General features: G+C 64.3%; 55 protein-coding genes and 2 tRNA genes (2 of these 57 only partly in view). 23 read left to right on the forward strand and 34 right to left on the reverse strand.

What is annotated here, in order from left to right; genetic code table 11:
* A protein-coding gene (locus VF631_RS09050) for a 2-oxoacid:ferredoxin oxidoreductase subunit beta (protein ID WP_431849959.1) crosses the window boundary here: on the forward strand, positions 1–35 show its 3' end. It extends 994 nt beyond the left edge of the window; 35 of the gene's 1,029 nt are visible here — the last part of the coding sequence; the start codon falls outside the window, past its left edge; it ends in the stop codon at positions 33–35.
* Between the two features lie 32 nt (positions 36–67).
* Positions 68–1,441: a cryptochrome/photolyase family protein gene (locus tag VF631_RS09055; RefSeq protein WP_431849960.1), complete on the forward strand. Its 1,374-nt coding sequence runs from the start codon at positions 68–70 to the stop codon at positions 1,439–1,441.
* On the opposite strand, the gene VF631_RS09060 is transcribed toward VF631_RS09055, so the two are convergent.
* The 4 genes from VF631_RS09060 to VF631_RS09075 are packed head-to-tail and all read right to left on the reverse strand — an operon-like array spanning position 1,431 to position 5,676.
* Complete coding sequence (locus VF631_RS09060; RefSeq protein WP_431849961.1) at positions 1,431–1,901, reverse strand: vgr related protein; 471 nt, start codon at positions 1,899–1,901, stop codon at positions 1,431–1,433. The two genes, VF631_RS09055 and VF631_RS09060, sit on opposite strands and share 11 nt — an antisense overlap.
* Positions 1,898–3,526: a hypothetical protein gene (locus VF631_RS09065; RefSeq protein ID WP_431849962.1), complete on the reverse strand. Its 1,629-nt coding sequence runs from the start codon at positions 3,524–3,526 to the stop codon at positions 1,898–1,900. Before VF631_RS09065 ends, VF631_RS09060 begins: the two co-directional genes overlap by 4 nt.
* A 52-nt stretch (positions 3,527–3,578) precedes the next feature.
* Entirely contained in the window at positions 3,579–5,255 is a 1,677-nt protein-coding gene (locus VF631_RS09070; RefSeq protein WP_431849963.1) for a glycosyltransferase family 39 protein, read from the reverse strand.
* Complete coding sequence (locus VF631_RS09075) at positions 5,242–5,676, reverse strand: copper chaperone PCu(A)C (RefSeq protein WP_431849964.1); 435 nt, start codon at positions 5,674–5,676, stop codon at positions 5,242–5,244. Before VF631_RS09075 ends, VF631_RS09070 begins: the two co-directional genes overlap by 14 nt.
* A gap of 131 nt (positions 5,677–5,807) precedes the next feature.
* Between VF631_RS09075 and dnaK the strand changes: the two genes are divergently transcribed.
* Positions 5,808–7,733 carry a molecular chaperone DnaK gene (dnaK, locus tag VF631_RS09080; protein WP_431849965.1) on the forward strand — a complete coding sequence of 642 codons (1,926 nt, stop codon included), beginning with the start codon at positions 5,808–5,810 and terminating at the stop codon, positions 7,731–7,733.
* A gap of 131 nt (positions 7,734–7,864) precedes the next feature.
* A complete protein-coding gene (gene dnaJ, locus VF631_RS09085) occupies positions 7,865–8,977 on the forward strand; it encodes a molecular chaperone DnaJ (protein WP_431849966.1) in 1,113 nt (370 codons plus the stop codon).
* Here the strand turns inward: dnaJ and purB are convergent.
* On the reverse strand, positions 8,974–10,275 hold the full coding sequence (purB, locus tag VF631_RS09090; protein WP_431849967.1) for an adenylosuccinate lyase: 1,302 nt from the start codon (positions 10,273–10,275) through the stop codon (positions 8,974–8,976). The genes dnaJ and purB overlap by 4 nt on opposite strands.
* Positions 10,275–10,730, reverse strand: coding sequence for a GatB/YqeY domain-containing protein (locus VF631_RS09095; protein WP_431849968.1), 456 nt, complete (start codon positions 10,728–10,730; stop codon positions 10,275–10,277). Before VF631_RS09095 ends, purB begins: the two co-directional genes overlap by 1 nt.
* 131 nt (positions 10,731–10,861) lie before the next feature.
* On the opposite strand from VF631_RS09095, the gene carA reads away from it, so the two are divergent.
* Positions 10,862–12,121, forward strand: coding sequence for a glutamine-hydrolyzing carbamoyl-phosphate synthase small subunit (carA, locus tag VF631_RS09100; RefSeq protein WP_431849969.1), 1,260 nt, complete (start codon positions 10,862–10,864; stop codon positions 12,119–12,121).
* A gap of 529 nt (positions 12,122–12,650) precedes the next feature.
* Here the strand turns inward: carA and VF631_RS09105 are convergent.
* Both VF631_RS09105 and VF631_RS09110 read right to left on the reverse strand, forming a co-directional pair.
* Positions 12,651–13,001, reverse strand: coding sequence for an endonuclease domain-containing protein (locus tag VF631_RS09105; protein ID WP_431850048.1), 351 nt, complete (start codon positions 12,999–13,001; stop codon positions 12,651–12,653).
* A gap of 161 nt (positions 13,002–13,162) precedes the next feature.
* Entirely contained in the window at positions 13,163–13,579 is a 417-nt protein-coding gene (locus VF631_RS09110) for a type II toxin-antitoxin system VapC family toxin (protein ID WP_431849970.1), read from the reverse strand.
* Positions 13,580–13,811: 232 nt separating this feature from the next.
* Here VF631_RS09110 and carB point away from each other — a divergent pair, with 232 nt between their 5' ends.
* From carB to VF631_RS09125, 3 genes are all read left to right on the forward strand, one after another.
* Positions 13,812–17,147, forward strand: a complete 3,336-nt coding sequence (gene carB / locus VF631_RS09115) for a carbamoyl-phosphate synthase large subunit (RefSeq protein WP_431849971.1) — start codon at positions 13,812–13,814, stop codon at positions 17,145–17,147.
* 106 nt (positions 17,148–17,253) lie between these two features.
* Positions 17,254–17,733, forward strand: a complete 480-nt coding sequence (gene greA / locus VF631_RS09120) for a transcription elongation factor GreA (RefSeq protein ID WP_431849972.1) — start codon at positions 17,254–17,256, stop codon at positions 17,731–17,733.
* A 35-nt stretch (positions 17,734–17,768) separates the two neighbouring features.
* A complete protein-coding gene (locus tag VF631_RS09125) occupies positions 17,769–18,410 on the forward strand; it encodes a rhomboid family intramembrane serine protease (RefSeq protein WP_431849973.1) in 642 nt (213 codons plus the stop codon).
* Here VF631_RS09125 and VF631_RS09130 read toward each other — a convergent pair.
* The 6 genes from VF631_RS09130 to VF631_RS09155 form a co-directional block, all read right to left on the reverse strand.
* On the reverse strand, positions 18,407–18,634 hold the full coding sequence (locus tag VF631_RS09130) for a DUF4170 domain-containing protein (RefSeq protein ID WP_431849974.1): 228 nt from the start codon (positions 18,632–18,634) through the stop codon (positions 18,407–18,409). The genes VF631_RS09125 and VF631_RS09130 overlap by 4 nt on opposite strands.
* A gap of 61 nt (positions 18,635–18,695) precedes the next feature.
* A complete protein-coding gene (locus VF631_RS09135) occupies positions 18,696–19,274 on the reverse strand; it encodes an MlaC/ttg2D family ABC transporter substrate-binding protein (RefSeq protein WP_431849975.1) in 579 nt (192 codons plus the stop codon).
* A 172-nt stretch (positions 19,275–19,446) separates the two neighbouring features.
* Positions 19,447–19,908, reverse strand: a complete 462-nt coding sequence (locus VF631_RS09140; RefSeq protein ID WP_431849976.1) for a hypothetical protein — start codon at positions 19,906–19,908, stop codon at positions 19,447–19,449.
* The gene (locus VF631_RS09145) at positions 19,905–20,339 is read right to left on the reverse strand and encodes a hypothetical protein (RefSeq protein ID WP_431849977.1); all 435 of its coding nucleotides are present in this window, start codon (positions 20,337–20,339) and stop codon (positions 19,905–19,907) included. Before VF631_RS09145 ends, VF631_RS09140 begins: the two co-directional genes overlap by 4 nt.
* Entirely contained in the window at positions 20,336–20,719 is a 384-nt protein-coding gene (locus tag VF631_RS09150) for a phage holin family protein (RefSeq protein ID WP_431849978.1), read from the reverse strand. Before VF631_RS09150 ends, VF631_RS09145 begins: the two co-directional genes overlap by 4 nt.
* Before the next feature lie 3 nt (positions 20,720–20,722).
* Positions 20,723–21,604 (reverse strand): hypothetical protein, encoded by an 882-nt coding sequence (locus VF631_RS09155; protein ID WP_431849979.1) that lies wholly within the window; start codon positions 21,602–21,604, stop codon positions 20,723–20,725.
* A gap of 153 nt (positions 21,605–21,757) precedes the next feature.
* Here VF631_RS09155 and eno point away from each other — a divergent pair, with 153 nt between their 5' ends.
* From eno to VF631_RS09185, 6 genes are all read left to right on the forward strand, one after another.
* The gene (gene eno / locus VF631_RS09160; protein ID WP_431849980.1) at positions 21,758–23,044 is read left to right on the forward strand and encodes a phosphopyruvate hydratase; all 1,287 of its coding nucleotides are present in this window, start codon (positions 21,758–21,760) and stop codon (positions 23,042–23,044) included.
* Positions 23,045–23,076: 32 nt separating this feature from the next.
* Complete coding sequence (locus VF631_RS09165) at positions 23,077–23,391, forward strand: FtsB family cell division protein (RefSeq protein ID WP_431849981.1); 315 nt, start codon at positions 23,077–23,079, stop codon at positions 23,389–23,391.
* A gap of 123 nt (positions 23,392–23,514) precedes the next feature.
* Entirely contained in the window at positions 23,515–24,573 is a 1,059-nt protein-coding gene (gene pdhA, locus VF631_RS09170) for a pyruvate dehydrogenase (acetyl-transferring) E1 component subunit alpha (protein ID WP_431849982.1), read from the forward strand.
* Entirely contained in the window at positions 24,573–25,982 is a 1,410-nt protein-coding gene (locus VF631_RS09175; protein WP_431849983.1) for a pyruvate dehydrogenase complex E1 component subunit beta, read from the forward strand. Before pdhA ends, VF631_RS09175 begins: the two co-directional genes overlap by 1 nt.
* A gap of 120 nt (positions 25,983–26,102) precedes the next feature.
* Positions 26,103–26,768, forward strand: coding sequence for a squalene/phytoene synthase family protein (locus VF631_RS09180; RefSeq protein WP_431849984.1), 666 nt, complete (start codon positions 26,103–26,105; stop codon positions 26,766–26,768).
* A gap of 61 nt (positions 26,769–26,829) precedes the next feature.
* Positions 26,830–27,270, forward strand: coding sequence for a hypothetical protein (locus VF631_RS09185; protein ID WP_431849985.1), 441 nt, complete (start codon positions 26,830–26,832; stop codon positions 27,268–27,270).
* On the opposite strand, the gene trmFO is transcribed toward VF631_RS09185, so the two are convergent.
* The 6 genes from trmFO to yaaA all read right to left on the reverse strand — a co-directional run bounded on the left by trmFO (position 27,206) and on the right by yaaA (position 34,620).
* A complete protein-coding gene (gene trmFO, locus VF631_RS09190) occupies positions 27,206–28,582 on the reverse strand; it encodes a methylenetetrahydrofolate--tRNA-(uracil(54)-C(5))-methyltransferase (FADH(2)-oxidizing) TrmFO (protein ID WP_431849987.1) in 1,377 nt (458 codons plus the stop codon). The two genes, VF631_RS09185 and trmFO, sit on opposite strands and share 65 nt — an antisense overlap.
* A 259-nt stretch (positions 28,583–28,841) precedes the next feature.
* Positions 28,842–29,252: a hypothetical protein gene (locus VF631_RS09195; protein ID WP_431849988.1), complete on the reverse strand. Its 411-nt coding sequence runs from the start codon at positions 29,250–29,252 to the stop codon at positions 28,842–28,844.
* 32 nt (positions 29,253–29,284) lie between these two features.
* Entirely contained in the window at positions 29,285–30,094 is an 810-nt protein-coding gene (locus VF631_RS09200) for a fatty acid desaturase family protein (protein ID WP_431849989.1), read from the reverse strand.
* A gap of 73 nt (positions 30,095–30,167) precedes the next feature.
* Entirely contained in the window at positions 30,168–30,716 is a 549-nt protein-coding gene (locus VF631_RS09205; RefSeq protein WP_431849991.1) for a GbsR/MarR family transcriptional regulator, read from the reverse strand.
* Positions 30,717–30,958: 242 nt separating this feature from the next.
* Complete coding sequence (gene gyrA / locus VF631_RS09210) at positions 30,959–33,673, reverse strand: DNA gyrase subunit A (protein WP_431850049.1); 2,715 nt, start codon at positions 33,671–33,673, stop codon at positions 30,959–30,961.
* A gap of 191 nt (positions 33,674–33,864) precedes the next feature.
* Complete coding sequence (yaaA, locus tag VF631_RS09215) at positions 33,865–34,620, reverse strand: peroxide stress protein YaaA (protein WP_431849992.1); 756 nt, start codon at positions 34,618–34,620, stop codon at positions 33,865–33,867.
* Positions 34,621–34,806: 186 nt separating this feature from the next.
* On the opposite strand from yaaA, the gene VF631_RS09220 reads away from it, so the two are divergent.
* The 6 genes from VF631_RS09220 to VF631_RS09245 all read left to right on the forward strand — a co-directional run bounded on the left by VF631_RS09220 (position 34,807) and on the right by VF631_RS09245 (position 40,565).
* Positions 34,807–36,039 (forward strand): hypothetical protein, encoded by a 1,233-nt coding sequence (locus tag VF631_RS09220; RefSeq protein WP_431849993.1) that lies wholly within the window; start codon positions 34,807–34,809, stop codon positions 36,037–36,039.
* A 31-nt stretch (positions 36,040–36,070) separates the two neighbouring features.
* Positions 36,071–37,348: a hypothetical protein gene (locus VF631_RS09225; protein ID WP_431849994.1), complete on the forward strand. Its 1,278-nt coding sequence runs from the start codon at positions 36,071–36,073 to the stop codon at positions 37,346–37,348.
* Positions 37,349–37,536: 188 nt separating this feature from the next.
* A complete protein-coding gene (locus tag VF631_RS09230) occupies positions 37,537–39,216 on the forward strand; it encodes a sensor histidine kinase (protein ID WP_431849995.1) in 1,680 nt (559 codons plus the stop codon).
* A gap of 89 nt (positions 39,217–39,305) precedes the next feature.
* Positions 39,306–40,265 (forward strand): polysaccharide deacetylase family protein, encoded by a 960-nt coding sequence (locus VF631_RS09235; protein ID WP_431849996.1) that lies wholly within the window; start codon positions 39,306–39,308, stop codon positions 40,263–40,265.
* 45 nt (positions 40,266–40,310) lie between these two features.
* A tRNA-Ile gene (locus VF631_RS09240) sits at positions 40,311–40,385 on the forward strand.
* A 103-nt stretch (positions 40,386–40,488) separates the two neighbouring features.
* Positions 40,489–40,565 (forward strand) — tRNA-Pro (locus VF631_RS09245).
* Between the two features lie 90 nt (positions 40,566–40,655).
* Here VF631_RS09245 and VF631_RS09250 read toward each other — a convergent pair.
* Positions 40,656–41,063 carry a hypothetical protein gene (locus VF631_RS09250; RefSeq protein WP_431849997.1) on the reverse strand — a complete coding sequence of 136 codons (408 nt, stop codon included), beginning with the start codon at positions 41,061–41,063 and terminating at the stop codon, positions 40,656–40,658.
* On the opposite strand from VF631_RS09250, the gene VF631_RS09255 reads away from it, so the two are divergent.
* On the forward strand, positions 41,047–41,289 hold the full coding sequence (locus VF631_RS09255; RefSeq protein WP_431849998.1) for a hypothetical protein: 243 nt from the start codon (positions 41,047–41,049) through the stop codon (positions 41,287–41,289). The two genes, VF631_RS09250 and VF631_RS09255, sit on opposite strands and share 17 nt — an antisense overlap.
* A 13-nt stretch (positions 41,290–41,302) precedes the next feature.
* Here the strand turns inward: VF631_RS09255 and VF631_RS09260 are convergent, their stop codons facing one another.
* Entirely contained in the window at positions 41,303–41,578 is a 276-nt protein-coding gene (locus VF631_RS09260) for a hypothetical protein (RefSeq protein ID WP_431849999.1), read from the reverse strand.
* Between the two features lie 131 nt (positions 41,579–41,709).
* Between VF631_RS09260 and VF631_RS09265 the strand changes: the two genes are divergently transcribed.
* Entirely contained in the window at positions 41,710–42,537 is an 828-nt protein-coding gene (locus VF631_RS09265; RefSeq protein ID WP_431850000.1) for a hypothetical protein, read from the forward strand.
* Positions 42,538–43,052: 515 nt separating this feature from the next.
* On the opposite strand, the gene VF631_RS09270 is transcribed toward VF631_RS09265, so the two are convergent.
* The 12 genes from VF631_RS09270 to VF631_RS09325 all read right to left on the reverse strand — a co-directional run bounded on the left by VF631_RS09270 (position 43,053) and on the right by VF631_RS09325 (position 55,083).
* The gene (locus tag VF631_RS09270) at positions 43,053–43,628 is read right to left on the reverse strand and encodes a recombinase family protein (RefSeq protein WP_431850001.1); all 576 of its coding nucleotides are present in this window, start codon (positions 43,626–43,628) and stop codon (positions 43,053–43,055) included.
* A 257-nt stretch (positions 43,629–43,885) separates the two neighbouring features.
* On the reverse strand, positions 43,886–44,299 hold the full coding sequence (locus VF631_RS09275; protein WP_431850002.1) for a hypothetical protein: 414 nt from the start codon (positions 44,297–44,299) through the stop codon (positions 43,886–43,888).
* A 57-nt stretch (positions 44,300–44,356) separates the two neighbouring features.
* On the reverse strand, positions 44,357–45,445 hold the full coding sequence (locus VF631_RS09280; protein WP_431850003.1) for a DUF5677 domain-containing protein: 1,089 nt from the start codon (positions 45,443–45,445) through the stop codon (positions 44,357–44,359).
* A 32-nt stretch (positions 45,446–45,477) separates the two neighbouring features.
* A complete protein-coding gene (locus tag VF631_RS09285) occupies positions 45,478–45,861 on the reverse strand; it encodes a hypothetical protein (protein WP_431850004.1) in 384 nt (127 codons plus the stop codon).
* The gene (locus tag VF631_RS09290; RefSeq protein WP_431850005.1) at positions 45,858–46,217 is read right to left on the reverse strand and encodes a hypothetical protein; all 360 of its coding nucleotides are present in this window, start codon (positions 46,215–46,217) and stop codon (positions 45,858–45,860) included. The genes VF631_RS09285 and VF631_RS09290 overlap by 4 nt, the downstream gene beginning before the upstream one ends.
* Positions 46,214–46,777, reverse strand: coding sequence for a DnaT-like ssDNA-binding protein (locus tag VF631_RS09295; RefSeq protein WP_431850006.1), 564 nt, complete (start codon positions 46,775–46,777; stop codon positions 46,214–46,216). Before VF631_RS09295 ends, VF631_RS09290 begins: the two co-directional genes overlap by 4 nt.
* A gap of 142 nt (positions 46,778–46,919) precedes the next feature.
* Positions 46,920–47,819: a major capsid protein gene (locus VF631_RS09300; RefSeq protein WP_431850007.1), complete on the reverse strand. Its 900-nt coding sequence runs from the start codon at positions 47,817–47,819 to the stop codon at positions 46,920–46,922.
* Between the two features lie 30 nt (positions 47,820–47,849).
* On the reverse strand, positions 47,850–48,023 hold the full coding sequence (locus tag VF631_RS09305; protein WP_431850008.1) for a hypothetical protein: 174 nt from the start codon (positions 48,021–48,023) through the stop codon (positions 47,850–47,852).
* 130 nt (positions 48,024–48,153) lie between these two features.
* Positions 48,154–49,482, reverse strand: a complete 1,329-nt coding sequence (locus VF631_RS09310) for a hypothetical protein (protein ID WP_431850009.1) — start codon at positions 49,480–49,482, stop codon at positions 48,154–48,156.
* Between the two features lie 62 nt (positions 49,483–49,544).
* Positions 49,545–51,215: a terminase large subunit domain-containing protein gene (locus VF631_RS09315; protein ID WP_431850010.1), complete on the reverse strand. Its 1,671-nt coding sequence runs from the start codon at positions 51,213–51,215 to the stop codon at positions 49,545–49,547.
* A 606-nt stretch (positions 51,216–51,821) separates the two neighbouring features.
* Entirely contained in the window at positions 51,822–53,528 is a 1,707-nt protein-coding gene (locus VF631_RS09320; RefSeq protein ID WP_431850011.1) for a DUF6538 domain-containing protein, read from the reverse strand.
* Positions 53,529–53,700: 172 nt separating this feature from the next.
* The gene (locus tag VF631_RS09325) at positions 53,701–55,083 is read right to left on the reverse strand and encodes a M20/M25/M40 family metallo-hydrolase (protein ID WP_431850012.1); all 1,383 of its coding nucleotides are present in this window, start codon (positions 55,081–55,083) and stop codon (positions 53,701–53,703) included.
* A gap of 90 nt (positions 55,084–55,173) precedes the next feature.
* Between VF631_RS09325 and ettA the strand changes: the two genes are divergently transcribed.
* A protein-coding gene (gene ettA, locus VF631_RS09330; RefSeq protein WP_431850013.1) for an energy-dependent translational throttle protein EttA crosses the window boundary here: on the forward strand, positions 55,174–56,386 show its 5' portion. 467 nt of this gene lie beyond the right edge of the window; 1,213 of the gene's 1,680 nt are visible here — the first part of the coding sequence; it begins with the start codon at positions 55,174–55,176; the stop codon falls past the right edge of the window.

Genomic DNA, 56,386 nt, shown 5'->3' on the forward strand with positions numbered 1-56,386 from the left:
GCTGGGAAGTCACCAAGGAACCCCACGTCATCTGATCTGTCTTCTCCCGACCTGACCAGGAGGGGCGATGACGAGCATATTATGGTTGCGGCAGGATCTGCGTCTGTCCGATCAGCCGGCGCTGATTGCGGCGGTCAAGGACGGGCCGGTCATCCCGGTCTATGTCCTGGACGACGAGACCCCGGGCGACTGGAAGGTCGGCGGCGCGCAACGCTGGTGGCTGCACCATGCGCTCGCCTCGCTCGCCGCTCGCCTGACGGAGCGAGGCTCGCGACTGATCCTCCGGCGGGGGCGCTGCTCGGATGAACTCAGGAGGCTGGTCGAAGAGACGGGCGCAACCCGCATCCACGCGCTGCGGCATTACGAGCCTTGGTGGGTCCGCGCGGAAGAGGAGGTCGCGGCTGCGCTCGACCTCCGGCTTCTTGACGGCAACCATCTCGCGCCGCCGAGCGAAGTGAAGAGCGGATCGGGCCAGCCGTTCAAGATCTACACACCCTACTGGCGCGCGCTGCAGCAGCATCTGCCTCCGCCGGAGCCGCTGCCGGCCCCGGAGCGGGTCGAGGCGCCGGAGCACTGGCCCGACAGCGATCGGCTCGAGGACTGGAACCTGCTGCCGACGCGACCCAACTGGGCGGCCGAGTTCGGCGACCTCTGGCGACCGGGCGAGGAACGCGCGGCCGAGCAGCTCCACGCCTTTTCCGGCTCGGTCGCATCCTATCTGGAGCGCCGCAACCACCCCTCGGAGGAGGGCACATCCCGGCTCTCGCCGCACCTCCACTTCGGGGAGATCTCACCGGCCACCGTTTACCACCGTGCCGTCGAAGACGGGCGCGAAGCGGGCGAGAAGTTCATCAAGGAGCTCGCCTGGCGCGACTTCACCCAGGCGCAGATGGCCGCGCATCCGGAGATCGGCGAGCGACACGCCCGGCCGGACTTTGACCGCTTCCCCTGGCGGCGGGGGAACGAAGCGGCGGAGGATTTCCGGGCCTGGACGAGCGGCCGCACCGGTTACCCCATCGTCGACGCCGGCATGCGCCAGCTCTGGCGCGTCGGCTGGATCCACAATCGCGTGCGCATGATCGTGGCGAGCTTCCTCGTGAAGCATCTCCTGATCGACTGGCGCGACGGGACGCGCTGGTTCTGGGACACGCTTGTCGACGCCGATTACGGCAACAACAGCGTCAACTGGCAATGGATCGCCGGCTCCGGCTTCGATTCCAACCAGTTCACGCGCATCATGGCCCCGCTGACGCAGAGCGCCAAATTCGACGCGGCCGGCTACATCCGCCAGTGGGTGCCGGAACTCAGCGCCCTCACCGACGAGGAAATCCACGATCCCGATGCGTTCGGCGCGCGCCCGTCCGATTACCCGCCCAAGATCGTCGGCCACAAGGAAGCGCGGGCGCGGGCGCTGGCGGCGTACCGTTCCGTCAAGGCTTGAACGTGCCGAACGGAAGGATGCCGCGATACTGGTCGAGCAACGGCGCACCCGCCACCGACACACCTTCGCGCAGCAGGAAGGCGTGACGGACGATCTCGGCCTGCTGCTCGAGCCCGTAGCGGTCGAGCGGCCAGCTCGGCTTCAGCGAATAATCGTAGCGGCAGAAGGGGTGACGCATCAGGACGAGGTACCAGCTGCCCCGAGTCTGCGCCTGCCAGACATGCGTCATCTCGTGGATGAACAGCCCCTGGAGATGTGGCTGGGCGGTCGCATAATCGTCGGACCATAGATCGCTTGCCGGATGGAAGTGGATATGACCTCGCGGCGCCATCGCCACGTTCCTGGGCTGAAACGGAAACCATTTCTGCCGCCGCAGCTCCACACGGGCATAGTCGACCGCCCCGCCGAACACTGTTCGGGCCAGTTCGACCTCGCCGGTCGTCAAGGCGCGCGAACTCACTCCCTGTCCTCCGGCCAGTCGAGTTCGTGCGGCACGAACACGGTCAACGCCGCCGGGCTTTGCAGGACGTGGCGGAAGATGCCGATCTCGCTCCCGACAGCCGGCCGGCTGGACAGCCAGACCTTTTGCCATGGGGCAGGGCGGCCGAGCCACTCGGCGATGCTCCGTCGGCTTTCGTCAGGGCACTCGCTCTCGACCAGCCACAAGCTCGTCGACGCTCCGGGCCGGAGCGTCGCCTCCCCGACTGGTGGAGCGATGATGCGCCTGGTGTTGGGCACGACATTGTAGCGGAAGAAGATCGCGTCCCAATCCCGCCGTCCGCCGAGCCGTTCCTCCAGCATCGCGGGCTGGCCCCGCGTCACGTGAAGCAGGGGTGCGGGAAGCGGGCGGTTGGTGGCGTGGCGAAGGGACGGATACTGCCAGGCGCAAAGCAGGATGAGATCGCCAGACCTCACATTCTGTTCAAGAAAGCGAGCCGCGCCCCGCCAATTCTCCCGCTGGCGCATGGTTCCCTGAACCACGGTCGCGCCGAGAAGCGAAAGCACGGTCGCAACGCCGAACCCGACGCCTGCGAGCCGTTCCGGAATCGATCGGGCAAGCGCGACGATCGCCAAGATCGCGCCCGGCGCTGCAAACAGGATCGTACGCTCCATGAAGATCGGCCGGACAGAAAACCCGGCTGCCCAGATCAGCACTGGCACGAACAGGAAAGCAAGAATCAGGAGCTGAACGATCTGGTCGTGCGGTTCTGCGTTCTGTCCGAATTTGGCTCGGCGCGACCGCCAGACGAGCGAACCGGCGACAGCAAGGAAGAGCAGCTGCAGCCACGCGCTGCCGAAGGGCAGCAGCAGATTCGCTGTCGTTTCCACGAATTGCTCCGGGCTCGCCTGCCGCAACCAGGTGAAATTGGTGGGCGCGCCAAACTGCCGGACCAAGCGGATGGTTCCGGGCAATGCCAGGAGAGCGAGGAGAGCGAGCCCACCCGCTAACTCGCCGATGCGCTTGCGCTTGGCCGTCAGCGCCGCGATCAGGAAAAGCTGTAGCGCGAGCAGGATCCAGAAGATGGCGACCAGATGCGCTGCGAAGGCGAGCGCGGTCGTCAGCACGAACGCCATCAGAGCGCACCAGCGTTTCGCGCTGCTCTCGCCGGCCAAGCGATGCCACCACAGCAAAGCCGCTGCGGAGCAGACCGTCAGCAGGAACAGCAGAACGTAAGCGCGAGCCTCCTGGCTGTAATCGACATGCTGCGGCCAGACTGCGAGCAGCGCCGCCGCGAGAAGTCCGGCCCCGGCCCCGTAGGCAAGCCGGCCGAGCAGGTACATCGCACCGACCGACAGCATTCCGCAGGCAAACGCGATGCCGCGAACGGCGCCTGCACTTGCCTCGGGTCCCGCGCCGGAGAGCTTATGGAGCGCGTAATAGAGGAAGGGCGTTGGATCGAGTGGCTGCCACAGCATCTCCAGAATCGGCCAGCGGACCAGAACCAACGTCAGCCCTTCGTCGCCCCACAACCCTTGGCTGTTGATGTTGATCAACCGCAGCCCCGCGGCGAGCACGAGGATTCCTGCGAGCAGGCCGTAGTGCGTGCCTGCGAGCCAGACCGGGCCTGGCTCATTGACCCTCATGCGCGAAGCCGTGGATGCTCGACTGACCGGCCCGGTCACCGTGTTTCTGCTATCATTGCACGGGCCCGCCCATGCCGAGCTCGGGCGGGACCAGAACAGGAATCCCGACGGGAATAACGGTGACGGCGCGATCGATGGCGATAACCGGCCGCGCAAAGTTCGGCGGCGAGTCCCAGGCGCGCCTCCAACGCAGGTTGTTGGGCAACTTGCTCAGCATCTCGCTCCTGGAGCGCTCCGGGCACCAGCTGTCGACCAGCCAAATCGCGCGGCCAGCTTGCGCCACCATCTGAATGGCTTCCAGCGACGCCGCGGGTTTGCCCGGCATGTCAGGCTCGACGACGTAACGGAAATACAATCGGTCCCAGTCCGGCCTGCTTCCGAGCTTGGCCTCCGGCGCGATTGCCACCTCTCCAGGAAGGTGGAACATCAATACCGGCGCTGGAACTGGCGCTGATACGGCGTGCCGCATCGCCGGGTACTTCCAGCTGCAGAACAGGATGAGATCCCCGGCAGCGACCTGACCGGCCAGGGCGCGGTAGGCGCCGCGCCAGTCCTCTTTCGGCCGCATCAGGCCGCCAGCGAAAGCCGACCCCGTGAAAGCCGCAAGCGTCAGCGCCGCAAAGCCGGTCTGCACCCGCCGATCCGGGAGCAGGGACGCAATCGCGATCAGCGCGAGGACCGCGCCGGGAATAGCGAACAGGATCGTGCGTTCCATGAAGATTGGGCTCACCACGAAGCCCAGCAACCAGATCAGCAGCGGAAGAGAAAGGAAGGCCAGCATCACACGCCGGGTTGACCGGTCCGGCTTGGGCAAATCCTGAGCTTCGCCACTTCTCGCGAAGCGCACCAGCAGGAGCGCCAGGATCAGGAAGCCGATCTGATAAGTCGATACGCCACTCGAAATGGTGTCCCCTCCCGCTTTGAATCGGAGTGGAAGGAGAAGCTCCAGGGTCGTCGAAAGAAAGTTCGCGGGGCTCGCTTGCTCGAGCCAGTTGAAGCCCGGGTTGGGCGTTGCAAGCTGCCGTGCGAAACGAACCAGGCCTGGCACGGCGAGCAGCCCCATCAAGCCCAATGCGGCTATCGTTTCCCCCCGGTACCTTGGCCCTGTTGTCGCCTTGGACGTGAGGAGGATGCAAAGTGCGACGACAATCCAGGGAACAGCGACAAGATGGGTGTGGAAGGAAAAAGCGGTACTGACGGCAAAGGCAAGCAGAGCGCTGATCCGGCAAGGTTTGCAGGCCACCTGCTCGTCTTTTTCCACCTCTCGAAGCCACCATAGCAAGCTGGTCGCCGAGGCGAGCGTCAACAAGAACAGCAAGGAGTAAGCGCGTGCCTCCTGGCTGTAGTCGATGTGCTGAGGCCAGACCGCCAGCAAAGCGGCCCCGAGCAGACCAAGGCGAGGCCCAAAAGAGAGCCGTCCCATCAAATACATCAAACCGACCGAAGCGACCCCGCAGACGATCGAGATGCCGCGCACGAAACCGGCGCTCATGTGGGTGGATACTATCGTCTTATGAAGCCAGTAGTAGAATGCAGGCGTTGGGTCCGTCGGGTGGAGAAGCATTTCTGACGCTGGCCAGTGCGCGAGCACCAGCGTCATGCCTTCGTCGCCCCAGAGTGCCTGACTATCGCTGGCTACGACACGCAACGCTAATGCGACAGCAAGGGTTACGCCCAGGAGTGCGTAGTGTGCGAGGCCAGGGCTCCGGTCCCTGTCAGTGCTCTCCATGAGCACCACCAGGTCCGAGCACGTCCGCTTGGACGGTTACCGGAGGTGCGCCCTGAAACGTGAAGGTGAGCGGAGCCTGCTCACCCTCTTTCAGCCTCGGATCCACCCCGAATAGCATAGCGTGTTTGCCTGCGGCCGCGAACTCCAGCCGGTCGCCGGCCTGCAGGCTCAACTCCTGCAGTGGCGCCATTCCAGCGGCCATGCTCTCGTGCAGTTCGATGCGCTGGGCACGCGGGCTCGACACGCCGCTCAGAACGACGGGTCGGGCCGCCCGGATCGTGAAATAAGCGGCTCCCGGGCGGCCGCGGACCGCCGGCAGGGTGATGCGGGCATCTTCCACTTCCACGCCCATCTTCGTGTCGGGTGCTTCACAAGAGATCAGCGCGGCGCAAGCGATCAGAAGCGGGACGGGGCGGCGCACCGCTTGCCCTTAGAGCAAGCCGAGTTCTTGTCGCAATCCAAACCCCACCTATATCGAACCCGAAACGCTCGTGCGCCTCATTCGCAGGGCGCGGGCTCTTTGTATTTCGATTGGGGCACAAGAGGATAGAAATGGCTAAAGTGATCGGTATCGACCTCGGCACGACCAACAGCTGCGTGGCCGTCATGGAAGGCGGCAAGCCCAAGGTCGTCGAGAATGCGGAAGGCGCGCGCACCACGCCATCGATCGTTGCATTCGCCAAGGATGGCGAGCGGCTGATCGGCCAGCCGGCCAAGCGCCAGGCGGTTACCAACCCGGACAACACCATATTCGCGGTGAAGCGCCTGATCGGCCGCCGCTACGACGATCCCATCACCAAGAAGGACACGGAGCTCGTTCCGTACAAGATCGCGCGCGGCCCGAATGGCGACGCATGGGTCAGCGCCGGCGGCAAGGATTACAGCCCCTCGCAGATCTCGGCCTTCACGCTCCAGAAGATGAAGGAAACCGCCGAGGCCTATCTCGGCGAGACCGTCACCCAGGCGGTGATCACCGTTCCCGCTTACTTCAACGACGCTCAGCGCCAGGCGACCAAGGATGCCGGCCAGATCGCCGGCCTGGAAGTGCTGCGCATCATCAACGAGCCGACCGCGGCCGCGCTCGCCTACGGGCTCGAGAAGCAGGACGGCAAGACTATCGCCGTCTATGATCTCGGCGGCGGCACGTTCGACATCTCGGTGCTCGAAATCGGCGACGGCGTGTTCGAAGTGAAGTCGACCAACGGCGACACCTTCCTGGGCGGTGAGGATTTCGACGCCAAGATCGTCGAATATCTCGCCGACACCTTCAAAAAGTCGGAAGGGATCGACCTTCGAGGCGACCGTCTCGCGCTTCAGCGCCTTCGCGAAGCGGCCGAGAAGGCCAAGATCGAGCTCAGCTCGGCGCAGACGACCGAAGTCAATCTGCCCTTCATCACCGCCGACGCGACGGGGCCGAAGCACCTCGTCAAGGCGATCAGCCGCGCGGATCTTGAGCGCCTCGTCGAGGACCTGATCAAGCGTACGCTCGAGCCGGTCAAGAAGGCGATCGCGGATGCCGGCATGAAGCCCGGCGACATCTCCGAAGTGGTGCTGGTCGGCGGCATGACCCGCATGCCGCGCGTCCGTCAGGTCGTGCAGGACTTCTTCGGCAAGGAGCCGCACACGGGCGTCAACCCGGATGAAGTCGTCGCGATGGGCGCCGCGATCCAGGCCGGCGTTCTGCAGGGCGACGTCAAGGACGTGCTGCTGCTCGACGTGACGCCGCTGTCGCTCGGCATCGAGACGCTCGGCGGCGTGTTCACCCGCATGATTGATCGCAACACGACGATCCCGACCAAGAAGTCGCAGACCTATTCGACCGCCGAAGACAATCAGAATGCGGTGACCATTCGCGTCTTCCAGGGTGAGCGCGAGATGGCGGCGGACAACAAGCTGCTCGGCCAGTTCGATCTGGTCGGCATCCCGCCCGCGCCGCGCGGCGTGCCGCAGGTCGAGGTCACCTTCGACATCGACGCCAACGGCATCGTCAACGTGTCGGCACGCGACAAGGGCACCGGTAAGGAGCAGCAGATCCGGATCCAGGCCTCGGGCGGCCTCAGCGACGCCGACATCGACAAGATGGTCCGCGATGCCGAGCAGTTCGCCGAAGAGGACAAGAAGCGCCGCGCTTCGGCCGAATCGCGCAACAAGGCGGATAGCCTCGTGCACACCACCGAGATGCAGCTGCGCGAGCATGGCGACAAGATCGACAGCGGCCTCAAGTCCGAAATCGAGACCGCGATCGTCGAGACCCGCGGCGCGATCGAGAGCGGCGATCCCGAGCAGATGGAAGCCAAATCGCAAGCGCTCGCCCAGGTGGCCATGAAGATGGGCCAGGCGATCTACGAGAAGGAGCAGGCCGCGGCTGCTGGTGGAACTGGCGATGCCGGTGCCGCGCAGGGCGGCGAGGCCGGCGGCGCGACCGAGGATGTGGTCGATGCCGAATTCTCTGAAGTGGACGACGAAGCCAAGAGGTAAATCTCTCTCCCTCTCCCCTTCAGGGGAGAGGGTCGGGGAGAGGGGCTTGTGAGCAGAGGTAAGGCCGCGATGACCATTTTCGCACTTTCCCCTCTCCCAACCCTCTCCCCTGAAGGGGAGAGGGCTTTTGTATGCTAGACACAGATTTCTACGAACTGCTCCAGGTGGAGCGGAGCGCCGACGAGCGGGCGATCAAGACCGCTTATCGCAAGCTCGCCATGGAGTGCCACCCGGACCGCAATCCGGGGTGCAAGGTCTCGGAGGAGAAGTTCAAGGCGATAAGCGTCGCCTATGACTGCCTGAAGGACCCGCAGAAGCGCGCCGCCTACGATCGCTTTGGCCATGCCGCCTTCAAGAATGGCCATGGTGCGGGCGGCGCTCAGGACTTTGGCTCCTTCTCGGACATTTTCGAGAACATCTTCGGCGAGTTCATGAACGGGCAGGGGGGCCAGCGGCACAACGTGCTGCGCGGCTCCGACCTGCGCTACGATCTCGAGATCAGCCTGGAGGACGCTTACAACGGCAAGGACGTCGAGCTGCGCCTCGACACGACTGCGGCGTGCGAGCCGTGCGACGGGACGGGCGCAAAGCCCGGCACCGCCGCCCGCAGCTGCGGTACCTGCGGCGGCCGCGGCCAGGTTCGCGCAAGCCAGGGTTTCTTCGTCGTCGAGCGGACTTGCCCGACCTGTCGCGGCGCGGGCGAAATCATCGCCGACCCGTGCGAGCTCTGCCGAGGCGACGGGCGCGTCGAAAAGCACAAGACGCTGCAGGTCCACATTCCCGCCGGTGTCGACGAGGGCACCCGCATCCGCCTGTCCGGCGAAGGCGAGGCCGGCGCCCGCGGCGGTCCGCCGGGCGATCTCTACATCTTCGTCCACCTCGCCCGCCATTCGATCTTCCAGCGCGACGGCACCACCCTGTTCGCGCGTTGCCCGGTCAGCTTCACGACCGCGGCGCTGGGCGGCACGATCGAGGTGCCCGGGCTCGACAAGCAGCGGCACGCGATCAAGATCCCCGCCGGCATCCAGTCCGGCAAGCAATTGCGGCAACGCGGCGCCGGCATGACCATCCTCAACGGCCGCGGCCACGGCGACATGGTGATCCAGGTCGAGGTCGAAACGCCGACCAGGCTGAGTACACGCCAGAAGGAGCTGCTCGAGGAGTTCCGGAAGACGGAGACTGGCGACGAATGCCCCGCCTCCAAGAGCTTTTTCGGCAAGCTTAAGAGCCTGTGGGAAGCTTAGGCGCCGAACACGCGCTCGAAGATCGTGTCGACGTGCTTGAGATGATAGCCAAGGTCGAAGCTTTGCTCGAGCTGATCGGGCGGGAGCAGGGCGGCGACGTCCGGATCGGCCTTGAGCAGCTCCAGCAGCGACAGCGCGCCGTCCGATTCCCACACCCGCATCGCGTTCCGCTGGACCAAGCGGTAGGAATCCTCGCGTGACGCGCCGGCCTGGGTAAGCGCGAGCAGCACGCGCTGCGAGTGAACCAGGCCGCCCATGCGGTCGAGGTTCTTCGCCATGCGCTCGGGGTAGACGAGCAGCTTGTCAATCACGCCGGTCAGGCGGGCCAGGGCGAAATCAAGCGTGATCGTCGCGTCGGGGCCGATATAACGCTCGACCGAGCTGTGGCTGATATCGCGCTCGTGCCACAGCGCCACATTCTCGAGCGCCGGCGTCACATAGGCGCGGACCATGCGGGCGAGGCCGGTGAGGTTCTCGGTCAGTATCGGGTTGCGCTTGTGCGGCATCGCCGAGCTGCCCTTCTGCCCAGGCGCGAAATATTCCTCGGCTTCCAGCACTTCGGTGCGCTGCAGGTGGCGGATTTCGGTCGCGAGCCGCTCGATCGAGGAGGCGATCACCCCAAGCGTGGCGAAATACATGGCGTGGCGATCGCGCGGGATCACCTGCGTCGAGATCGGCTCCACGGTAAGGCCGAGCTTGGCCGCCACATGCGCCTCGACGCGCGGATCGACGTTGGCGAAGGTGCCGACCGCGCCGGAAATAGCGCAGGTCGCCACCTCCTGGCGCGCGGCGACCAGGCGGGCGCGGCAGCGGGCGAACTCGGCATAAGCGAAAGCGAGCTTGAGCCCGAACGTGACCGGCTCGGCATGGATGCCGTGGCTGCGTCCGATCGTCGGCGTGAGCTTGTGCTCGATCGCGCGGCGCTTCAGCACGGCGAGCAGCTGGTCCAGGTCCTCGAGCAGCAGATCGGATGCGCGGGCGAATTGCACCGCCAGCGCGGTGTCGAGCACGTCCGAACTGGTCATGCCCTGGTGCAGGAAGCGCGCTTCGGGCCCGACATGCTCCGCGACATTGGTCAGGAAGGCGATGACGTCGTGGCGCACCTGCGCCTCGATCGCGTCGATCCGCTCGACCTCGAACCCGCCGCGCTCCCAGACCGCCTCTGCTGCCTCGCGCGGAACAATGCCCAAGTCCGCCATCGCGTCCAGCGCATGGGCTTCGATCTCGAACCAGATCCGGAAGCGCGTCTCCGGCGCCCAGATCGCAGTCATCGCGGGACGGGCGTAGCGCGGGACCATCAGCCTTGCAGCCGCGCCTTCACAAGCCCGCTCGCCTTGCTCATGTCGAGCTCGCCGGCGTGCCGCTCCTTCAGCGCGGCCATCACCTTGCCCATGTCCTTAGGGGACGCGGCCCCGAGTTCGGTCGCGATCGCGTCGATCGCGGCGCGGGTCTCGTCCTCGCTCATTTGGCTCGGCAGGAAGGTTTCGATCACGGCGACTTCGGCCGCTTCCACCGCCGCCAGTTCCGCGCGCCCACCGGCTTCGTACATGGTGATCGATTCGCGGCGCTGCTTGATCATCTTTTGCAGCACTTCGGTGACCAGCACGTCGTCGTCCGGCTTGGCCGTGGCGGTGCGAAGCTCGATGTCGCGGTTCTTGATCGCCGACTGGATCAGGCGAATGGTGCCGGTGCGCTCTTTCTCGCCGCCCTTCATGGCGGTGACCAAGGCGGCCTTGATGGTGTCGCGAATCATGTCGGCTCCGTTGGAAAAGAGGCGCATAACCGGGGCGGCCCGGCGATGATAGATTGACGCTGCCCGCCGCCGTCTCTAGCACCGGTCCCTTAGCGACATCGTCAGTTTCCCGACCAGGAGTGCCCGCCCCCATGGCCCACGCCAACCCCGCCCGCGCGCCGAACGGAGCGACGGGCGTATTGGTGTTGGCGGACGGGACGATCGTGTGGGGCAGGGGCTTCGGCGCGGAGGGCGCGGAGGTCGGCGAAATCGTCTTCAACACCGCCATGACCGGCTACCAGGAGATCATGACCGATCCCTCCTATGCGCGGCAGATCGTCACCTTCACCTTCCCGCATATCGGCAATGTCGGCGCCAATTACGAGGATCTGGAGGCCGACAATCCCTGGGCGCTCGGCTGCATCGTCGCGCAGGATGTGACCGCGCCTTCGAATTACCGAGCCGTGCAGGGCTTCGCCGAATGGATGCGCAGCAACGGCCGGATCGGCCTCAGCGGCGTCGACACCCGCGCGCTCACCCGCCGCATCCGCGACGGCGGCGCACCCAACGGCGTGATCGCGCACGACGCGGGCGGCGTGTTCGACATCGATGCGCTGCTCGAACAGGCGCGCGCCTGGCCAGGGCTCGAGGGCATGGACCTTGCGAAGGAGGTCTCCTGCCGCCAGCTGTTCCGCTGGTCCGAGGGACGCTGGCGGCACGGGACAGGCTACGCCCAAGCTCCCTCTCCCCGGCGGGGAGAGGGCTGGGGTGAGGGGGTCCTGAGTCAGCAAGGACTCACCACCGCCGAGCCCCCTCACCCAACCCTCTCCCCCAAGAGAGAGGGCTTTCGGCCGCACGTGGTGGCGATCGATTACGGCTCCAAGCGCAACATCTTCCGCAACCTTGCGGACGCGGGCGCGGACGTGACGGTGCTTCCCGCCACCGCCAGCTTCGACGAGATGATGGCGCACAAGCCCGACGGCATCTTCCTATCCAACGGCCCCGGCGACCCGGCCGCGACTGGAGAATACGCCGTCCCGGTGATCCGGCAGCTGCTGGACACCGGCAAGCCGCTGTTCGGAATCTGCCTCGGCCATCAGCTGCTCGGGCTCGCGGTCGGCGCGCGGACGGTGAAGATGCACCAGGGCCACCGCGGCGCCAACCACCCGGTCAAGCGCCTCGCCGACGGCCGCGTCGAGATCACCAGCATGAACCACGGCTTCGCCGTCGACCGCGAAACGCTCCCGGCGAACGTGCAGGAGAGTCATGTAAGCCTGTTCGACGGCAGCAATTGCGGGATGGAGCTGACGGATCGGCCGGCATTCAGCGTGCAATATCACCCGGAGGCGAGCCCGGGGCCGCAGGATAGCACGTATCTATTCGAGAAGTTCGTGGGCCAGCTTTCCAGATGATCCGCTACCTGTGCTTGATTGTCTTACTTGCCGGCTGTGGCGCTAACGAAGTTCCCCCTTCAGAGCGCGTGTTCGTAGTTTCGTCTGACGAGGCTCTACATGGAGGCAGCTATCTCAGGCCGTCTCCGGATGGGAATGTCGTCGCGGACGTCGACGGTAATCTTCTGGAAGACGTGATGACCTGCGGGTTCGTCGACTTGAGGGTAGTAAACGACTTGGGCCGATTGCACGGCTCAGGCTTCGAGATTTGGATACCAGAGAGATCGATGACAGTCGAACAGCGCCGATGTCTGGCCAAGAAGCTTCCAGATCCCTCGCACGTGAACGGTCCTATGTTGATTTCTGAAGAATTGAAGCGGGTGGGCCTTTAATGCCCCGCCGCACCGACATCTCCTCCATCATCATCACCGGCGCCGGCGATGCTCCCTCTCCCCGGCGGGGAGAGGGTTGGGGTGAGGGGCTTCGGCTTTCGAGTTTGAGCACAGGCGTCGTACGCCCCCACCCAACCCGCCCCCGCACAGGGGAGGATTTATTGACCCCGAGCGATGCGGAGGTGGTGGAGGATGGTTTCGAGCACGCCGTCGATGTTGCTCATCACCTCCGAGTTCCAGAAGCGGATGACGGTGTAGCCATGCGCTTCGATCAGTCGGGTGCGATCGGCATCCGCCTCCGCTGCGAGGGCGTGCTGGCCGCCATCGAGCTCCACGACGATCTTGGCGCTTCGGCAGGCGAAATCGCCGACTGCATCTCCGATCGGGAACTGCTTGGTGAACTTGGCGCCGAGCTGACTCCCGCGCAGCCGGGACCAGAGGAGAACTTCCGCATCGGTCATGTCGCGCCGCAGCTTGCGAGCAAGTGGCGTCAGGCGCTTTCTGGTCAGCTCAGAACCCCCTCACCCAACCCTCTCCCCGCTGGGCAGAGGGCTTCAGGTTACCCGCTCCGTGCCTAAAAGAAGAGACATCTCCTCCATCCTCATCATTGGCGCCGGCCCGATCGTCATCGGGCAGGCGGCGGAGTTCGGTTACTCGGGGACGCGTGTAATCAGGTGGTCCAAGGGTCAATCAGCTCAAGGCCCGGATGTTGGAAGTGCTTCGCGTTTCGCGTCGCAACAGCGCAACCGAACGTCATGGCCTGCGCGGCGATCTGCCCGTCGTGAACTCCGGCAGATCGCATCTCACGCTGGATCGGAGCGACGATCTCGCCATACTTCAAGGCGGCTTCGGTATCGAAAACCAAGGTTCGACTTCCTTGGTGCTTTGCGATCAGCCGCCCAAGCCACGCAGCCAGTAGTTTACGCTTGCCTGCTCCAGGCGTCAGGCAAATGCCAAGCTGGATTTCGGCAATGACGACGGTGGACAGAAGCGTCACTTCGTCGTGCGCGCGAAGCCAATCCACAACTTTTGGGTCGGGCGTGGTCTTCTGCAACTCGCTGAATACGTTCGTATCAACTAAAATCATCGAAGCCGTATGGCGGGACTCTCGGGAGGAAGGCGCGATCAGGCAACTCCATGTCCAAGCCGGGCCGTGTCATCGCGATAAGCTCGTCCACCCAGCTCTTCGGTTGCGTGGCGCCGGACAGGCCCTCCACGTCGGACTCGCCGGCAGGTCGAGGTCTTTCGAGGTCGGGTTTGTCCATCGAAGCGCTTCTCCAACAACGCGCCTTCCTAACAGAAAGGCTGTCTGACCGCCAATGCCCCGCCGCACCGACATCTCCTCCATCCTCATCATCGGCGCCGGCCCGATCGTCATCGGGCAGGCGGCGGAGTTTGATTATTCGGGGACGCAGGCGGCGAAGACGCTGAAGGCGGAGGGGTATCGGATCGTCCTGGTTAATTCGAACCCGGCGACGATCATGACCGATCCGGAGCTGGCGGACGCGACCTATATCGAGCCGATCACGCCCGAATATGTCGCCGCGATCATCGCCAAGGAGCGGCCCGACGCGGTGCTGCCAACGATGGGCGGGCAGACGGCGCTGAATACCGCGCTGGCGCTGTTCAAGGACGGGACGCTGGAGAAATTCGGCGTCCAGATGATCGGGGCCGACGCGGAGGCGATCGAGAAGGCGGAGGACCGGCTCAAGTTTCGCGACGCGATGAGCAAGATCGGGCTGGAGAGCCCACGCTCGGCGATCGCGCACAGCCTGGACGAGGCGGTGCAGGCGCTTGAGACGACCGGGCTACCGGCGATCATCCGGCCGAGCTTCACGCTCGGCGGGACGGGCGGCGGCATCGCTTATAATCGCGAGGAGTTCGTCGCGATCGTGACGGGCGGGCTCGACGCCTCCCCGACCACCGAAGTGCTGATCGAGGAGTCGGTGCTGGGGTGGAAGGAATATGAGATGGAGGTGGTGCGCGACCGCGCCGACAACGCCATCATTATCTGCGCGATCGAGAATGTCGATCCGATGGGCATCCACACCGGCGACAGCATCACCGTCGCGCCGGCGCTGACGCTGACCGACAAGGAATATCAGATCATGCGCAATGCGAGCATCGCTTGCCTGCGCGAGATCGGGGTGGAGACGGGCGGCTCGAACGTCCAGTTCGCGGTCAATCCGGCCAATGGGCGGCTGGTCGTGATCGAGATGAACCCGCGCGTGTCGCGCTCGTCGGCGCTGGCGTCCAAGGCGACCGGCTTTCCGATCGCCAAGGTCGCGGCCAAGCTGGCGGTCGGCTATACGCTCGATGAGATCCAGAACGACATCACGGGCGTGACGCCGGCCAGCTTCGAGCCGACGATCGACTATGTCGTCACCAAGATCCCGCGTTTCACGTTCGAGAAATTCAAAGGCTCGGAGCCGCTGCTTTCAACGGCGATGAAGTCGGTCGGTGAGGTGATGGCGATCGGCCGCTCGTTTGGCGAAAGCCTGCAAAAGGCGCTGCGTGGGCTTGAGACTGGGTTGATCGGGCTCGACGGTGTCAAGCCGCTCTACGGCGCGCCGCGGGCGGAGATCGAGGCGGCGCTGGCGCGGCCGACGCCGGACCGGCTGTTGGTTGCTGCGCAGGCGCTGCGCGAAGGCTTCACCGTCGCCGAGGTCCACGCGATCGCCAAATACGATCCCTGGTTCCTGGAGCGGATCGCCGAGATCGTCGCGGCGGAGGACGAGCTGACGCGGAACGGCGCGCCCAACGATGCCGCCGCGATGCGCCGGTTCAAGGCGATGGGCTTTTCCGACCGGCGCATTGCCGAGCTGGCGCTCAAGTCCGCCGGCATTCGCGGCGGCGCGCACAAGGTCCGCGCCCGTGGCCGCGGGCTGCTCCACGACGCGGTGCGGGCAATGGTCGGCGCAACGACGGAGGACGAGGTGCGGGAGCTTCGTCACCGGCTCGGCGTCCGTCCGGTGTTCAAGCGGATCGACACGGTCGCGGCCGAGTTCGCGGCCAACACGCCCTACATGTATTCGACCTACGAGGCGCCGAGCTTCGGCGAGCCGGAGGATGAGAGTCAGCCCACCGACGCGCGCAAGATCGTGATTCTCGGCGGCGGGCCGAACCGGATCGGGCAGGGGATCGAGTTCGATTATTGCTGCTGCCACGCCGCCTATGCACTGCGCGAGGCGGGCTTCGAGACGATCATGATCAACTGCAATCCGGAAACGGTGAGCACCGATTACGACACGTCCGACCGGCTCTACTTCGAGCCGCTTACGGTCGAGGATGTGCTCGAAGTGCTGCATGTCGAGATGTCTCGCGGCGAACTGGTCGGGGTTATCGTTCAGCTCGGCGGTCAGACCCCGCTCAAGCTTGCGGCGGCGCTCGAGAAAGCGGGCATCCCGATCCTCGGCACTTCACCCGACGCAATTGACCTGGCGGAAGACCGCGAGCGCTTCGCCGGCCTCGTCCACCGCCTAGGGCTTCGGCAGCCCGAACATGGCCTCGCCCGCAGCCGCGAGGAGGCGATCGCGGTGGCCGAGCGGATCGGCTACCCGGTGCTGACCCGGCCAAGCTACGTGCTCGGCGGGCGGGCGATGGAGATCGTCGACGGCCCAGCGCAGCTCGATGACTATATCGTCACCGCCGTGCAGGTGTCGGGCGACAGTCCGGTGCTGATCGATCAATATCTGCGCGACGCGATCGAGGTCGATGTCGACGCCATTTCGGACGGCAAAGACGTCTGTATCGCGGGTGTCATGCAGCATATCCAGGAAGCGGGCGTCCATTCCGGGGACAGCGCCTGCTCAATTCCGCCGTACAGCCTCCCTGCTGAGACCGTCGCCGAGATCGAGCGGCAGACCCGGCAGCTCGCGCTCGCGCTCGGCGTGGTCGGGCTCATGAACGTGCAGTTCGCGGTCAAAGGCGAGCTGGTCTACCTGATCGAGGTCAATCCGCGGGCCAGCCGGACCGTGCCCTTCGTCGCCAAGGCGATCGGCACGCCCATCGCAAAGATCGCCGCCCGCGTCATGGCGGGCGAGCCGCTGATGCGCTTCCTCCCGATCCACCGCGACATCGCGCACATCGCCGTCAAGGAAGCGGTGTTCCCATTCGCACGCTTTCCGGGCGTCGATCCGGTGCTCTCGCCGGAGATGAAGTCGACCGGCGAAGTGATGGGGATATCGGATGATTTCGCGAAAGCCTATTTAAAGGCCGAGCTTGGCGCGGGGGTCAAGATGCCGGACGGCGGCACCTTGTTCGTCTCCGTCAAAGACAGCGACAAGGGCCTGATCGCGCCGCCAGTGCGAGCCTTAGCCGAATTCGGCTTCAGCGTGATCGCGACTGGCGGCACCGCCGATTACCTGCGCAGCCAGGGGATCGAGGTTGCCCGGGTCAACAAGGTCGCGCAAGGGCGCCCGCACATTGTCGACAAGATCAAGGACGGCGAGGTGGACCTCATCTTCAACACCACCGAGGGCTGGCAAAGCCACAAGGACTCGGCCTCGATCCGTGCGTCGGCGCTGATGGCGAAGGTTCCCTACTTCACGACGGCTGCGTCGAGCGCGGCGGTCGTCCGCGCGATCGGGGCACAGCGGAGCAACCATCTTGAAGTTCGCTCGCTTCAGGATTATTATTACGCCTCCAGAGCGTAATTTCCGACAGCCGAAACAGAGCTCTAGCGGTCTCTTGTCAGTGGCCGCTATCAATTCGGTTTGAGGCCAAGAAGTTTCAGGCCAGCAGTTTTAGGAACGTATATCGATGGCGACAGTCGACAAGATGCCGATGCTGGCAGAAGGCTATGAAAGGCTGCAGCGTGAGGTCCGCCACCTGAAGATGGTCGAACGGCCGTCGATCGTCGAGGCGATCGAGGAAGCGCGCGCGCATGGCGATCTTTCGGAGAACGCCGAATATCACGCTGCGAAGGAGCGCCAGGGTCATGTCGAGGCGCAGATCGCGGAGATCGATGATCGGCTGAGCCGCGCGATGGTGATCGATCCGACCACGCTGTCGGGCGACAAGGTTGTCTTCGGCGCGACCGTTCATCTGCTCGACGAGACTGACAAGCCGATCAAATATCAGGTTGTCGGCCAGACGGAGGCGGACGCAAAGATTGGGCGGATCAGCTACTCGTCCCCGCTCGGACGCGCGCTGATCGGCCGCATGGTCGGCGAAGAGGTCGAAGTGTCGGCGCCGTCCGGAGACAAATATTACTCGATAGAGAAGGTCGAGTTCATCTGAGCCCCGCCGGCTGAGCGGCGGAACGGACGCTCGGCATGCGCCCACCCGAAAGCTGGAGCAGGGCGCGCGGCACCCTCATCCTCGCAGCTGTGACTGCGGCGGCGTGGCTGTTGGCTTCTGTGCTCGGGCGCAGCGAGTGGATCGTGCTCTGGGCGGGGTTCATCCCTGCGCGGCTCTCGGGCGCCGATGTTGACGCCCTGCTTGCACCGATCTGGCTCACTCCGCTCACGGCCACGCTTGCCCATGCAGGCATCGCGCACCTGCTCATGAATCTGCTGATGCTGCTCTTTTGCGGTCGTTCGGTCGAGAATATACTCGGCACCCGAGGGCTGTTGATACTGTACGCCGTCGGCGCCTACGCGGCCGCCGCGGCTCATTATGCGACGGGTCCGAATGACATCGCGCCGATGGTGGGCGCGAGCGGATCGATCTCAGCCGTGCTCGGCGCCTACGCGATCATGTTCGGGCGCAACCGGGTGAAGGTCGCCGATCCGCGGCTTGCCTTGTTGCTCAATGCGCTATGGCTGGCCGCGGCCTGGGTGCTCCTGCAACTGCTGGTCGGCCTTACATTCGAAACGCAGGGCGCGCGGATCGCGGTCGCCGCTCATGTTGGCGGGTTCTTGGCTGGCCTGGCGCTCGCCAAGCCGCTGTTGATCCTGCGCTACCGGAACGCCTAGGATTCATCCTCGTCCAGACCGGGTTCGAGGAGTCGGTGAAGGTGCACGACCACGTACTTCATCTCGGCGTCGTCCACGGTTCGCTGCGCATTCGAACGCCAGGCGTCGAGCGCGCTCGCATAATCCGGGAAAAGTCCGACCAGATGAACCTGGTCGAGATCTACGAAATCAAGCCCTTGCGGATCACTCACGCGACCGCCGAATACCAGGTGCATCTTGCTCATCACCAGCCTCTGCCAAAAGGATCGGGCGAGCGCCTAGCAGGCTGACGCGCCGAGACAAGCCTCAGCCGCGGCTGCGCATGAACTGGACCAGCCTGTCGAAGCCGTTGCGCTGGATATAGCTGTCGAAGTCCGCGCCCTGCGCCACCGCGAGGTTCACGCCGCTCACCGTCAGGTTCTGCACTTTGTAGCCGGTGCCGACCCGTGTCAGCGTCCAGATCACGGGTGCCGCCCGGCCGCCAGGCTTGGTCACCTGCGTCAGCACCGCCGCGTTTGCGCCCTGGTTCTGGACGCGCACGACCTTCAGGCCCGCATCCGCATAGTCGTACAGTCGGTCGGCATAGGTGCCGATGATGAAGTTCGGGAAGGCCGCGCGATATTGGGCATATTGGGCTTGGCTGATGCGGGGGCGCCAACGCCGGATCAGATTTTCGCCGATCGCATCCACCGCGAAATGCTGGGCAAGGATGGACCGGAATTTGCCGCGAGCCGCGGCGCGCGGACCTTTCAGCGACGAGAAGCCCGTCTGCGCCAGTGTTTGAACAAAGCGGGCCGGGTCGCGATTGTCGATCTGCGCTTCGGCAGGGGCTGCGGCGATGAGGCCGATCGGGATTGCCGCAAGTACATATCGAGCGATGGTCATGAGGTACGCACCTTTCACAAAAACGAGCGGGCGAGCGCCGGAGACAGACTAAGTTCCCCGGATTGCGTCCGAGGAACTTAGGGGAGCCTGTTCGGATTGCCAGCCCATCATGCACTGCCGCCCAGAGGCGAAGAAGCCAACGGGCGGCATCGCGCCAAGGGAAAAGCGCGAATTATTGAGCGTTGCCGCTCGTCGTCACGGCCTCCACGACAGCTTCGCCGATCTTCTGCATCGCCTTGGCGGGGATCTGGTTGGCCTGCTCACGGCCCGCTTCCGCGGCGCTGTGGGCCGCCTCGCGCGCGGCGTCGGTGAGCTTCTGGCCATAGGGGCCAATGACCTCCTGCTCGCGCTGAGTCCGAGGGAGAACCGCGGCCAACAGGGCGCCAACCGCTAGGCCGCCGGCAATCGCGACCACCGGGTAGGACTCGACACCTTGCGCCGTCGCCTGGCTGGCACGCGCCGCCTTTTCGCGGGCGGTGCCATAGGCGGCACTGGTCTTCTCGCGCGCCGAACTGTAGGCGTCGCTTGCCGACGTTCGCACTTTTCCGGTCACAGCCGAGAGACGGCCGCTGTCTCCCGTACCGGCTTCAGCCGTGCCGGTGCCGTTGGTCTGTTTGCCGTCGGTCTTCGTCATGCGCTTACTCCTTCAGGTTTGGACCGTTCAACCGTGGGTGCGGTGAGGTCGTATTTTTCGTCCGTCGCTTCGAGATCCGCCATCACGAGGTCGCTGGTATCCTCCTCGTGCCGAAATGGCTTGCTCACCAACCGCCACAGCGGCTCGCGCGCCAAGAAGATCAACAGCGCAGCGGCGACCCCGGAAGCTATGCCGGGCCGCTCCTTCACGGCCGTCATCGCTTCATCGGCGATGCCGTTGACCGCGAGCTTGGCATCGCTCGCCATGTTGGTGCCCTTATCGCGTACGCCCTCGAAGGCGTTGTTCGCCAGGGTCTTCGGGCTGAGCCGATATTGCAGTCCGCCCAAAGTCGAGGAAAACTGCTTCTTGGCCTGTTCCACCTCGAATTGAGCGCGCTCCAGCTCGAGCTCGGGTTTCGGCGCCTTGCTCATGCCCGGCTCTCCCCGGCCCGCAGCGCCGCCTTTTCGTCGCCATCCCCGGAGAGGGCCGACATCTTGCCGGCGCCATAGCGGAACAGCAGAAAGGCGATCAGGCCGGTGACGGCGAAGACGACCAGGCCTCCGAAGACCGGCCCGATGAGGTCGGCAAGGCCGATCACCAGGCCGACGAGCAAGGCGATCAGGCCGGCATAGGCGAGCAGCCCGCCGGCGACGAGGGCAACGAGCCCCCCCTTCGCCTTTCCAGCTCTGTAGAGGGCAATCTGCTTGTACAGATTGACCTCGGCGCCAACCAGATTGCGCCCGTCATTGACCAGTTGGTGAAACAGATCGCCGATCGAGGTCTCAGCCGGATTGTGCACCCGGGCGTCCAAGGCTCAGACCCCCGTGGTTGAAGCGACGGAGGGCGCCTGCGTCGCACTTCCCGTGGCGATCGCTCCGGAATTGCGGTCCGTGTCGGGGCCGGTGAGGCTCTGATCCGGCTGGAACTCAACTTCGTTCTTTTCCGGCAATCCGGCCTTCACCACTCGCATCAACGCGAAGCCGACCAGGGCGGCCGAGGCGATCGCCACGCCCGGGCTCTTGCGAACAGCGTTGCGGGTGTCTTCCAAGAGATCATCGACGCTACGCGAGCGCAGGCCGTCGACGAGGGAGGTCACCGCGTCCGCCGCACGATGGGCGTATGCGCCATATTCGGCCCCAAGTTTCTCGTCGACGGAGCGCGCTGCGTCGTTCACCACTTCGGCGAAGTCGCTCAGAGCCGTCGTCGCACGGTCTTTTCCGGTGTCGGCAAATTGACGAACCTTGTCGGTCGCCTGGCCCTTCAGGGTGCCAACTTGGCCGCGCACCTGATCCACCATCTTCTGCGCGGCATCGCCGCCAAAGCCGCTCGTGGAGCCGCCGCTTGCACCGGTGGTCCCGCCGCCGCTTGCGCCCGAGCCGCCCGAGCCGCCCGAGCCGCCCGAACCCCCGCCGAACGCGGCTGCGCCCGTGCTGGAGCTCGAACCTCCAGTTGATGCAAAACCGCCCGTGTCGCTGCTGGCGCCGCCGATGAAGCCGCCGCCTCCCGTCGTGCTCGCCCCGGAGAAGTCGGCGCTGCCGCCGGGGGTGGTCCCGCCGGAGCCGGTGCCGCCGAAGCCGCCTGCAGTACCGGTGCCGGCGCTCGAGCCGGTGCTTGCGCCAGCTCCGGCTCCGGTTTCCATCGCGCCGTTGATAATGGCGTCCGTGCCTTCGGGAAGTTCTTGGTCGCGCGGGGGCATGAATCGTCCTCCATACAAGTTAAACTGGATGCTTGGTCCCGAAACACATGTCGCTCGACTTCCGTTCCGTATCCGGAAAGGAAAGTTGCGCCTCGCCGGGGCGGCCGATAGACGACATGCCGCATTGCAGCATCCTCTCCCGAAAGGCGCCCCATGACCGCGATCATCGACGTGCACGCCCGCCAGATCCTCGACAGCCGCGGCAACCCGACGGTGGAGGTCGAGGTGCTGCTGGAGGATGGCAGCATGGGCCGCGCGGCGGTGCCTTCCGGCGCGTCGACCGGCGCGCACGAGGCGGTCGAGAAGCGCGACGGGGACAAGAGCCGCTACGGCGGGAAGGGGGTCACGCAAGCCGTCGAGGCGGTGCGGGGGGAGATTGCCGGCGCGATTCTCGGCATGGAGGCCGAGGACCAGAGCGAGATCGACGCCGCGCTCATCCAGCTTGATGGAACGGAGAACAAAAGCCGGCTCGGGGCCAATGCCATTCTCGGTGTGAGCCTCGCGGCGGCGAAGGCGGCTGCGGATGCCCGTGGGCTGCCGCTCTACCGTTATGTCGGGGGCGTTTCCGCGCAATTGCTGCCGGTGCCGATGATGAACATCATCAACGGCGGCCAGCATGCTGACAACGCGATCGACTTCCAGGAATTCATGATCGTTCCGGTCGGCGCGGAAAGCCTCACGGAAGCGGTACGCTGCGGGGCCGAAATCTTCCACACGCTGAAGAAGAGGCTATCGGAGTCCGGGCTGTCGACCGCGGTGGGTGATGAGGGCGGGTTCGCGCCGGCGCTCGCCTCGACCCACGACGCCCTCGACTTCATCATGAAGTCGGTCGAGCAGGCCGGCTATCGGCCGGGCGATGATGTGGTGCTGGCGCTCGACTGCGCCGCCACCGAATATTTCAGCGACGGCGCATATCGCATGGAAGGGGAGGGGCGGACTTTCTCGCCGCCCGAGATGGTCTCGTTCCTCGCCGAGCTCGCCTCCGCCTACCCGATCGCCTCGATCGAGGATGGCATGTCAGAGGACGACTGGGACGGGTGGAAGCTGCTCACGGACGAGATCGGCGGCAAGATCCAGCTGGTCGGTGACGATCTGTTCGTGACCAATCCCAAGCGCCTCGCCCAGGGCATCGAGCGCGGCATCGCCAATTCGATTCTGATCAAGGTCAACCAGATCGGCACGCTCACGGAGACGCTCGAAGCGGTCTCGGCTGCGCAGCGCGCCCGCTACACCGCCGTCATGTCGCACCGCTCGGGCGAAACGGAGGACACCACGATCGCCGACCTGGCCGTCGCCACTAATTGCGGGCAGATCAAGACGGGCAGCCTCGCCCGTTCCGACCGGCTAGCCAAGTATAATCAGCTCATCCGGATCGAGGAAGAACTCGGTTCAGCCGCTAAATTTGCCGGGCGAGCCGCAATTGGCTCTAAAAGCTCTTGATCCCGAAGCGTTTTGCTGATTCTATTAACCTCATGGCGGGGGCAGCAAACTCATTCAACGTGATCAAGCGCGCGGCCTTGCCCGCGCTTGGCTTTCTGATCATCGCGAATTTCCTGGGATACGCGGTGGTTGGCTCAAACGGCATCCTGAGCTGGGGCGATTATCGCCGATCAAAGGCCGAACGCTCCGTTGAGCTTGCCCACCTCCAGGAGGAGCGCGGGCGGCTTGCGCATCGGGCCAAGTTGCTCGACCCTCGCAAGGCCGATCCGGACCTGGCGGACGAGATGATCCGCAGCGAACTCGGCCTTGTTCGCCCGGACGAAGTGATCATCCCGATCGAGCAGTAAGCCGCGCAAGCGCGGTCTGCCGTTTCGCTATGCTGACTTCCCTGTCGGCTGAGGCCCGTTGCGCCGCTCCGGCTTTCTCGCCATAGAGCCGCCCGACCTCCCAGCCCCAAGGACACGACCACCGTGGCCAAAGCATCGGCATCCCAAGCCTCAGCCCCGTCCGCCCCGCCGGCGACGCCCAACCGCGAACGTCCGCCGGAGCCGCAGCGCCACCAGGCGAGCCGCGAAGAGCTGCTCGAATATTATCGCCAGATGCTGCTCATCCGACGCTTCGAGGAACGCGCGGGCCAGCTTTACGGCCTCGGTCTGATCGGCGGCTTCTGCCACCTCTATATCGGTCAGGAAGCAGTGGCGGTCGGGCTGCAGTCCGCACTGGAGATCGGCAAGGACAGCGTGATTACCGGTTACCGCGACCATGGCCACATGCTTGCTTATGGAATCGATCCCAAGGTGATCATGGCCGAGCTGACGGGGCGCCAGGCCGGCATCTCCAGGGGCAAGGGCGGATCGATGCACATGTTCAGCGTCGAGCATCGCTTCTACGGCGGCCACGGCATCGTCGGCGCGCAGGTGAGCCTCGGCACCGGTCTCGCTTTCAAGCACAAATATGCGGGCGACGGGGGTGTGTGCCTCGCCTATTTCGGCGACGGGGCGGCCAACCAGGGCCAGGTCTATGAGAGCTTCAACATGGCGGAGCTCTGGAAGCTGCCGATCATCTATGTGATCGAGAACAACCAGTACGCGATGGGTACCAGCGTCAATCGCGCGTCGGCCGAGGACCAGCTCTACAAGCGCGGCGACAGCTTCCGCATCCCGGGCATCCAGGTCGACGGCATGGACGTGCTCGCGGTGCGCGGCGCTGCGAATACCGCGATCGAATGGGTGCGGTCGGGCAAGGGACCGGTGCTGCTCGAGCTCAAGACCTATCGGTACCGCGGCCACTCCATGTCCGACCCGGCGAAATACCGCTCGCGTGACGAGGTCCAGGCGGTCCGCGACAAGTCGGATCCGATTGAGGCTGCCAAGCGCGACCTTGAAGCGCTGGGGGCTGGCGAGGACGAGCTGAAGGCGATCGACAAGCAGATCCGTCAGATCGTGACCGAAGCCGCCGACTTCGCGGAGCAGATGCCCGAACCCGGTCCGCAAGAACTCTACACCGACGTGCTGGTCGAGACCTACTGATGCCGATCGAACTCAAGATGCCCGCGCTCTCGCCCACGATGGAGGAGGGCACACTGGCCAAATGGCTGGTGAAGGAAGGGGATGCCGTCACCTCCGGCACCGTCCTGGCCGAGATCGAGACCGACAAGGCCACGATGGAATTCGAAGCGATCGATGAAGGCACAGTCGCCAAGATTCTGATCGCGGAGGGCACTGACGAGGTGAAGGTCGGCACCGTGATCGCGATCCTGGCCGGCGAAGGCGAGCAGGCGGACGGCGTTGCGGGCGGCGCGCGCGATGTTGCTTCCGCCGAGCAGAATGCGGCGGCGATCGCCGCTACTCCGGCTGAGGAAGCCCAGGCGCAACAGGCGACGGTGCAGGCTCATGCAAAGCCCGGGCAGGAGCCCGCCAGCCTCAAGGTGGAGCCGGAGGTGCCCGCTGGGACCGAGATGGTGCGCACCACGGTGCGCGAGGCCCTGCGCGACGCGATGGCGGAGGAGATGCGCGCCGACGATCGCGTCTTCGTGATGGGCGAGGAAGTCGCCGAATATCAGGGCGCGTACAAGGTGACGCAGGGGCTGCTCGACGAGTTCGGCGCCCGCCGCGTGATCGACACGCCGATCACGGAATATGGCTTCGCCGGCGTCGGCTCGGGCGCGGCGATGGGCGGCCTCAAGCCGATCATCGAGTTCATGACGTTCAACTTCGCCCTGCAGGCGATTGACCACATCATCAACTCGGCCGCGAAGACGAACTACATGTCCGGCGGCCAGATGCGCTGCCCGATCGTGTTCCGCGGGCCGAATGGCGCGGCGAGCCGCGTCGCGGCCCAGCACAGCCAGAATTTCGGCCCCTGGTATGCCAATGTACCGGGCCTGATCGTGATCGCGCCTTATTCCGCGGCGGACGCCAAGGGCCTGCTCAAGGCGGCGATTCGGTCCGAGGACCCGGTCGTGTTCCTCGAGAACGAGCTGCTCTACGGCCAGAGCTTCGACGTCCCCAAGCTCGACGACTATGTCCTGCCGATCGGCAAGGCGAGGGTCGTGCGGGAAGGCAAGGACGTGACGCTGGTCAGCTATTCGATCGGTGTCGGGGTTGCCCTGGACGCAGCTACCCAGCTCGCGGAGCAGGGGATCGAAGCCGAGGTCATTGACCTTCGCACCCTGCGTCCGCTTGACCGGGAAACCGTGCTGCACTCCCTCGCCAAGACCAACCGGATGGTCTGCGTCGAGGAAGGCTGGCCGGTCTGCTCCATCTCCTCCGAGCTGATGGCGATCGCGATGGAGGAGGGCTTCGACGATCTCGACGCGCCCGTGATGCGAGTAACCAATGTCGACGTGCCGCTGCCTTATGCCGCCAATCTCGAGAAGCTCGCGCTGATCAAGGTGGCGGATGTGGTCGAGGCGGCGAAGAAGGTTTGCTACCGCTGAAGCGCCCCCACCAACTCCGTTCGGCCTGAGCTTGTGAGGGCCGCTCCTTCTAATTCCAGCTGAAGAGAAGGGGTGGGCTTCTACAAGCTCAGCCCGAACGGTACAGGGGTAAGACCGCCCGTGACTCCGCTTGATCCCGACCGCACCCTCGCGCTCTCCTATGTCCCGGCCGAGCGCCGGGCAGCGCTCGGCGCATTGTGGCGCCTGGATGCCGCGATGGGCGCGGTGCTGGCGGGTGGGCGCGAGCCGACGCTGAGCCAGATCAAGCTCGTCTGGTGGCGGGACTCGCTCGCCAAGCTGGACGAGGGGCGACCGCCCGCGGAGCCCGTGCTGGAGGAAGCCGCCGCTCACATCCTGCCGCGCGGCATCAAGGGCAAGCAGCTGGCCCGGCTGGAGGAGGGCTGGTCGATCCTGCTCTCGCAAGGGGCTCTGAGCGGCGACGATCTGGCCAGGTACGGGCTCGGCCGCGGCGCTCTCCTGTTCCGGTTCAGCTCGAGCCTGCTCGGGTTCCAGCTCAGCGAGCCCGTCAAGCGCGCTGGCGAGGGCTGGGCGCTGGCCGATCTCGCCCGGCACAGCAACGATGTCGACGCCAAGGCTGCCCTCGCGGCTGCGGCCGAGCGCCTGGCCGGGGTCACTGCCCAGCGATGGCCTGGCCCGATGCGGCCACTGGGCATGCTCGCCATGCTCGCGCTCCGCGACACCCAACGCGGCCTGGACGCGCGCGAACCGCAGGGCTCGCCCGCCCGGATGGCGCGCATGTTCCGCCACCGTTTGACAGGCCGCTGAGGCCGGTTGGAATCCACGCGAACCTGATCTAGCGTGACGGCTCCGAAACGGGAGCAGCTCGATGCTTCGATTCTTCGCCGGAGTGGCCTCGGCTCTGCTGCTTGTCGCAGCTGGCTTCTTTATCTGGAAAAGCCAGGCGCAGAATGAAGAGCTGATCCCCCCGGCCCCGCCCGCGCGCACAGGCGTCCTCGCTCCGATCAAGAGCGAGCGCTTGCCCACGCCGCCGGAGGCCAGCCCCAAGTCGCGCGAAGAGAAGCGCTTTGCACGCGCCGATAAGGACGATGACGGCCGCATCACTCGAGCCGAGATGCTGGAGCCCCGCCGCAAGGCATTCGCCAAGCTCGACGTGAACGGGAACGGCAGCCTCAGCTTCGAGGAGTGGACCGTCAAGACGGCGGAGAAGTTCGGGGGCGCCGACGCAAATCGGGACGGGGCACTTACACCGCTGGAATATGAGACGACGAAGCCGAAGGCGCGCCCGAAGCCGAAGTGCAATTGCTAACGGCCGCGCCCATCCAGTCGCGAAGCGCATCCCGGGCCCGTCCCGTGTAAGCCGCTTTCCGGTCCGCCTTGCGCTTGCCGGCGACAGGCGGGAACAGGCCGAAATTGACGTTCATCGGCTGGTAGATGTCCGCTTCCGCTCCGCCGGTGAGGTGGCCGAGTAGCGCGCCCATCGCTGTGGTGAGCGGGGGCGGCAAAAGCGCGCGCCCCGACATTTCGCCCGCGGCGAACCGTCCGGCCAAGAGCCCGATCGCAGCGCTTTCGACATAACCTTCGCAGCCGGTGATCTGGCCGGCGAAGCGGATGTGCGGCGCGCTCTTGAGCCGGAGCGTTCCATCCAGCAGCTTGGGGGCGTTGATGAAGGTGTTGCGGTGAAGGCCGCCGAGCCGGGCGAACTCGGCATTTTCCAGGCCGGGGATGGTCCGAAACAGACGCACCTGCTCGGCATATTTGAGCTTGGTCTGGAAGCCGACCATGTTCCACAAGGTGCCGAGCGCATTGTCTTGGCGGAGCTGCACGACCGCGTAAGGCCAGCGCCCGGTGCAGGGATTATCGAGGCCGACCGGCTTCATCGGGCCGTAGCGGAGCGTGTCCACGCCGCGCTCGGCCATCACCTCGATCGGCATGCAGCCCTCGAAATAAGGCGTGTCCTTCTCCCACTCGCGAAACTCGGTCTTCTCGCCGTCCAGCAGCCCCTGATGAAAGGCGAGATACTGCTCCTTGGTCATCGGGCAGTTGATGTAATCCTTGCCGCCCTTGTCCCAGCGCGCCGCCATCCAGCAGATGCCCATGTCGATGCTGTCGCGGTGCACGATGGGCGCGATCGCGTCGAAAAAGGCGAGCGCGTCCGAGCCGGTGGCGGCGCCGATCGATTCGGCCAGCCTCATGGCGGTGAGCGGGCCGGTGGCGACGATGGTCGGCCCGGAGGCGGGGAGGGCGTCGACGCGTTCCCTGACCAGCTCCACGTTCGGGTGGCCGGCCACGCGCTCGGTCACGGCGGCGGAGAAGCCCTCGCGGTCCACGGCGAGCGCGGATCCGGCGGGAACGCGATGCTCGTCCGCGGAAGCCATGATGACGGAGCCGAGCGCGCGCATTTCGGCGTGGAGCAGGCCGACCGCATTGTGCTCAGCGTCATCCGAGCGGAAGCTGTTGGAGCAGACCAGCTCGGCAAGCGCGTCGGTGTGATGCGCGGGCGTCATCTCGCCCGACCCACGCATCTCGGACAGGCGCACCTTCAATCCGGACTCGGCGAGCTGCCAGGCCGCCTCCGAACCGGCAAGACCGCCGCCGATGATGTGGATCTGGTGTCTCATTCAGGCCGCTCAGCAAGCGCCGTCGGCAAGCGCGAAAAGTTCGAAAGGTTCGGAAGGTTCGACTTCCTTAGAGAAAGGAAAACTGCCTTCCCAAGCGCGTCCGAATTGCCAAACGATGAGGTGGTGGACCGAAGCTCCATGATCCGGCGCTAGCCCTTCTGCGGCCTGTAGGAAAGCTTGAGGAGAGTGGATTGCGCGAAGCCTCCGCGGGGATGCGCGATCGGGTTCGCCCAATCCAGGTGACGGTGAGGGGTCGCTTTCAGCGCAGCATGCGTCCGTCGGGGGCGGCCGTTGCAGGCGCTTCATAGACCGGCTGATGCTCGACGAACCAGTCGTTCACCTTGCGGCCGAAATGGGCGATTGCGGACATGTTGAAGAAGTGCATGCCTCCCAGCACCAGCACGGCAAGCCCCACCTTGCTGCTGAGGAAGCGGATTGCTTCCGGCAGGGTGGTCGGCTCCGCGCCGATGCTGAGCGTGAGCGTGATAAAGCCGATATTGATCAGGTAGAAGCCGACCACGAGCAGATGGTTGGTGGACCTGGCCAGCTCGCGGTTGTGGCCGAAGCACTGGACCAGGAAGATCTCCCCGTTGCGGGAAAGCGTCTGGGCGACCTTAACGGTGATGCCGATCGCGATCGCGAGGTAAAGGACGTAGGCTATTTCGACCATTTTCTTTGCTCCTTGTTGAGGTTGCTTGGAATTCAGATGACCCGCCGGGCGCGAGCGGCCAGTTCGGGAAGGGCGGCATCCAGGCGCGCCGCGAGGCGGCCGAGGCGCCGCACCGGCACGCCCGGAAAGAGGTGGTGCTCGAGATGAAAGAACATGTTGTAGGTGGCGAAGTTGATCAGCCGGGGGCGCTGGGTGCGCGCGATCAGCTCCTCGCCGTGACAGCCGCGGTGCGTGATCCAGACCGCGAAGAATGCGGTCAAGCATTGGGCGCAAGTCACAGCAAGCAGGTGGTAGAGAAGCACGGTTGAGCCCGACACCAACGCCGTGAGGATGACCGCGATGTTCAGGGCCAGGTCGACCAGCATCCGGCGGCGAAGGATCGGTCCGCCGCGCCGCCAGGCAGCCAGGTGCAGCTCGATCGGGAATGCCGGTCCATAGGCAAGCACGCGGAGGCCGCCCATTTGTCCGCATTTCCCCTCCACATCGTCCTGCTTGCCGACATGCACGTGATGCTGGAGATGATTGAACCCCACGGCGCTGTTGGAACCCAGCATCAGCGCGCTCAGGCCATGCTGCACCAGCCGGTGAGCCCGCGGGCCGAACCCGAGATTGCCATGGATGGCTTCGTGGTTCAGGCGGAGCGCCGTCAGAAAGAACATGAAGGAGCAGACCAGCGCGGCCGGCCAGAACTCACGGCCGGCGCTCCACCAGGAGCCAAGCAGCCAGGGCAGGGGGTGCAGGCACTCCACAGCTCCATCTGCTGGCCGCATCAGGGCGAGATCGCGCCACTGGACGCGGCGTGCCAGGGCTCCACTCCGGTTCGGCTTGGTCTTGCTGATCATCCTAATGTCCTTCACTATGTTCTGAAGAGACAGAAATCGGGTGGCGCAGTGCGGCGCGGCGGACGGCTGGAGCTTAGCCGGAAGGCTTGGAGCGGGGCGAAACGAAGCGCGCGACCCTGCCGCCGAGCTTCATCAGGGTGACCAGGGTGGGCTTGGGCAACACCCGCACTTGCTCATACCAGGTGCCGAGGGTCGAGACGAATTCGTGGAGCCGGGTGATGCGTTCGCGCACGTGCGGCGGCGCGGTTCGATCTTCCTTTAGCCGAGACGTGAGCTCGGCAAGAAAGGCGAGAGTGGGATCGATTTCGCGCTTCTTCCGCTCGGCCGCGATCCGCATCAGCATTTCCCACAGGTCCGTCTCGGCGACGAAGTGATCGCGGCGGTCGCCCTCGACATGGACTCGCCGCACGATGCCGTATCCCTGCAGCTCCTTGAGGCCCGTGGAGACGTTGGAGCGGGCAAGTCCGAGTTGCTCGACGATCTCTTCGGCGTGAACCGGCCGGTCGGACAGATAGAGCAGGGCGTGGATCTGCGATACCGACCGGTTGACGCCCCAGTGCGTTCCCATCTCTCCCCAGTGGAGGACGAAGGCTTTCGCGTCAGGATGATCGATCACGGCCATTGCTGTTCTTTCTGGTATTACAGAAATACGTGACAGCGGGTTGAGTGTCAATCCTTCCCTTGCGCAAAACGGCGCGCAAGCGACTGGATCAGGCGTCGATACCGACTATCGTCTGGTCGGGCACCCGCCTCCAAGACTCCGTCAGTCTCGCCGTTCGTGACCGCAAGGAAAGAGCCGTCTACGTCCGCGCTGCCGCCCCGAGCGCGATTAGAACGGGCCGGAAGCTGACCGGGCCGCCTGCTTCATTCCTCGATGTCCTTCTCGCGCAGAGTTTGCGGCCCGGTGCCGTCGTCGAGCTGGACCTGATCCGGCTCGACGGGCTCCGCGGGCTGGGCGCGCTCCTCGGCGATCAGGGCTTCGGCCTCGTTCTCCGGCTCCTCCGCTTCATCGATGCGGGCCGCCGAGACAACATGCTCGCCATCGGCAACGCGGAAGATGGTGACGCCCTGGGTGTTGCGTCCGGCAATGCGAATGTCGCCGACCGTCGTGCGGATGAGCTTGGCCTGATCCGTGACGAGCATGAGTTGCTCGCCATTGTGGGCGGGGAAGCTTGCTACCACGCAGCCGTTGCGGGCTGAGGTCTCGATGTTGGTGATGCCCTGGCCGCCGCGATTAGTTTGGCGATATTCGTAGGCCGAAGTGCGCTTGCCGTAGCCGTTCGCGGTCACGGTGAGAATGAACTCCTCAGCGTCCTGGAATTCACTCATCCGCTCGGGACTGAGGCTCGGTTCATTCTGGTTTTCCTTCCAAGGCGCGGCGCGGAGATACGCGTCGCGCTCATCCGCCGTGGCCGGGAAGCCTTTGAGGATGGAAAGGGAGATGACTTCGTCGCCTGCGCGCAGCGTGATGCCGCGAACGCCCGTCGACGTGCGACTCTGGAACTCCCGCACCGCGGTCGCCTCGAAACGAATCGCCTTGCCCTGTTTGGTGGCGAGCAGCACGTCGTCCTGCTCGGTCAAAAGCGCGACCCCGATCAGGCGGTCGGTGATATCCTCATCGAAACGCATCGCGAACTTGCCGTTCGAAGGGACATTGGCGAACGCATCCATGCTGTTGCGGCGAACGCCGCCGTGGGCGGTCGCGAAGACGACGTGGAGGTTCTTCCACTCGGCCTCGTCCTCGGGAAGCGGGAGCACGGTGGAGATGGTTTCGCCCTCGGCCAACGGCAGCAGGTTCACCATCGGTCGACCGCGCGCCTGCGGGGCACCCTCCGGGAGGCGCCAGACCTTCAGGCGATAGACCTTGCCGTGGGTCGAGAAGAACAGGACGGGTGTGTGCGTGGAGGTCACGAACAGCTTGGTGACCGCATCCTCATCCTTGGTGCCCATGCCGGCGCGGCCCTTGCCGCCGCGGATCTGGGTGCGGAAGGAATCGAGCGGGGTGCGCTTGATGTAGCCTGCGTGGGTGACCGTCACGACCATGTCTTCGCGCTCGATCAGGTCCTCGTCGTCGATTCCGTCGGCAGCGGGCGCGATGTCCGTCATGCGGGGCGTCGCGAAGCTGGTGGCGATCGCGTCGAACTCCTCGCGCATCACCCGGTACAGACGAACGCGATCACCCAGAATGTCGAGTAGGTCGGCGATCGAGGACGCAAGCTGCCGGAGCTCGCCTCCGATCTCATCACGGCCGAGCGCCGTCAGCCGGTGCAGGCGCAGCTCCAGGATCGCGCGGACCTGCGCGTCGGACAGGCGGTAGGTGTCGGAGCCCGACTGATGCTCGACCGCCTCTACCAGCGCAATGTAGGGTGCGATCTCGGCGACCGGCCATTCGCGCGCGACCAGCGCGGCCCGCGCTTCGGCGGGAGATGCGGAGGAGCGGATGATCCGCACGACTTCATCGAGGTTGGTGACCGCGATCACCAGGCCCAGCAAGATGTGCGCCCGCTCGCGCGCCTTGTTGAGCTCGAACTTGGTGCGGCGGGTGATGACCTCTTCGCGGAACCTGACGAAGGCTTCGATGATGTCGCGCAGCGTCAGCGTTTCCGGACGGCCGCCGCGGATCGCGAGCATGTTGGCCGGGAAGCTCGCCTGCGCCGGCGTGTGCCGCCAAAGCTGGTTCAGCACGACCTCAGGGGTGGCGTCGCGCTTCAGGTCGATGACCACGCGGACGCCCTCGCGGTTGCTTTCGTCGCGGATGTCGGAGACGCCCTCGATGCGCTTGTCCTTGGCGGCCTCGGCGATCTTCTCGACCAGGCCGTTCTTGCCGACCTGGTAGGGGATGGCGGTCAGCACGATCGAACGCCGGTCGCCCCGGCCTTCCTCGACGATGTGGCGGGCGCGCATGATGATCGAGCCGCGCCCGGTCTGGTAGGCGCTGCGCGCCCCGGCTTGCCCCAGGATCAGCGGCCCGGTCGGGAAATCGGGAGCGGGGATATGCTCCATCAGTTCCTCGACCGTGATCCCCGGATTGTCCATGTATGCCTTGCAGGCCGCGATCACCTCGCCGAGATTGTGCGGGGGAATGTTGGTCGCCATGCCGACGGCGATGCCGCCCGCCCCGTTGACCAGAAGATTGGGGAAGCGAGCCGGAAGCACCTGTGGCTCCTGGCGCGAGCCATCGTAGTTGGGGGTGAAGTCGACCGTGTCCTTGTCGATGTCCTCAAGCAGGGTCATCGCGACGCGGGCCAGCCGGGCCTCGGTGTAGCGCATCGAGGCGGGCGGGTCGGGATCCATCGAGCCGAAATTGCCCTGGCCGTCGATCAGCGGAACGCGCATCGCCCAATCCTGCGCGAGGCGGGCAAGCGCGTCGTAGATCGAGGAATCGCCGTGCGGATGGTAATTGCCCATCACGTCGCCGACGATCTTGGCGGACTTTCGATAGGGCCGGCCAGGCACGAAGCCGCCCTCCTGGCAGGCGAACAGGATGCGGCGGTGAACGGGCTTCAGGCCGTCGCGCACGTCCGGTAGCGCGCGGCTGACGATCACCGACATGGCGTAGTCGAGGTAGGAGGTCTTCATCTCCTCGACGATGGAAATGGGCCGGATATCGCTTGTATCGATGGTCGGCGGAGTGCTGGCCAATGTGGATTCCTGGTTCTGGGCGAGGGGAGCGCGAGGCGCTCGACGGTGATGTGCTGGCCTAACCCAGTGAAGGGACGAAGGCCAGTGCGCGCACACACGCGTACGCGCGCGAGACGCTGCCTAGATAGTCACGATCGCGAGAAGCGCCAGCGACGTTCATCGCTGCCGTCCGGATCGAAGCGATAGCCGTCGCTGTCGAACCCTTTCAGCGCGTCCGGATCACTCAGCCGGTGCTCGCATACGTAGCGCGCCATCATCCCCCTGGCGCGCTTGGCGTTGAAGGTGTTGAAGCGCAGCCCGTTCGGGCCGGCTTCGCGGAGGTCGATCTCGACGACCTGCGCCGCCTTGGGCAGATGACTTGCGGCCGCCGCCCAATACTCCTTGCTCGCAAGATTGATGATCGTCTGCCCGCCGCTCGCCGCGAGGTCCGCCGCAAGCCGGCGCCCGATCCGATCGCCCCAGTAGGCATAGAGGCTCTTGCGCCTGGGCGCCCATTTGGTCCCCATCTCCAGTCGGTACGGCCGGATCGCATCGAGCGGGCGTAGCAAGCCATAGAGACCGGACAGGATTCGCAGATGGTCCTGCGCGAACAGCAGCGCCTCCTCCGGCAGGCTGTGCACCTCGAAGCCTAGATAAACGTCTCCTGCAAAAGCGAAGATAGCCGGGCGCTCCGGTGAGCCGGCGAAGCCTCTGAATCGCTCTGCGTTGAGCTTTCCCAGGCTGTCCGAGATGTGCATCAGTTCGGACAACTTCTTCGGCGACATTCGCGCGGCCGCGGCGGCGAGCCTTGCCGCGTCCTCTTCGAACTCGGGCCGGGTGACGGGGAGGGGCGGGTAGGGCCGCTTATAATCCAGCGACTTGGCAGGGGAAATCACGGCCAGCATCCCGGGCGGGTTAGCCGAGCGCGCGGCAGCTGGTCAAACCGGCGCTCAAGAAAGGGAATAGTCGTGCGAACAGCGCTACTTGCGGTTCAAGGCGGGTTCAGCGCAGCGCCGCTAGCAAGCATGGGCGAATGGCGGTACAGGCAGCGCGGCCCGCCCCTGCACGCGGCTCAACAGGAGTTTTCGTTTATGAAGGCATCGAGGATCGCCCTTGGCGCGGCGCTCGCGCTGGGGAGCTATTCGGCGATCGCCAGCAGCCCGGCTTCGGCCCAGGCACCCGTCGGTCAGCCGACCCGGCTCACCAAGGAGGAGCGGGCCACTCTGGCCACTCTCGTTTCAGCCGTCCAGGCGCAGAACTGGGTGGCGGCTTCCGCGGCCTTGCCCGCCGCGCAAGCGGTCGCGTCGAGCGATTATGCCCGCTATCTCGTCGCCAACCAGATGTTCGCCATAGCGGCCGGACGAAACGATGCGGCGCTACAATCCGCAGCCGTCGAAGCCCTCATCGCGAGCGGGAACGTTCCAGCGACGGAACTGCCGGCTTTGTACCGGGCACGGGCCTCCTTCGTGCAACGCTCGAGCGATGCGCGCCGCCAGGAAGCGGGGCTCACCCAGCACCTCGAGCGCACGCCCAACGATCTGGAGGCGCTCGCCGCCTTGTCCGAAATGAAGGAGGTGCTGCGCAAACCGGCGGAGGCGCTTCGCTTGCTCGACCGTGCCATCGAGATCCGCCGGACTTCGGGGCAGCCGGTTCCCGAAACTTGGTACAAGCGCGCGTTGCGGCTCGCATTCGACACCCGGCTTGCGCCCGAAAGCATGAAATATGCGCGAGCGTTGCTCGAGCTTTACCCGACACCCAGCAATTGGCGCGACGCGACGCACGTTTATCGAACGCTGGCCGGCTCCGATCCGGCTGCGGCGCTGGACGCCATGCGGCTCAATCGCTCGGCCAAGGCACTGGGCGGGGAGCGCGATTACCTCGAACTGGCTCAAGCACTATCTGCTGGCGGTCTCGCCGCGGAAAGCAAGTCCGTGCTGGACGAGGGCGTGGCGAGCCGCATGATCGATCCCGCAGAGGGCCAGTTCAAGGCTTTGTTGGCCAGTTCCGCCAAGCAGGCGGCCGCTCAGCGCACGGGCCTCGCCGCCCGCCAAACCAAGGCAAGCGCCGCACAAACAACCGGCGCGGAAGCGCTGGCCGTAGCGGACGCAACCTTCGCGACCGGCAATTACGCCCGCGCCGCCGAATTCTACGGAGCGGCGCTCGCGAAGGGCGGAGTGGATGCGGGGCTGGTCAACAACCGGCTAGGGATCTCACTCGCTCTTGCGGGACGCAGGCCGGAGGCGGAAGCTGCCCTCCGGGCCGTCAGTGGCCCTCGCGCTGAGTTGGCGTCCCTTTGGCTGTTGTGGCTCAACCAGCGCGGCTGACGCGCTACAGGTTAAATCGAGGAGAAGCTCCATGAACTTCACGACCAAAATGACCGGCGCCGCGTCCTTGCTCGGCATCGTTGTCGGCCTTTCCATACCCGCTCACGCGCAGCGAGCGCCAACCGGTGCGAAGAAGCAGGCCGAAGCGCAACCGGCTCAGGCCGAGCAGGCCGGCCCGAAGCGCAATTTCACCAAGGGTGCGATGAAGGCGCTCCAGGAACTGCAGGTCGCCGCCAATGCGAACGACACTGCGACTTTCCCGGCCAAGCTCGCTGCGGCGCAAGCGGTGGCCAAGACTCCGGACGACCGTTACTTCATCGCGCAAATGCAGTATCTGATGGCGCAGAAAGCAAGTGACGAGCCTGGGCTTCGTCGCGCGATCGACGCGATCATTGCAAGTGGCGGCGCGACCGCCGAAGAGATGCCGAAGCTGCAGCGTGGGCTCGGCGTGCTGGCCGTCAAGGCAAAGGACTATCCCGCCGCGATCGCGGCATACCAGCAGGTGCTCAAGGCGAGCCCGAACGACACCGCGATCACCAACGACCTCATTCTCCTCCACCGGGACCAGAAGCAGCATGCTCAGGCGCTCGCGCTCGCTGAGCAAAGCATCGCCGCATCCAAGACCGCGGGCCAGAAGGCGCCGGAGAATATCTATCGGCTCGGACTGCAGAGCGCGCTGGATGGCAAGGTTCGGGCGAGAATTTTGCCGCTGACGCGCGATTGGCTGGCCGCTTATCCCAGCCAGAAAAGCTGGTCGGACGCACTCAATATCTACCGTCAGACGGTCGACACCGACGATGATGCGACGCTCGACACGTTCCGATTGATGCGCGCCACCAAGTCGCTGGATCGGTCGAACGAGTATATTGCCCTTGCCGACACGCTTGCTCGCGGGCGCTTCTACGCTGAGGCGCGGGACGTGGTGAACGAAGGCGTCAGGGCCGGCAAGTTCCCCGCTTCGAACGCCAGTGCGGCTGCGATCCTGAAGGAAGTTTCAGGCCGGATCGCCGGTGATCGGACGGCTCTTGCGGGCCTCGAAGGCCGCGCCCGGTCTGAAGCGAGTGGCGCTTTCGCGCTCAAGATCGCCGAAGGCTATTACGGCCATGGCGACTATGCCAAAGCGGCCGATTTCTACCGCCTGGCACTGCAAAAGGGCTCGGTCGACGCCAACCTCGTCAACACGCGCCTCGGCATGTCGCTTGCCCAAGCCGGGAGGAAGGCCGAGGCGGAAGCGGCCCTGAGCGCGGTGACGGGGCCTCGCGCCGACCTTGCCGGACTTTGGCTGCTCTGGCTCAATCAGCGGGCCTAGGCTGCCATGTCGGGGCGGCCGGGCCCGCCCCGAGCTTCGGGATTTGCTAAGCGCCCCGAGAGGTTACCGTTGCTCGCCTCGGCGTCCCAAAACGCAACTGGGCGAAAACGCCCCTTTCGCCGGACAGTGGCGGGCGTTAACGATTGTGAAGGCCGCTGCCGTCATGGTGGGCAGAGCATGTTCCGGGGATGCACAGGGTGCGCTTTGACGACAGGATCGCAACCGTCATGGCGCTGCCCGGCACCAGTGGCGCGGCGCGCGCGGCCAAATGGCGCCAACTCGTCGATCTGCTTGCCCAGCGACGTGATACCGAGCCGAGCGAAGAGGTCGATCAGGCTTACAGCTTCCTGATCGCGCATCGCGACGATGTCGACTTCTTCACGCGCCAGGAAGTTGCGCGCTCGCTGACCGGCCGGGACATCGCCCCTGGCCTGCTCGGCTTCTTTGCCGAGGATCATCCTGCCGTAGCCGCGCCCATCGTGGCCGGAGCCCGGCTGACCGAGGAGGAGTGGATCGAGCTCCTGCCCGCGATGAGCCCGACCGCCCGGTCCCTGCTCCGGCATCGCCGCGATCTCGGTCGCATGGTCGAACATGCGCTCACCAGCTTCGGCTCGATCGATTTCGTCCTCTCCGGCACCGTGGACGCCTCCGCGCCGAAGATCAGGAGGGCAGAGCCACGACCCGGCGCGCAGGCGGAGGGCGGCGAGGCGCAGATCCGTGAGCTCGTCGCCCGCATCGAGGCGTTCCGAAAAACCCGGGTGGACGCGCAGCGCGATCCGGACCCGGTTGCGGCGACATCCGTCGAGGCGTTCCGCTGGGAAACCGGCTCGGATGGCGTGATCCTCTGGGTGGAGGGCGCCCCGCGCGGGCCGCTGGTCGGTCAGTCGATCGCCAACATCGCCGAGCGCGGTCAACATGGCGTCGATGGCCAGGCTGCCGGTGCATTCGAGAGGCGGGCGCCCTTCCGCGACGCGCGCTTCAGCGTCGCCGGGAGCGGCGCCGCTTCGGGCGATTGGCGAATTTCCGGAGTGCCCTTCTTCGATCCCCGCAGCGGCGCCTTCATGGGATATCGTGGAAGCACCCGGCGGCCCCGCGTCGACGAGGTCGCGCGCGCTCAGCCACCGGTGGCGGAGACCTCCGGCCTGTTCGGAACCGATCTGCAGGCGGATTCCCTGCGCCAGCTCATCCACGAGCTCCGCACACCGCTAAACGCGATCATCGGATTCTCCGAGCTGATCGAGGGGCAGCATATGGGGCCCGCAGATATTCATTATCGATCCCGCGCGAGCGAGATCATGGAGCAGGCATCGCGGCTTCTCTCCGCTGTGGACGATCTCGACACGGCGGCGCGGATCGAGACCAGCCGGATGAGTTTCGACCAAGGCTCCGTCGATGCCGTGGCTCTGCTGTGCCGGCTGCACGACGCCTATGAGCGCGTCGCCGACCAGCGGAATTCCCGCATCGCGATCGAGATCACCCGCGACCTGCCGCCCGCCAAGGTCGAGCAAGGCGCCGCCGAGCGGATGTTCGCACGCATGCTGGCCGCGACGATCGGCCTTGCCCAGGAAGGCGAGACGATCGCGGCGACCATGAGTCTCGGCGATCTTGGCCGCCGGAGGATGCTCTGCCTCGCAATCGACCGGCCGCGTGCGATCGCCGGGCTGGACGAGGCGGCGCTGCTCGATCCCGGGTACAGCCCGGAAGGCGATTGGCCCGGAGCGCCGGCCCTGGGCCTCGGCTTCGCACTGCGCCTGGTCCGCAACCTTGCGGAGGCTGTCGGCGGCGCTCTTGTGATCGGCGAGCGTCGCTTCGCGCTCTACCTGCCGCCGCTCGGCGCGCCCGAACGCTCGACGGGGCAGGGCAGCTAGGCCTGCCGGTGCTGCAGGTGCCCCATCCGAAACCCGGCCTGGCCTGCGCGCGTCTGGATCTGCCACCTGCCGATAGCGCTTATCTCCTCTTGCCCGAGAGCTTCGGGCGTCGCGTCGCGGTGTTTGTCGATACCGAGGAGGAGTTCGACTGGACCAAGCCGCACAGCCGGGACGAGCGCTCGACCGGGGCGGCGGAGTCGCTTCCGATCATCCACAAGCGCCTGCGCAGCTATGGTGTTCAGCCGATCTACCTGATCGACCATCCGATTGCGAGCGACCCGCGATGCGTAGCCACCTTGCGGGAATTTCAGGAGGCCGGTGATTGCACGATCGGCACCCAGCTCCACCCCTGGGTCAATCCGCCATTCGAGGAAGAGGTCAATCGGAACAACAGCTTCCCCGGCAATCTTCCGGCCGCGCTGGAACGCACCAAGCTGTTGCGGCTTACCGAGCTTATCGAGCGCGGATTCGGCCGCCGTCCAACAGTTTACCGGGCAGGTCGTTACGGGGTGGGTCCGAACACGGCCGCTTTGCTGGCGGAGCTCGGCTATCGGGCCGATGTCTCGGCACGGGCATCGTTCGACTATAGCGGTGAGGGCGGCCCCGATTTCTCCCGCATCCGCCCAATTCCTTACCGGATCGAAGGCACCGGCCTGGTCGAAATCCCGCTGACCGCCGGCTATGTCGGCGCGTTGCGGCGGCATGGCGGCAGCTTGTTCCGCGCCGCCGGACGGGTGCCCCGATCGCGGGGGCTGCTCGCCCGGGCGGGTCTGTTGGGACGCGTGGCGCTCACTCCGGAGGGCATGCCGCTCCTCGAGGCGTGTGAGATGGTCGATCGCCTGCTCGACGATGACTTGCGCCTGTTCTCCATCTCGTTTCACTCGCCCTCGGTCGAGCCCGGCAACACCCCCTATGTCCGGGACGCGCGCGATCTCGACCTGTTCTATGCCTGGTGGGATGGCATCTTCGACCATCTCGCACGGCGAGGCATCGCGCCCGCGTCGATCGAAGAGTGCCTCGATGCGACCGCCGCCGCGCAGCCGCTCTAGCTTGTCAATCCGCTGTCGCGTCCGCTATCGGCTCGGGCCGGTGCTGGGCCTGTAGCTCAACGGTAGAGCCGGCCGCTCATAACGGCTAGGTTGCGGGTTCGAATCCTGCCGGGCCCACCAAGCGTTTGGATCAAAGTGGTACTTTGATCCAGGGGAAGGAAAGGGGTTCCTTTCTTCTTTCCTCTTGCCCCGGCTCAAAGTACCACTTTGAGCCGATGAATGTCGGGGAGTAGCGCAGCCTGGTAGCGCATCTGCTTTGGGAGCAGAGGGTCGCAGGTTCGAATCCTGTCTCCCCGACCATCATTACGAAATGGCTGTTTTCTGGGCTTTCTAAGCAGGCCGTGTAGCAGTTGCTGTAGCAAGTGGCTGGGCGAGTGACATGCCGTTGAGCTATTTCGCGTTGCCAATTTTGTTGGCTTCGGACTCGACCAACCGTTCAAAGGTTGTCGACATGAACGCGACGATGTCCAGCGCGCCAACGATCAAAGCGGCCAGGATGATCGTAATCATAACCATGACAATCGGGATACTAAATGCAAAGTAAAACCCGAGCTTAAGCCGAACAGATGATTTCATCTCTTTAGGATTCCGAACCCGGTGCCGCTTTGTCTTTGGGCCGAGCAGCACAACGCCGATGCGCAAGCGATTGAGCTTGGAACGCCGGCCGGCCTGGCGAGCATGTTCGAACTGATCGAGCTTGAGCCGGCGCAAGCTGAACGCTCGCCTCGCGCCGCGCTGCGGTTGGTGCATTCGGCCGAGTAACCTTTCAAGGGGCTGACACATGCCGAGCATCGACAAGATCGAAATCAAACGAGTGAGCGCCCTCGATCAAGTTCCGGGTCCGTGTGCTTATTTACTCGTGACCAAGGTGAGCAGCGGCTACGTCCTAACCACCGCACTTGACCTGGACGGAAACAGTTCGTCGGGGCCGCTCCCCACTGCTGCTATCGCCGAAGCGGAAGGGATCGAGGCCGCAAAGCGTCACGGCATCGCAACGCTCTACATAGTCAGCGAGACATACTGAGACGCATCGCGCATCATCTAAAAAAGTAGTCGGCGTCACCGCCCATGCGCCGGACAGCCACGGCCGCCTCGCACTTAGAGCTGTAGCAGCGCGAGTAGTCCATGTTCTTCACCGCCGCTTGCTCTTCATGTGTCGTGTAGAGGTTCCAGAACACGCCGGTGATAGCCGCTATCGCCAGGATGATCAGCAAGGTGGACTGCCCGCGACTGATCTCACGCGCGGGCCGCTCGATGGCGGGCAGTCCGTCCGCTTGCCGCCTTGCATCCTCATATCGATCACGTGGAATCATGCGAGCTGCCCCCTTTTGCGCAGCATCATAAACCGGCTTCGAAACGACTTGGAAGCCCCGGCCTTACTCGCAATTTCCGTGAAATCTGCCTGTGATTGTGATAAGATACCTGCCAATCAAAGGACAGTCACTTGAGTAACAGCACACAATCCATCGCACGCTTTCGACTAGCCGATCCAGAAGACTTTCTGAACTGCTTATGGAGCGCACATTTCGGCGATAACATACCACCGGCGACACGGGAGAAGTTCTGGGAACGTGATCTTGCGATCACCACGAGATTGCACCCGCATGTCTTCACGACCAAATACGGCTTAGAGACAGCCGACGCCGTCAACGAACTTGTGGCGTTGATCGCAGCGGGCAAGCATCACAATCCAGCGGAACCCTACCACGTGCCCCGCGCTTGGTTTTCGATCTTCCATTCCGCCTTCAAAGCCGGCCTGATAACCGACATAACATGGGGGCGAGCCGCCGGGTGTATCTACATTTCCAGTGGCACTGGACCAACGGACAGCGGCAATCACAATCAGGCGGTGCTTGCCGGCTTTAGGGACGCATGTTCGTTCGGCATGATTGACCAGAACGAGCTGGATATTTGGCTAAGCCTTCCCGACAAGGTTCGGCTGTATCGCGGTAGCTGCGCAACGTCGATCGACGGCGCTGCGAATGGGATCAGCTGGACCGACAGCCGGTGGATGGCCGGCGTTTTTTCTCGCTACCGCATGGCCGAACGGCGGGGCAACGGTGTTCGAAGTGGGATCCCGCGCGTCTTGGAAGCGGTAGTTCCCAAGGAGGCGATATTCGCGGTGTTCAGTCACAGTGACGACTATCGCGAGCTGCTAGTCGATTATGAGAAGCTGCCCCGATCGGCGATCGTGAACCCCGGATTACACGGCGGACTTATGCGAGCCTTCGCCGCCCAAAGCATCCACGCTGCCTCCGGGTTGTCCGTCTAAGCGGAGCGCGTTCCAAATCCGAAGCGGGTGGGGCCGGCACCGCACTTGACACGAAAAGGAGGTGCCGGCCCTTGACACACGGCGCGACTCAGCTCGCCGATCGCGCCTCAGATGCTGACTGGCAAGCGAGTCGCGATAGGCGGCTTGCTCCCGACACTTGCACACGTCGCGCGGTGAACGGCGGGCCAGCTTAGGCGCTCCGCAGTGTGAGTTGAGCAAGCCGTGGCGGCCATGCCTTGGCAGCTAGGCTGTCCGCTTCTCAGCGGCGCTCCTAACCCGATCTAGCACGTCTTTCACTTGCTTGGCTTGCCATGCGCCGCCGGCACGCGGCGTGTTGATCCCGCGTTCGTTCAGCACCGCCGCAATCTGGCGAAGCGACTGCGCACCACCGGCGCGTGTGCGCTCGATTGTTGGGCAAAAGCCTTTTCGCTCGATCCGAAACTTTTTGGGTTCGAACTTTCGCGCTCGCGAGGTTGCCCAAGGCAGAGGGGGGGGGGGTGGGGGTAGGAGGTGCCCTATTCCCTTTTTTCCGCTCTTTGTATGGCAGCGCGGCTCACACCGTATTCTTTCGCCAGCATTCCGAGAGACATGCCCGCTGCGCGGCTTGTGCGCACCCCTATCACCTGATCGGGCGAAAGAGACGATGGACGCCCTAACTTCTTACCTTCGGCCCTAGCGCGCTCTAGGCCGGCCTGTGTGCGCTCGATCAGCAAGTCACGTTCGAACTCAGCTACAGCGCCGATGACGCCCATAGTCATCTTGCCCGCCGGACTGGTTAGATCGACGCCGCCAAGCGCAAGGCAATGCACCCGCACGCCGTCCGCTGCCAGCTTTTCGACCGTGGCGCGCACGTCCATTGCATTGCGTCCTAGCCGATCGAGCTTGGTCACGATCAGCACGTCACCACTTTCCAGGCGATCGACTAAGCGGGCGAAGCCCTTTCGCTCCATTGCCGCCACCGAACCCGAGACGGTTTCGCTCACAACCCGCTTCGGCTCAACAGCGAACCCGGCCGCCGCAATCTCCCGAACCTGATTGTCGGGCGTCTGATCGGCGGTGCTAACTCGGCAGTATGCGAACGTGCGGGCCATGTGCTGAACTCCTGTATCGAAACCGTGGCTCGATATCTGTCATGTATCGGAACTATCGTCAAGCTATCTTTCGATACATGCCGTGCATCTGCATCGTATTCGAACGATTCCGATACAGCTTAGCCGGCGTGAGGCGGCCGGACCCGGCGTGCACACCTTAGGTGGCGCTCGACCGGGAGTGCTGGGAAGTGTGCGGGGCCGGCAGACGAGGGGCTGGAGCGTGTAAGGACCGCCGGCGTTCACCCATTCGGCCGGGATCATTCGGTAGACTCGTCACCATCGTCAGAGCCCCATGAGCCTAGCGAGGCCAGGATACTCTCAGTGTTAGCCGAATACGCATCTGGCGCTTCTCGGAGGAAGACTAGGTCAAGTTCTGGACTGTCTTTAGGCTCCTTCGGCGGCGGCAAGCCCGCGTTTGCGCGGAAATCGGCAATTGCCTTCTCTAGTTGATCCAGCTTGTCCGGCCGATTGGTTCGACCCGGTGCTTCGCGAACACCCTGGATTGCGATTTCAACCTGCGAGAGTGCATGCTGCAGCCAATCTATGCGCCGTCGGAGTCTTCCCCTGGCGCTTGCCCTTGGGTTCTTCGGGGGCGACACCATGCCCAGGTCGAGACTGTCGACGAACGCTTTTAGCTCGGATTTGTCGGCCGCGTGATCGTCTTCAGACATCTTGTGCTCCTTCGGCATTCTTCGGATCGTCGCCGTCATACAGAATTGGCTCCACTCCTACCGCTTTGCTGCCGCGTTGCGCCTTTTCCGAGCCCGCTCATACGTCTCCCGGTCTAGGCGCAGGAGAGTGTCGCCGATCTCGTCCGAAAGGCGCTGCATCACCAAAAAAGCAGCGAGGCGGTCAAGATTGGGCTCCAGCATCATGACGGGCATCGTGGCTATGTTCAGCGAGATTGCAGTCATATGTCCGGGATCAGTCATCCCGGAATTGCTCTCCCCTACTGCAAGCACCGGCTGATCGGCCTCGCATGTGGCAAGAGTGCTGTTGAGCGTCTGATACGCGCCGCGTGTGTTCGTGGTGGCCCATTTGTAGCGGGGACGCCAGTGGTCGAGCTCCGTTGCCAGCTCCAGGTCTGCGAACGTTGGTCGGGGATTGTTTAGGGCCGGGGCTGCCCAGCCATAGTCGTGTTTCATGTTATCCCCGCGAGTGCGGATAACCTCATCATGCGCTGCCCTGAGTCGTTCCATGACCTCCGGCTCGATCGGGCCTAAGTTGGCGCGCTTGTGGTGCTCCATGTAGTTTTTTGCGCGTTTGTAGGACGTCACATGATCGTGAAGAATATCTCTCTCGGCCGTGTCTCTCCCCGCATGGTAAATGAACATTGAGACGACAGCTATTTCGTGAAGTGTTCGCCACCTGCCCATCGCGCCATTTGGAAATCCTGCAGTCATGAGAGCAAGTATTTCTCGAGATAGCTGAACGGCGCGAGCGTGGTTCGAGATGACAGCCTCAAACAAAGCATCTCCGGTTTCAGCTGCTTTCGGCCGAAGCGCGCCGTTGACGGCGGCGCCGCTTTCCTGACTAATCACGATGAGTCGCTCTAGAAGGTCAAAGCCACGGCGCCACCGGGCTACGTTGCGCTTCACGAAGCCACGTCGAAGCGTTCGATGCTCTTTGAGCATTGCCGGCGAACGTTTGTCGAAGTCTGAAAAGAGAATATCGACCAAGCTTCTCAGCGTCTCTTGGTATAGATTAGGCAAAAGGTCTATGATTTCAGACTCGGTCCCTTCCTGCCTCATATACATTGCCAAAATTTCGGCGTCGAATTGCTTCTGATAAGCGTCGAGTTTCCAAACGTCATCCATCTCATGATATTAGCCGCTGCTGAGCGCCCAAACTAGTTGATCCTTTGTGCACTCGCCTCGATTAGCGCCGCCCCGAAATCATCAGCGCCGGCGCGGTCCCGCTTGGTCACATCCCGGCTCTTCATCGCCATGCCGAGCTTGACCAGGATCGAGCCGAGCAAGGTGACATTGCGGCGGTAGCTCTCCGCATCGATCTTCTTGCCCTCAAGCAAGTCCGCTGCGTCCCGCTCGCATAGCATCGCAAGCGTGGCGGCGTTCATTATCATCATGCGTTCGGCCGCATTCGGGTTCCGGCCAAGCTGCATTTGCAGCTCCCCGCCCAAGGCGCGGAAGCGCCGTGCTTCGGCCGTGCGGTTGTCGATCTTGCGGCCTGCAACGATCAGGTCAAACGAGGGCTGCTCGCTATCCAGGTTCATCGCCGATCCTTCGCGCGCTCGGTATGCGCGCCGATCCTTGGTCGCTGCATCTTGGAGGTCAGGCGAGCGTGTCGCTCACGCGCGACATACTCCAGCGCGCGGTCACGGACGGTAGTCGGCTCCAGGTTGGCGCATTCGCAGACAGTTCGGAAATCTTCGCCGCCGCTAACTAGCCAACGCATTGCTTCTTCGCGGGCGCGCTCAACGGCTTCGGGCCGGGTGCACGTTGTTGCGCCATAGATGGCGTCTAGGACGGCATTCAGGATGATATGCCGGAACAGCCGCTGCTCGGGGCTGATCGGAGCGTCTGTGAGGTCGCAAGGATCGAGCAGCCCTGCTCCGCCAACGTAGCTCAAAAGAGCAACTCGGCTGAGTGGCGGGAGCGAACCTCTAGGAAGGGCTCGATCAAGCGCCCGACGTGCGTGGGCAGCTCATCCGAGACAGATGCAAAATAGGTTTCCATGCTTTGGCCGATCATGCGCATTTGCGTTTGCGCGTTGCCGGATGGGTCGCGTCCCCTCGCAAGCAAAAAGAAGGCGAGTTCGGCGCAAGCGGTGGCAATGGCGGGCGGGATGACGTTCGCGGGCACTACCTGCCCGTCGCGGTCCAGCACGCGCCGGCGGGGCCACGCAAGCGTCTGTGAGGCGCTTGCGCGCGTTCCCGCCCACTTGAGCCGGTCCAGGGTTGCCGTGGCTGTAGCGAGCGCCTGGCGGCATTCAGCGGGCACTGTGGGCGGGCTTTCGGGAAGCGGCTTGCTGTTGTCGGCGGTGTCCTGGAGCGCGGCGGCGGTAGCAGCCTCATGCGCTGCGATCGCGGCGCGCCATTCGTCGGCTTGCAATCGATTGGCGGCCACCGCGCTCGCGTTGGCAACGCTGATATAGGTGTTCAAGCCGACGGTCGGTTCAGGGACGTTCATTGCGGAGGCCTTGTGGGGGTAAGTGCCGGCCACGCGCCCAGGTGTAAGAAGCGCTGCCGGCGGTCGGTGTTGTTTTCATGACTACGGACACTTGCCGACTTGTCCGCACCGGCGCTTCGAGCAAGCGCCGGCCTTGGTTTCGTTAGGCTGCCTTCACGCCTTTCAAGCGAGCGGCCGCGCGGGGATGCTTGATGACAAGGCCGGAATACCACTCGATCCGGGTGCGCAGCGCCGGCTTGTCGTCCACCTCGCCAAGATCACGCGCCCCGATCGGCGCGGTTTGGATGCCGTGGAACGTGTCAGCGCCGAAGCGGCAAGCATAGATCGAGGCGGTGTCGTTCGCCGTGCCTTGCGTCTCATCGAAGCCGAGGATTTCCGCCCCGGTCTCATCATCCTCGACTACGCCGAACGGCACGCCGGCGTAGCCGTCCAGCTCGCGGCCGAGCTGATCGGTAGTGATGGTGAGCGCATTGACTTGGCGGGCGAGCTGGCGAGCGCGTTGCCGAAGCTTCTTGTTCATGAGCAGGATCGTCGGCGTGCCGCGCACGGCGTCAACTAGCTCGTCCAGCATCTCGAGCGTGAGCAGGCTGCCATTCGCGCCGGCAGTGAGCACTTGAGCGCCGGCAAGGCGGCGGTTCAGGCCATCAAACTCTTTCGGGTTCGTAGACGTGTCCCCGTCAAAGAAGGTGCGCAGATGCGTGAGCGCGGCGGCCTTCGCCTTCATGCCGTCGTGCACCGCGCGCGTGTCATTGTCGCCGGTTTGCATCGCAATCTGCGCAACGTCGAAGTCAGAATCCCCGCCCAAGATCGTGAGCGCTTCGACCATCGGATGGATGACGCCGGTGCTCTCGACATAGCCTTCGTTGAAGCCGCGGAAGGCGACGCCGGGGAGGCTCTGTTCGACGTTGTAACGGTAAGCGCTGCCAGCCACGTTGATGAAGGGCAGGGTGGCGATGACGGGGTTTTCGGCCGCGAAGATTTCGACAACGCCGCTAGTGAGCGGGTCGGGGTTCAGCTTCGAATATTCCAGGGCAGTCAGCATCGTAGGGGCATTCCTCTCGTTTGTGGTTTGTTACTTGCGGTAGCCGGCGGCCATGCGCGCGTGCGGTGGCAGCGAACTCGGGTCGGCTTGCTTCGGGGTGATTGTTGGCTTCGCGCCGGCATCGGTGGTGGGCACCGCGGCACGATCGAAGATGCCAGTGGCCTTTGCTTGCGCGAACCAGTCGATCCGCTCACGCGGTGGCATGTTGGCCGGGATAAGCGCTTCAGGTGCTCCGGGACGCCGGCAAGGATGGTGGCGGCGGCGGCTTCTAGGTCGGCTTGGGCAGCAGTCAGTGCGGCTTGCCCTTCGGCAAGCTGTTCTTCGATGTTCATGTTCAATCCTGGCGAGTGGTGGCACTGGCAACGGTTGTGAGTTCAGCGGCTTCCACACGCCGGCGTAGAAGCTCGGCGTGCGCGGCGGCGCGGTCGGGGTAGCCGTCCGGGTTTAGGGCCATGAGCGCGTCAGCCGGCGCGATCAGGCCAAGCTCAAGCTTGGTGCTTAGGTTATCGAGCTGTTCGGCTTCGGTGAGATTGTCTGCGAACTCGGCAAAGTCGACCGAGACGGTTGCGCCCTCCGGGATGGTGCCGGGAGCGTGCACATTCACCACCCGCTTGATCGTTTCGAACAGCCGGTGCTCATAGGCGCGCCAAAGGGTGATATCGTCCTGGCGAGCTTCCTTCAGGTCCAGGCGCTCGGCATGCTTTGCCGAACCGCTTTCCGCTCGTTTCGACAGGTCGAATACATCCGCGCCAACGTCATTCGTCGCGGCGACTTGGCGCATCACGAACTCGATCGCAGACAGGATATCTTTGATCGGCGCGTTCGGGCTGGCGAAGCCGAACTGCGAACCCTGCGGGAGAACAATCGCCCGATCGGGGCCGGTGCTCAGCTGCTCATTCGCAGATATGCCGGTCGCCCATGCTTGGCCGTGTGCCTGGAGTTCAACCGAGCGCCACAGGTTGGCGAGTGCCACGTTGACCGCGTCTTGAGCTTCGATGAGATCCCTTCCGCCGGTGAGAAAGAATTCGTCATCGGGCAGCCGGTCGAAAAGCGGCACAAAGGGAAGGGCGCCGTATGGATTGACGCCTTGCGGGTTGCCGTCGATCCGCTGGCGAGCGCCGCGAAAGTTCAGCCGGCGGAAGCTTCCGGCGGTCCAATCCGAATAGGACACATCTTCGGCGCGTGTGGCAGCATGCGTGATGATGACGCGGGACGGCTGTTCCGGGTTGCCTGTGTGCACCACGTCCAGAATGTTCGGGGTGATGACATTCAGGACCGGAACGCCGGCGGCCTCATTCCAGCCAACCTGGAGCATGGTGGTTTTGCAGAGCTTGGTGAGCTTGCTCGCTTTCTTGAGCACCCCGTCCACGTTCATCGCCCGATAGAGCTGATCGCCGGTGGCTTGATCCAGGCCGGCAAATGTGCGGCGCGGTGAAAGGCGGTAAGTCGTCGCGCGCCGGTTCACGATCTTCTTAGTGATGTTGATCGAGAAGAGACGGAACTTGTCAGGGTGCGACCATCGGCGCGCAACCAAGTTTAAGGTTGCATCGGATTGTTCATCGAAGTAGTAACGCAAGCGCTTAGAGCACTCGTCCTTGCGATCGAGGCTCGACTGCGCAATACGCACTACTTCGGAAGAGAAGAACAGGGGCACGATACTCATACGCAACTAGACACACTTGCCTATGAGTATAGCATTGTGCTTAGAACAAGTCGAGGATAAAATCATCGCGGCACCGTATGTGCGCCGATATTCTTCAGCTTGTTTGCGATGAATGTCTCCAAACCTACCGGCTGTAGAGGCTTGCGATCGACATAAGCGCTATAGAGCCGTGCCGCTTCGCGCATCGATCGACACGACTGGCCGCAGAACGGCAGATGCCCACCACCATTTAATGCGCACATCGCAACGTCGGCACCACGGCCGGCGCAATGAATGCCCTCAATCTCATACGGGTTCAGCGTGATCGACCGCAGCGAGTAGACAGCCCATGCGAGGGCATGCACGAAGTCATCGTGAGCGCCGCGCGGGTGCTGGAACCGGGGCACGGCGGCTTCACCATCGGTGGCCTTGCCGTCCGCGATCACTTCGAACACCGATAGCTCTTCGATCAGCGCCTTGAACTTGGGATGGACGTGGAGACGCTGTTCGGCCGCTGCTTGGTAGAGCGACATGAAGGCAGCGTATTTGGACCGGCGCGACGGGTGCACCACTTCCACGCCGCCGGCGAAGGGCTGCGTTGCCGTCCAGTCGGCCACATCCTGAGAGCCGTAGCTTTCGAGCGTGGCGCGGGTGATGCGGTGTTCCCGGTGATACTCCCCGAAACGGCTTTTCAAGCCGCTCAGCCTCCCAAGGAACACCGCATCGGCGTCCAGGACGAACAGGTGCTCATCATCGTCCAGAACGATCTTAGCCACGCACGCGGTGACAGTGCGGTCGCCGTGCTTCGAACCGCCGAACGCGCGGTCCAGGCCAGCGCCGGTGACGTAAGCGGAGCCGTTCGCGAGCGCCGCCACGTCCAGCGGGTATTCGTGCACGCACTGATCGAGCGTGCCTTTCGGGAAGAGCGCGTTGGCCGCGTCTTGCCACCTGTTGAGGTGATACAGCGCGAACTCATGCGGGAGCATCTGGCGTGATAGTGAGCGAAGCCGGACTGCCGGCAACCAAGCTGGCGTGTTGCGGCAAGCGTCTTCCACGTCCGCATAACCGATATGGCTGAATGCAATCGACGGGTCGGGGTCGCCGGCGCGCGTGGCGGCCTGATAAAGGTCGAACAGCTTCGAACTCTTCGGCCCTACTGTGCTGTCGATCAGCATAAGCGAGCCGGCCGTGTCGAGCAGCGAGCCGGCAAGGGCGGCGAACACATCATCGCCGCGCGGGGCGGCGTGCAGCTCGCTAATCTGAGCGCAGCTGAGCTTCTTGCCCCAAAGCGCAGAGGGGTTGCTCGAAAATGCCTGAATGATCGAGCCGGTTGACGGTAGCTCAATCCGGTCCTGAAGCACCACTATCGAGCCGGCTTTCACAATCGCCTTGAGCGCCGGGGTGTGTTCAAAGGCTTCACGGATTGTGCGGAACGCGGTGTCCACCACCTGCTTTTCGCTGTTCGCCACAACCGCGATGTTTTCAGTCGGGCGAGTCATGAACCGCCACACGATCAGCATGGCGCTTGCTAAGGTCTTGCCGTGGCGGCGCGGCCAGCACCACACCGCGACGGACACGTCCTGGCCGTCTAAGGCGCGCGCAATCTCGGCACGCTCACGATCCCCGATCGCATAGGGAGCAAAGCCGCCGGTGTGCGAGCGAACGTGCGGTTGCACGTCCTGGACGAACCGGAAGAAGCCGGCTGATCCGTCGCGCCAAAGGGCGATTTGCTGAGAGAGGGAAGGGGCAGGCACTGAACGGAACTCGGCTGATGCTGTTGGGATCAAGCCGCCTCACCGCGATTGCGGGGCGGGTTGCCATTAGCGTCGGCGGAGACGTGCCCGACTGTTGGGGCGAGACCGCAAAGGGTCTAAATCAGGTGTTCCGAGTTAGCTGGTTCTCCACCTACAAAGCGGATGAGCGGGCCTCCCGTTTCACTCCGGGGTGAGTGGTTGTTTTGAGCCGGCAACCTTGGCCTCCCGTTTCACCTCCGAGGAGAGGGGTAGTAGCGCCACCAATCGATTTAGTGTGTGTATAATAACACACCCACGATTCAGGTCAAGGTGGAACTCACCGGAAGGAGTCGGACACCGCGAGGAAAACCAAGCGCTGCACTCCGCGGGCTTGCTGCGATCGTTGTGCTTCCGATCAATCACAACAAAAAAACGAGACGCAGTCCAATCTTCGAAGAAGATTAACGATAGTGGAATCTCAAGTAAGATTCAGAATCAGGTATATATTATAGTTTATCTATAGACGCAGGCGGCGTGCGTGTGTGTGCGCGTTGCATATTCCAGACCATGAGTCGAGAGGCTGTCACGACATTTCCAGAACCCACCCGGCGTGCCCCGGAAACCGGCCTAGCGTGGCATCACCGGCGTGAAATCCACGCCGTCGAACCGGACGCCTTCGAACATGTCCCGAAGCATGGTGACAGTGCCCTGGCGAAGCTTGCCGTAGCCGCTTGTGACGGTTTTCTGATTGTGTCCAAGCGCTACCTCGATCTGATCGTCTAGCAGCTCGGCTTCGTCCCTTAGTCGATCGGCCATCGTGTGACGGAAGGAATGGGCGCCGTAGCCGTCCGCGCCATCCTTGATGCCAATGTCCTCCAGATACTCCCGCCACCAACGGGATGGCTTGCCGCTGATCTGGCCGCGCTCGTTTGGCTCCAGTTCAGGGAACAGAGACAGGTTGCCGTCGCGCTCGGCACGCTCGGCTTGCCGTTGGTGGAAGGCGAGGAAGCCGAGCTCGATCAGCTTGGAATGAATGGGCGCGGCGCGACTGAGGCCCGATTTGGTGGTCTGGCCTGTCTCCTCATCAAAGGCGATGTGAACGAACCAGACGCCTCGCTCTTGCCGCACATCGCCGATGCGGAGCTGAGCAACCTCCCCGATACGAGCGCCGGTGAACATGGCCGTGAGTGGTATCCAGCGCCGCCAATCATCAGAGTAGCAGTTGCCCGGTAGGTGTTCCTTCCCGTCCCGCAGAAAGCCAGTGAAAAGCGGCGAACCAAGGATCGTGTTGAGCTGCTCAGTGCTGAACGGCGGGCGCGGATTGCTACCCTTGGGCACGTCGTTGAACAGGCCGTCGCATGGGTTGGTGCCGGTGTAGTAGTTTCGCTTCGTAAGCCATGTGAACAGGGGGCGGACGGTCGAGAGATACTTATTCAGGGTGTTCGGGCTTGGACCGGCCTCGCCCGCAGCTTTCGCCTTCTCGGCAGCCTTTGCCATGCTCAGCTCGCGGTATTCCTTCCGCTTGCGCCAATTCGGCGGAAGCACCGCAAGCGTGTCGATCCAGTCGCGCACGTCCACGCCGGTGATCGTCTCGGCTTTTCGATCCTTCCCGACGAAGCTGGCGAAGCTTTCGATTACCTTGCGGTCCTGATTGATTGTGTCCGGCCGCTTGCGCTTCTCGGCAAGCCTCTGGGCGGCATAGCGCTCGAAAAGCTCGAGCAAGGTTTCACCTGACGGGGCGGTGGCGGCTTCGCGCTCCAGCGTTCTCCTAACGACCTTGCTGCGGGGTTCGGCGTCCAGTTCTCCGGCATTACGGCGATTGAACACCGACAAGGCGTCAATGCTCGCATCGGCGATCGAGTCGACGAACGCCTGATAGGCTTCGCTGCCCTTCATCACGCTCAACTGTTCATTTGCTATAATCCGATCCGCTACGCCCTCCCAATGCTCTTGCAAGCCGTCCTGGCGACGGCGGGTAAGCCTGATTAGGTCCGCTTGCCTCTTTTCCAGGAAGGCCGCGTAGGCGGCGCTGTCATCTGGCACGTTGCGGCGTCGATCCTCCAAGCTCTCCAGCATGCGCCGGTAGCCTCGATCCACGGCAAGGGTGGGCAGGTCGCTTGCCGTCGCCGGCTCGCCTTCTAGGCGGGCGAACTCCGCTTGCCATTCGGACAAGATCGGCAAGGCTTTCCGAACGGCGGCGGCTCGATCAGACGTGCCCATCGAGCGGATACGCTCACGCTTGCCATAGCTCGCCTGGAGCCGCCGCGGGACGGGCACCCGTAGCTGGTAAGTGCCGGCCTTGCCGCGCGGGAAGAGGTAGTTTGCGAGTGACACTAAGCTGCCCCGACTTGCTGTTGCTGTAGCAAGTGCTGTAGCAGATTATGTAGCGATGTGGAGTCCTAAGCCGCGTAAAACCACGATTACTAGGCATTCTGCCGTTTTCAGGGTTCCCGGATTCATCCTGTCTCCCCGACCATCCTTGAGGCCGCCAAGTAGCGGTTCGCGCTCAACGCTGCGGCGCGTTGTGCCCCCAATTTTCCGGTGCGTTGGCGACGATGCTGAGGAAAGCCGTGTATGCCGCGACGTTCTGGCGCAGGTCTTCGCGATCGATCTTGTCGAGCGTGTCGTCGGGCGTGTGGTGGAGATCGAAATAGTCGGTCCCGTCCTGCTGGAGCGTAATTGCAGGCGCGCCCGCCGCGACCAGCGGTCCGAGATCGGGTCCCCCGCGAGCGACCGCGGTCCCGCGGGCAATGCCGAGCGGAGACAGCGCGGCTTCGACCCGGTCCGTCACCGCCTTGGCCTGTTCTGGCAAGCCGAAGTCCACCCGCCAGATCCGGTCCGCGCCGAAATCGGATTCGGCGGCCGCGGCGTGAAGTTCGGTCCCGTGCCGCCGCGCATAATCGTTGCCGCCCAGGATGCCGACTTCCTCCGCGCCGAACCAGACGACCCGGATGGTGCGGCGGGGGCGGCCGGCGTCCATCACGCGCTTGGCGGCGGCGGCGGTGATCGCAACGCCGGCGCCATCGTCGATCGCGCCGGTGCCGAGGTCCCAGCTGTCGAGGTGGCCGCCGACCAGCACGATGCCTGCCTTGGGATCGCGCCCGGGCACTTCGGCGATGACGTTGCCGGACTTGCGGGTGCCGATTTGCCGCGGCGTCAGCAGCAGCCGCATGCGGACCGGCCGGCCGCGCTCAAAAATACGCTCCAGATTGTCGGCGTCGGGATTGGACAGGGCGGCGGCCGGGATCGGCGTGACGCCCGCCTGCCATTGCTGAACGCCGGTGTGAGGCATGCGATGGCTGTCGGTGCCGATCGAGCGGATCACGATCGCCGCGGCCCCCTTTTGCGAGGCGACCGATGGCCCGAGCCGCCGCACCGCGCCGAAATATCCGTAGCTGGACCCATCCTGGGTCTTTTGCATGCGGTGAGTGACGAACACGATCTTGCCGCGGATCCGTTCGGCCGGCGCGGCCTGAAGCTCGGCCATGCTGGAAAAGGCAACCACCTCCGCCTCGATGCCGCTGGCCGGAGTCGCACCCGAATTGCCGAGAGCTGTCAGGGCGAGCGGCTGGAGAAAGGGGGCCAGGATCTGACCTTTTTCCTCGCCGCGCACCCAGACCGGCATGTCGAACTCCTCGATCCGCACGTTCGAGAAGCCGAGGCTCCTGAGCTTTCGAACCGACCATTCACGCGCCCGTGCTTCAGCTTCCGTGCCAGCCAGCCGAGGTCCGACCTCGGTGGTCAGGCCCTCGACAATGTCCCAGGCATGATTGTCACCGTTCAGCGCCGCATCGCGGAGGCGCTCGACCTGCGGCGCGCGGTTCTGCGCCGGCGAGGCTGTGGGAGCGAGGGCGCTGATCGCGGCGGCGAAAAGGAGTGATTTCTTCATGGGGCAGGGGCTTAGGCGGTTTGCCAATCGGGCCGCAAGTCACTAGGTAAGCCGGCAATTCCCAGACATCATCCGGAGAGACGCGCCGCCATGGCTGCACAGTATAGTTTCGTCATGAAGGGCATGACCAAGACCTTCCCGGGCGCGCCCAAGCCGATCCTCAACAACATCCACCTGCAATTCTATCCCGACGCCAAGATTGCGATCATCGGGCCGAACGGATCAGGCAAGTCGACCTTGATGAAGATCATGGCCGGACGCGACAAGGAATATGTCGGCGAGGCCTGGCCGGGCGAGCATATCCGCGTCGGCTATCTGGAGCAGGAGCCGCAGCTCGATCCCTCCAAGACGGTCAAGGAGAACGTCATGGATGGCGTCCGCGCGACCGCCGACATGATGGACCGGTTCAACGAGATCTCGACGATCATGGGCGATCCGCCCGAGGACGCCGACTTCGACGCGCTGATGACGGAGATGGGCGAGCTTCAGGAGAAGATCGACGCGGTCGATGGCTGGAGCCTCGACAACCAGCTCGAGATCGCCATGGACGCGTTGCGCTGCCCGCCGGGCGATGCCGCCATCGACAACCTGTCGGGAGGCGAGAAGCGCCGCGTCGCGCTGACCAAGCTGCTGCTCGAGAAGCCCGACATCCTGTTGCTCGACGAGCCGACCAACCATCTCGACGCCGAAAGCGTCGCCTGGCTGGAGAAGCACCTCGTCGATTACGCCGGCAACGTGATCCTGGTCACCCACGATCGCTACTTCCTCGACAATGTCGTCAACTGGGTGCTCGAGCTCGATCGCGGCCGCTACTATATCTACGAGAGCAACTATTCCGGCTATCTTGAGAAGAAGGCCAAGCGGCTCGAGCAGGAGCAGAGCGAAGAAGCGGGCAAGCAGAAGGCGATCCAGGAGGAGCTCGACTGGATCCGCCGCAGCCCCAAGGCGCGCCAGGCCAAGTCCAAGGCGCGGATCAAGGCGTTCGACGAGCTGGTCGAATCGCAGGAGAACCGCACGCCCGGCAAGGCCCAGATCCTGATCCAAGTGCCCGAGCGCCTGGGCGGAACCGTGATCGAGGCCAAGGGCCTGACCAAGGCTTATGGCGACAAGCTGCTGTTCGACGATCTGTCGTTCAGCCTGCCACCGGGCGGCATCGTCGGCGTGATCGGCCCTAACGGCGCCGGCAAGACGACCTTGTTCAAACTAATCACCGGCGCCGAGCAGCCCGACGACGGCAGCGTCCGCATCGGCGAGACGGTGCGGCTCGGCTATGTCGACCAGAGCCGCGACGCGCTCGATCCCA

The organism is Allosphingosinicella sp. (assembly GCF_036387615.1).
In the GTDB taxonomy this organism is placed as follows: domain Bacteria; phylum Pseudomonadota; class Alphaproteobacteria; order Sphingomonadales; family Sphingomonadaceae; genus Allosphingosinicella.

What these genes read in the sequence shown, in the direction of transcription:
- VF631_RS09140 (WP_431849976.1), bottom strand. Translation starts at nt 19,908, where the DNA reads ATGACGAAGACCGACGGCAAACAGACCAACGGCACCGGCACGGCTGAA.
- VF631_RS09310 (WP_431850009.1), bottom strand. Translation starts at nt 49,482, where the DNA reads ATGAGTATCGTGCCCCTGTTCTTCTCTTCCGAAGTAGTGCGTATTGCG.
- VF631_RS09165 (WP_431849981.1), top strand. Translation starts at nt 23,077, where the DNA reads ATGGCGGGGGCAGCAAACTCATTCAACGTGATCAAGCGCGCGGCCTTG.
- VF631_RS09200 (WP_431849989.1), bottom strand. Translation starts at nt 30,094, where the DNA reads ATGATCAGCAAGACCAAGCCGAACCGGAGTGGAGCCCTGGCACGCCGC.
- VF631_RS09225 (WP_431849994.1), top strand. Translation starts at nt 36,071, where the DNA reads ATGAACTTCACGACCAAAATGACCGGCGCCGCGTCCTTGCTCGGCATC.
- greA (WP_431849972.1), top strand. Translation starts at nt 17,254, where the DNA reads ATGGCGACAGTCGACAAGATGCCGATGCTGGCAGAAGGCTATGAAAGG.
- carA (WP_431849969.1), top strand. Translation starts at nt 10,862, where the DNA reads ATGGCCCACGCCAACCCCGCCCGCGCGCCGAACGGAGCGACGGGCGTA.
- dnaK (WP_431849965.1), top strand. Translation starts at nt 5,808, where the DNA reads ATGGCTAAAGTGATCGGTATCGACCTCGGCACGACCAACAGCTGCGTG.
- VF631_RS09285 (WP_431850004.1), bottom strand. Translation starts at nt 45,861, where the DNA reads ATGAACCTGGATAGCGAGCAGCCCTCGTTTGACCTGATCGTTGCAGGC.
- VF631_RS09130 (WP_431849974.1), bottom strand. Translation starts at nt 18,634, where the DNA reads ATGAGCAAGATGCACCTGGTATTCGGCGGTCGCGTGAGTGATCCGCAA.
- gyrA (WP_431850049.1), bottom strand. Translation starts at nt 33,673, where the DNA reads ATGAAGACCTCCTACCTCGACTACGCCATGTCGGTGATCGTCAGCCGC.
- VF631_RS09070 (WP_431849963.1), bottom strand. Translation starts at nt 5,255, where the DNA reads ATGGAGAGCACTGACAGGGACCGGAGCCCTGGCCTCGCACACTACGCA.
- VF631_RS09135 (WP_431849975.1), bottom strand. Translation starts at nt 19,274, where the DNA reads ATGACCATCGCTCGATATGTACTTGCGGCAATCCCGATCGGCCTCATC.
- VF631_RS09295 (WP_431850006.1), bottom strand. Translation starts at nt 46,777, where the DNA reads ATGAACGTCCCTGAACCGACCGTCGGCTTGAACACCTATATCAGCGTT.
- VF631_RS09175 (WP_431849983.1), top strand. Translation starts at nt 24,573, where the DNA reads ATGCCGATCGAACTCAAGATGCCCGCGCTCTCGCCCACGATGGAGGAG.
- VF631_RS09125 (WP_431849973.1), top strand. Translation starts at nt 17,769, where the DNA reads ATGCGCCCACCCGAAAGCTGGAGCAGGGCGCGCGGCACCCTCATCCTC.
- VF631_RS09255 (WP_431849998.1), top strand. Translation starts at nt 41,047, where the DNA reads ATGCCGAGCATCGACAAGATCGAAATCAAACGAGTGAGCGCCCTCGAT.
- VF631_RS09055 (WP_431849960.1), top strand. Translation starts at nt 68, where the DNA reads ATGACGAGCATATTATGGTTGCGGCAGGATCTGCGTCTGTCCGATCAG.
- VF631_RS09325 (WP_431850012.1), bottom strand. Translation starts at nt 55,083, where the DNA reads ATGAAGAAATCACTCCTTTTCGCCGCCGCGATCAGCGCCCTCGCTCCC.
- eno (WP_431849980.1), top strand. Translation starts at nt 21,758, where the DNA reads ATGACCGCGATCATCGACGTGCACGCCCGCCAGATCCTCGACAGCCGC.
- VF631_RS09195 (WP_431849988.1), bottom strand. Translation starts at nt 29,252, where the DNA reads ATGGTCGAAATAGCCTACGTCCTTTACCTCGCGATCGCGATCGGCATC.
- VF631_RS09110 (WP_431849970.1), bottom strand. Translation starts at nt 13,579, where the DNA reads ATGATTTTAGTTGATACGAACGTATTCAGCGAGTTGCAGAAGACCACG.
- VF631_RS09275 (WP_431850002.1), bottom strand. Translation starts at nt 44,299, where the DNA reads ATGTCTGAAGACGATCACGCGGCCGACAAATCCGAGCTAAAAGCGTTC.
- dnaJ (WP_431849966.1), top strand. Translation starts at nt 7,865, where the DNA reads ATGCTAGACACAGATTTCTACGAACTGCTCCAGGTGGAGCGGAGCGCC.
- carB (WP_431849971.1), top strand. Translation starts at nt 13,812, where the DNA reads ATGCCCCGCCGCACCGACATCTCCTCCATCCTCATCATCGGCGCCGGC.
- VF631_RS09305 (WP_431850008.1), bottom strand. Translation starts at nt 48,023, where the DNA reads ATGCCACCGCGTGAGCGGATCGACTGGTTCGCGCAAGCAAAGGCCACT.
- trmFO (WP_431849987.1), bottom strand. Translation starts at nt 28,582, where the DNA reads ATGAGACACCAGATCCACATCATCGGCGGCGGTCTTGCCGGTTCGGAG.
- VF631_RS09300 (WP_431850007.1), bottom strand. Translation starts at nt 47,819, where the DNA reads ATGCTGACTGCCCTGGAATATTCGAAGCTGAACCCCGACCCGCTCACT.
- purB (WP_431849967.1), bottom strand. Translation starts at nt 10,275, where the DNA reads ATGGTCCCGCGCTACGCCCGTCCCGCGATGACTGCGATCTGGGCGCCG.
- VF631_RS09155 (WP_431849979.1), bottom strand. Translation starts at nt 21,604, where the DNA reads ATGCCCCCGCGCGACCAAGAACTTCCCGAAGGCACGGACGCCATTATC.
- VF631_RS09065 (WP_431849962.1), bottom strand. Translation starts at nt 3,526, where the DNA reads ATGAGGGTCAATGAGCCAGGCCCGGTCTGGCTCGCAGGCACGCACTAC.
- VF631_RS09260 (WP_431849999.1), bottom strand. Translation starts at nt 41,578, where the DNA reads ATGATTCCACGTGATCGATATGAGGATGCAAGGCGGCAAGCGGACGGA.
- VF631_RS09280 (WP_431850003.1), bottom strand. Translation starts at nt 45,445, where the DNA reads ATGGATGACGTTTGGAAACTCGACGCTTATCAGAAGCAATTCGACGCC.
- VF631_RS09270 (WP_431850001.1), bottom strand. Translation starts at nt 43,628, where the DNA reads ATGGCCCGCACGTTCGCATACTGCCGAGTTAGCACCGCCGATCAGACG.
- VF631_RS09205 (WP_431849991.1), bottom strand. Translation starts at nt 30,716, where the DNA reads ATGGCCGTGATCGATCATCCTGACGCGAAAGCCTTCGTCCTCCACTGG.
- VF631_RS09185 (WP_431849985.1), top strand. Translation starts at nt 26,830, where the DNA reads ATGCTTCGATTCTTCGCCGGAGTGGCCTCGGCTCTGCTGCTTGTCGCA.
- VF631_RS09220 (WP_431849993.1), top strand. Translation starts at nt 34,807, where the DNA reads ATGAAGGCATCGAGGATCGCCCTTGGCGCGGCGCTCGCGCTGGGGAGC.
- yaaA (WP_431849992.1), bottom strand. Translation starts at nt 34,620, where the DNA reads ATGCTGGCCGTGATTTCCCCTGCCAAGTCGCTGGATTATAAGCGGCCC.
- VF631_RS09230 (WP_431849995.1), top strand. Translation starts at nt 37,537, where the DNA reads ATGCACAGGGTGCGCTTTGACGACAGGATCGCAACCGTCATGGCGCTG.
- VF631_RS09145 (WP_431849977.1), bottom strand. Translation starts at nt 20,339, where the DNA reads ATGAGCAAGGCGCCGAAACCCGAGCTCGAGCTGGAGCGCGCTCAATTC.
- VF631_RS09095 (WP_431849968.1), bottom strand. Translation starts at nt 10,730, where the DNA reads ATGATTCGCGACACCATCAAGGCCGCCTTGGTCACCGCCATGAAGGGC.